The organism is Rothia sp. CCM 9417, from assembly GCF_048513575.1.
Lineage (GTDB): Bacteria > Actinomycetota > Actinomycetes > Actinomycetales > Micrococcaceae > Rothia.
In genome coordinates, this window is record NZ_JBLXXT010000005.1 from 57,672 (window position 1) to 115,342 (window position 57,671).

At 56.5% G+C, this 57,671-nt stretch carries 51 protein-coding genes (1 of these 51 only partly in view); 10 read left to right on the top strand and 41 right to left on the bottom strand.

All coding sequences use genetic code 11. The features are described from left to right. Positions 1 to 313, bottom strand: partial view of a tRNA (N6-isopentenyl adenosine(37)-C2)-methylthiotransferase MiaB gene (miaB, locus tag ACN082_RS07145; protein ID WP_419100170.1) — the 5' end (the start) only. It extends 1,208 nt beyond the left edge of the window; 313 of the gene's 1,521 nt are visible here — the first part of the coding sequence; its start codon is at positions 311 to 313; the stop codon falls past the left edge of the window. A gap of 35 nt (positions 314 to 348) precedes the next feature. On the opposite strand from miaB, the gene ACN082_RS07150 reads away from it, so the two are divergent. Beyond that, positions 349 to 1,488, top strand: coding sequence for a hypothetical protein (locus ACN082_RS07150; RefSeq protein WP_419100171.1), 1,140 nt, complete (start codon positions 349 to 351; stop codon positions 1,486 to 1,488). Between the two features lie 143 nt (positions 1,489 to 1,631). Here ACN082_RS07150 and ACN082_RS07155 read toward each other — a convergent pair whose 3' ends face one another. The 11 genes from ACN082_RS07155 to dapB form a co-directional block, all read right to left on the bottom strand. Then, complete coding sequence (locus ACN082_RS07155; RefSeq protein ID WP_419100172.1) at positions 1,632 to 2,624, bottom strand: regulatory protein RecX; 993 nt, start codon at positions 2,622 to 2,624, stop codon at positions 1,632 to 1,634. Between the two features lie 125 nt (positions 2,625 to 2,749). Then, positions 2,750 to 3,856, bottom strand: coding sequence for a recombinase RecA (gene recA, locus ACN082_RS07160; protein WP_419100173.1), 1,107 nt, complete (start codon positions 3,854 to 3,856; stop codon positions 2,750 to 2,752). Positions 3,857 to 4,087: 231 nt separating this feature from the next. Continuing rightward, a complete protein-coding gene (locus tag ACN082_RS07165; RefSeq protein ID WP_419100174.1) occupies positions 4,088 to 4,309 on the bottom strand; it encodes a DUF3046 domain-containing protein in 222 nt (73 codons plus the stop codon). 82 nt (positions 4,310 to 4,391) lie between these two features. After that, on the bottom strand, positions 4,392 to 4,841 hold the full coding sequence (locus ACN082_RS07170; RefSeq protein WP_419100175.1) for a helix-turn-helix domain-containing protein: 450 nt from the start codon (positions 4,839 to 4,841) through the stop codon (positions 4,392 to 4,394). Between the two features lie 245 nt (positions 4,842 to 5,086). Next, a complete protein-coding gene (locus ACN082_RS07175; protein WP_419100243.1) occupies positions 5,087 to 5,590 on the bottom strand; it encodes a CinA family protein in 504 nt (167 codons plus the stop codon). A 9-nt stretch (positions 5,591 to 5,599) separates the two neighbouring features. Beyond that, on the bottom strand, positions 5,600 to 6,205 hold the full coding sequence (gene pgsA, locus ACN082_RS07180; protein WP_419100176.1) for a CDP-diacylglycerol--glycerol-3-phosphate 3-phosphatidyltransferase: 606 nt from the start codon (positions 6,203 to 6,205) through the stop codon (positions 5,600 to 5,602). Between the two features lie 41 nt (positions 6,206 to 6,246). Next, positions 6,247 to 9,471 (bottom strand): DNA translocase FtsK 4TM domain-containing protein, encoded by a 3,225-nt coding sequence (locus ACN082_RS07185; RefSeq protein ID WP_419100177.1) that lies wholly within the window; start codon positions 9,469 to 9,471, stop codon positions 6,247 to 6,249. 213 nt (positions 9,472 to 9,684) lie between these two features. Then, positions 9,685 to 11,400, bottom strand: a complete 1,716-nt coding sequence (locus ACN082_RS07190) for a ribonuclease J (protein ID WP_419100178.1) — start codon at positions 11,398 to 11,400, stop codon at positions 9,685 to 9,687. A gap of 103 nt (positions 11,401 to 11,503) precedes the next feature. Then, complete coding sequence (gene dapA / locus ACN082_RS07195) at positions 11,504 to 12,436, bottom strand: 4-hydroxy-tetrahydrodipicolinate synthase (RefSeq protein WP_419100179.1); 933 nt, start codon at positions 12,434 to 12,436, stop codon at positions 11,504 to 11,506. Positions 12,437 to 12,509: 73 nt separating this feature from the next. Further along, positions 12,510 to 13,115, bottom strand: a complete 606-nt coding sequence (locus ACN082_RS07200; protein WP_419100180.1) for a hypothetical protein — start codon at positions 13,113 to 13,115, stop codon at positions 12,510 to 12,512. A gap of 4 nt (positions 13,116 to 13,119) precedes the next feature. Further along, positions 13,120 to 13,875 (bottom strand): 4-hydroxy-tetrahydrodipicolinate reductase, encoded by a 756-nt coding sequence (dapB, locus tag ACN082_RS07205; RefSeq protein WP_419100181.1) that lies wholly within the window; start codon positions 13,873 to 13,875, stop codon positions 13,120 to 13,122. Between the two features lie 335 nt (positions 13,876 to 14,210). Between dapB and ACN082_RS07210 the strand changes: the two genes are divergently transcribed. Then, positions 14,211 to 16,166 (top strand): acyltransferase family protein, encoded by a 1,956-nt coding sequence (locus tag ACN082_RS07210; RefSeq protein ID WP_419100182.1) that lies wholly within the window; start codon positions 14,211 to 14,213, stop codon positions 16,164 to 16,166. 82 nt (positions 16,167 to 16,248) lie between these two features. Here the strand turns inward: ACN082_RS07210 and ACN082_RS07215 are convergent, their stop codons facing one another. The 4 genes from ACN082_RS07215 to ACN082_RS07230 form a co-directional block, all read right to left on the bottom strand. Continuing rightward, the gene (locus tag ACN082_RS07215; protein WP_419100183.1) at positions 16,249 to 17,580 is read right to left on the bottom strand and encodes a M16 family metallopeptidase; all 1,332 of its coding nucleotides are present in this window, start codon (positions 17,578 to 17,580) and stop codon (positions 16,249 to 16,251) included. 386 nt (positions 17,581 to 17,966) lie between these two features. Next, positions 17,967 to 20,195 carry a polyribonucleotide nucleotidyltransferase gene (locus ACN082_RS07220; protein ID WP_419100184.1) on the bottom strand — a complete coding sequence of 743 codons (2,229 nt, stop codon included), beginning with the start codon at positions 20,193 to 20,195 and terminating at the stop codon, positions 17,967 to 17,969. A 253-nt stretch (positions 20,196 to 20,448) separates the two neighbouring features. Next, positions 20,449 to 20,718, bottom strand: a complete 270-nt coding sequence (gene rpsO / locus ACN082_RS07225; protein WP_419100185.1) for a 30S ribosomal protein S15 — start codon at positions 20,716 to 20,718, stop codon at positions 20,449 to 20,451. Between the two features lie 225 nt (positions 20,719 to 20,943). Then, positions 20,944 to 21,606, bottom strand: a complete 663-nt coding sequence (locus ACN082_RS07230; protein ID WP_419100186.1) for a hypothetical protein — start codon at positions 21,604 to 21,606, stop codon at positions 20,944 to 20,946. A 364-nt stretch (positions 21,607 to 21,970) separates the two neighbouring features. On the opposite strand from ACN082_RS07230, the gene ACN082_RS07235 reads away from it, so the two are divergent. The 3 genes from ACN082_RS07235 to ACN082_RS07245 are packed head-to-tail and all read left to right on the top strand — an operon-like array spanning position 21,971 to position 24,010. Further along, positions 21,971 to 22,438, top strand: a complete 468-nt coding sequence (locus tag ACN082_RS07235) for an S-ribosylhomocysteine lyase (protein ID WP_419100187.1) — start codon at positions 21,971 to 21,973, stop codon at positions 22,436 to 22,438. Then, positions 22,438 to 23,175, top strand: coding sequence for a 5'-methylthioadenosine/S-adenosylhomocysteine nucleosidase (gene mtnN, locus ACN082_RS07240; RefSeq protein ID WP_419100188.1), 738 nt, complete (start codon positions 22,438 to 22,440; stop codon positions 23,173 to 23,175). Before ACN082_RS07235 ends, mtnN begins: the two co-directional genes overlap by 1 nt. 10 nt (positions 23,176 to 23,185) lie before the next feature. Further along, positions 23,186 to 24,010, top strand: a complete 825-nt coding sequence (locus ACN082_RS07245) for an aldo/keto reductase (RefSeq protein WP_419100189.1) — start codon at positions 23,186 to 23,188, stop codon at positions 24,008 to 24,010. Between the two features lie 75 nt (positions 24,011 to 24,085). On the opposite strand, the gene ACN082_RS07250 is transcribed toward ACN082_RS07245, so the two are convergent. The 9 genes from ACN082_RS07250 to rimP form a co-directional block, all read right to left on the bottom strand. Then, positions 24,086 to 25,036: a bifunctional riboflavin kinase/FAD synthetase gene (locus ACN082_RS07250; protein ID WP_419100190.1), complete on the bottom strand. Its 951-nt coding sequence runs from the start codon at positions 25,034 to 25,036 to the stop codon at positions 24,086 to 24,088. Between the two features lie 66 nt (positions 25,037 to 25,102). Next, complete coding sequence (locus ACN082_RS07255) at positions 25,103 to 25,543, bottom strand: hypothetical protein (RefSeq protein ID WP_419100191.1); 441 nt, start codon at positions 25,541 to 25,543, stop codon at positions 25,103 to 25,105. Positions 25,544 to 25,564: 21 nt separating this feature from the next. Further along, positions 25,565 to 25,939 (bottom strand): hypothetical protein, encoded by a 375-nt coding sequence (locus ACN082_RS07260; protein ID WP_419100192.1) that lies wholly within the window; start codon positions 25,937 to 25,939, stop codon positions 25,565 to 25,567. A gap of 15 nt (positions 25,940 to 25,954) precedes the next feature. Next, complete coding sequence (gene truB, locus ACN082_RS07265) at positions 25,955 to 27,043, bottom strand: tRNA pseudouridine(55) synthase TruB (protein ID WP_419100193.1); 1,089 nt, start codon at positions 27,041 to 27,043, stop codon at positions 25,955 to 25,957. 5 nt (positions 27,044 to 27,048) lie between these two features. Continuing rightward, positions 27,049 to 27,486, bottom strand: a complete 438-nt coding sequence (gene rbfA, locus ACN082_RS07270) for a 30S ribosome-binding factor RbfA (RefSeq protein ID WP_419100194.1) — start codon at positions 27,484 to 27,486, stop codon at positions 27,049 to 27,051. Positions 27,487 to 27,591: 105 nt separating this feature from the next. Continuing rightward, positions 27,592 to 30,477, bottom strand: a complete 2,886-nt coding sequence (infB, locus tag ACN082_RS07275; protein WP_419100195.1) for a translation initiation factor IF-2 — start codon at positions 30,475 to 30,477, stop codon at positions 27,592 to 27,594. Positions 30,478 to 30,714: 237 nt separating this feature from the next. Continuing rightward, positions 30,715 to 30,960, bottom strand: a complete 246-nt coding sequence (locus ACN082_RS07280; protein WP_419100244.1) for a YlxR family protein — start codon at positions 30,958 to 30,960, stop codon at positions 30,715 to 30,717. Between the two features lie 151 nt (positions 30,961 to 31,111). Continuing rightward, entirely contained in the window at positions 31,112 to 32,146 is a 1,035-nt protein-coding gene (nusA, locus tag ACN082_RS07285) for a transcription termination factor NusA (RefSeq protein WP_419100196.1), read from the bottom strand. A gap of 136 nt (positions 32,147 to 32,282) precedes the next feature. Continuing rightward, positions 32,283 to 32,882 (bottom strand): ribosome maturation factor RimP, encoded by a 600-nt coding sequence (gene rimP / locus ACN082_RS07290; protein WP_419100197.1) that lies wholly within the window; start codon positions 32,880 to 32,882, stop codon positions 32,283 to 32,285. Positions 32,883 to 33,005: 123 nt separating this feature from the next. On the opposite strand from rimP, the gene ACN082_RS07295 reads away from it, so the two are divergent. Then, positions 33,006 to 33,854, top strand: coding sequence for a hypothetical protein (locus ACN082_RS07295; protein WP_419100198.1), 849 nt, complete (start codon positions 33,006 to 33,008; stop codon positions 33,852 to 33,854). On the opposite strand, the gene ACN082_RS07300 is transcribed toward ACN082_RS07295, so the two are convergent. The 4 genes from ACN082_RS07300 to ispG form a co-directional block, all read right to left on the bottom strand. Then, the gene (locus tag ACN082_RS07300) at positions 33,851 to 34,657 is read right to left on the bottom strand and encodes a TSUP family transporter (RefSeq protein ID WP_419100199.1); all 807 of its coding nucleotides are present in this window, start codon (positions 34,655 to 34,657) and stop codon (positions 33,851 to 33,853) included. The genes ACN082_RS07295 and ACN082_RS07300 overlap by 4 nt on opposite strands. Before the next feature lie 97 nt (positions 34,658 to 34,754). Beyond that, complete coding sequence (locus ACN082_RS07305) at positions 34,755 to 36,554, bottom strand: proline--tRNA ligase (protein ID WP_419100200.1); 1,800 nt, start codon at positions 36,552 to 36,554, stop codon at positions 34,755 to 34,757. Between the two features lie 289 nt (positions 36,555 to 36,843). After that, a complete protein-coding gene (locus ACN082_RS07310; protein ID WP_419100201.1) occupies positions 36,844 to 38,028 on the bottom strand; it encodes a GNAT family N-acetyltransferase in 1,185 nt (394 codons plus the stop codon). A gap of 21 nt (positions 38,029 to 38,049) precedes the next feature. Beyond that, positions 38,050 to 39,213 carry a flavodoxin-dependent (E)-4-hydroxy-3-methylbut-2-enyl-diphosphate synthase gene (gene ispG / locus ACN082_RS07315; protein WP_419100202.1) on the bottom strand — a complete coding sequence of 388 codons (1,164 nt, stop codon included), beginning with the start codon at positions 39,211 to 39,213 and terminating at the stop codon, positions 38,050 to 38,052. A 136-nt stretch (positions 39,214 to 39,349) separates the two neighbouring features. Here ispG and ACN082_RS07320 point away from each other — a divergent pair, with 136 nt between their 5' ends. Further along, positions 39,350 to 39,832: an MOSC domain-containing protein gene (locus tag ACN082_RS07320; protein ID WP_419100203.1), complete on the top strand. Its 483-nt coding sequence runs from the start codon at positions 39,350 to 39,352 to the stop codon at positions 39,830 to 39,832. Between the two features lie 61 nt (positions 39,833 to 39,893). Here ACN082_RS07320 and ACN082_RS07325 read toward each other — a convergent pair whose 3' ends face one another. Next, the gene (locus tag ACN082_RS07325) at positions 39,894 to 41,243 is read right to left on the bottom strand and encodes a M50 family metallopeptidase (RefSeq protein WP_419100204.1); all 1,350 of its coding nucleotides are present in this window, start codon (positions 41,241 to 41,243) and stop codon (positions 39,894 to 39,896) included. A gap of 608 nt (positions 41,244 to 41,851) precedes the next feature. Here ACN082_RS07325 and ACN082_RS07330 point away from each other — a divergent pair. From ACN082_RS07330 to pflA, 3 genes are all read left to right on the top strand, one after another. Next, positions 41,852 to 43,972: a pyruvate formate lyase family protein gene (locus ACN082_RS07330; RefSeq protein ID WP_419100205.1), complete on the top strand. Its 2,121-nt coding sequence runs from the start codon at positions 41,852 to 41,854 to the stop codon at positions 43,970 to 43,972. Between the two features lie 115 nt (positions 43,973 to 44,087). Beyond that, positions 44,088 to 44,339, top strand: coding sequence for an autonomous glycyl radical cofactor GrcA2 (grcA2, locus tag ACN082_RS07335; RefSeq protein WP_419100206.1), 252 nt, complete (start codon positions 44,088 to 44,090; stop codon positions 44,337 to 44,339). 6 nt (positions 44,340 to 44,345) lie between these two features. Continuing rightward, complete coding sequence (gene pflA / locus ACN082_RS07340) at positions 44,346 to 45,227, top strand: pyruvate formate-lyase-activating protein (RefSeq protein ID WP_419100207.1); 882 nt, start codon at positions 44,346 to 44,348, stop codon at positions 45,225 to 45,227. A gap of 1,250 nt (positions 45,228 to 46,477) precedes the next feature. Here the strand turns inward: pflA and dxr are convergent. From dxr to tsf, 11 genes are all read right to left on the bottom strand, one after another. Continuing rightward, the gene (gene dxr / locus ACN082_RS07345; protein WP_419100208.1) at positions 46,478 to 47,779 is read right to left on the bottom strand and encodes a 1-deoxy-D-xylulose-5-phosphate reductoisomerase; all 1,302 of its coding nucleotides are present in this window, start codon (positions 47,777 to 47,779) and stop codon (positions 46,478 to 46,480) included. Positions 47,780 to 47,798: 19 nt separating this feature from the next. Then, on the bottom strand, positions 47,799 to 48,797 hold the full coding sequence (locus ACN082_RS07350) for an alpha/beta hydrolase (RefSeq protein WP_419100209.1): 999 nt from the start codon (positions 48,795 to 48,797) through the stop codon (positions 47,799 to 47,801). Positions 48,798 to 48,881: 84 nt separating this feature from the next. Further along, a complete protein-coding gene (locus ACN082_RS07355; protein ID WP_419100210.1) occupies positions 48,882 to 50,702 on the bottom strand; it encodes an ABC transporter ATP-binding protein in 1,821 nt (606 codons plus the stop codon). Between the two features lie 183 nt (positions 50,703 to 50,885). Beyond that, complete coding sequence (locus ACN082_RS07360) at positions 50,886 to 51,152, bottom strand: GlsB/YeaQ/YmgE family stress response membrane protein (protein ID WP_419100211.1); 267 nt, start codon at positions 51,150 to 51,152, stop codon at positions 50,886 to 50,888. A 183-nt stretch (positions 51,153 to 51,335) separates the two neighbouring features. Beyond that, on the bottom strand, positions 51,336 to 52,889 hold the full coding sequence (locus ACN082_RS07365; protein WP_419100245.1) for a cation acetate symporter: 1,554 nt from the start codon (positions 52,887 to 52,889) through the stop codon (positions 51,336 to 51,338). A gap of 92 nt (positions 52,890 to 52,981) precedes the next feature. Then, the gene (locus ACN082_RS07370; RefSeq protein WP_419100212.1) at positions 52,982 to 53,356 is read right to left on the bottom strand and encodes a DUF485 domain-containing protein; all 375 of its coding nucleotides are present in this window, start codon (positions 53,354 to 53,356) and stop codon (positions 52,982 to 52,984) included. 135 nt (positions 53,357 to 53,491) lie between these two features. Beyond that, positions 53,492 to 54,133 (bottom strand): DivIVA domain-containing protein, encoded by a 642-nt coding sequence (locus tag ACN082_RS07375; protein ID WP_419100213.1) that lies wholly within the window; start codon positions 54,131 to 54,133, stop codon positions 53,492 to 53,494. Between the two features lie 29 nt (positions 54,134 to 54,162). Continuing rightward, a complete protein-coding gene (locus ACN082_RS07380) occupies positions 54,163 to 55,008 on the bottom strand; it encodes a phosphatidate cytidylyltransferase (protein WP_419100214.1) in 846 nt (281 codons plus the stop codon). Positions 55,009 to 55,014: 6 nt separating this feature from the next. Then, on the bottom strand, positions 55,015 to 55,572 hold the full coding sequence (gene frr, locus ACN082_RS07385; RefSeq protein WP_419100215.1) for a ribosome recycling factor: 558 nt from the start codon (positions 55,570 to 55,572) through the stop codon (positions 55,015 to 55,017). A gap of 287 nt (positions 55,573 to 55,859) precedes the next feature. Continuing rightward, positions 55,860 to 56,600 (bottom strand): UMP kinase, encoded by a 741-nt coding sequence (gene pyrH, locus ACN082_RS07390; RefSeq protein WP_419100216.1) that lies wholly within the window; start codon positions 56,598 to 56,600, stop codon positions 55,860 to 55,862. A 180-nt stretch (positions 56,601 to 56,780) separates the two neighbouring features. After that, the gene (tsf, locus tag ACN082_RS07395; protein WP_419100217.1) at positions 56,781 to 57,611 is read right to left on the bottom strand and encodes a translation elongation factor Ts; all 831 of its coding nucleotides are present in this window, start codon (positions 57,609 to 57,611) and stop codon (positions 56,781 to 56,783) included. Positions 57,612 to 57,671: the final 60 nt, after the last annotated feature.

Consider the following 57,671-nt stretch of genomic DNA (forward strand, 5'->3'; position numbering starts at 1 on the left):
TGGTGTCCTGGTCTTTCTGCGCTAGGCAACCGCCCACCGCAATCTGCATCCCCTCGTTTTCGCGTTTGACGGGAGCTAACTGGCCCAGGTTGCCATAGAGCTTGTTATCGGCGTTCTCGCGGACAGCGCAGGTGTTAAACACCACCAGGTCGGGGGTGCTTCCCTCAGTGGCAGGAAGGTAGCCGCTGGCTTCGAGCAGACCGCTCATACGTTCGGAATCGTGCACGTTCATTTGGCAACCAAAAGTACGTACCTCGTAGGTACGGGTTTTGGTCTGTGCTTGGGGCTTTTCGGGGTTCACGTCAATACTCACTCCACTAGATTACTCGATAGGCCATAATGGGCACTATGTCAGCTCTGCCTTCCGCCTCATTCTTTTGGTCACTTGCTCAGCGCGCTTCGGCAGGTTATTGCCCGCAAGTGACCGAGCAGGACGTTAGTTCGCCCCGATTTCTGCAGCTTCTGGCTTGGCTCTTGAACCAGGCAAGCAAAGCCTTGGCTGCTTGCCCAACCCATGCCCAGATTCTCTCTGCCGGTATGCGTTCGGTAGTGATTAGGGTGCGGTTTAGCCCCGGCACGGTGGATCTGCCGGGGTTGGGTGAGGTGCCCAGCGTCATCCTCAAATACTTTCGGCGCAAAGACTCAGCTAGCAATTCCGGTGGCTTTGGGTATCTGAGGGAGAAGCATGGGTTGGGTGCACTGGATGCCCTGGTACCGGGCCTCTACACCCGTTTGTTGGCGGCCGACGATGCTAGCCGACTCTTGATTCTTGAAGACATTAAGAGCGATAGTTTTTCTTCCGTCAGCTTGGGTGAGCTTCTGCTGTCCTCCAGAGCGGATACCACGTCCCTGCAGGTACTGGATGCCTGGGCCTTTACGTGGGCTAACATTCTTGGCTCCCCGGCGCAGGCAACAGCCCAAGAATCCTTTGCTGAGGCTTTAGCAGAAGCTGATCCACAGGCTACTGCACCGGGGTCGATACCCTCACCCCAGCTTGCCTTTAAGGGGCTAGCTCTCCTAGCTAAAGCCAAGGGGGTAGCCCTAGATTCTGAGGAGTTCGAGCTGTGGCAGAAGCAGGTAGGGAGCATCATATCCCCAGAGCCAGACGATGCTGTCTTGTCTTCGGGGGATTTTTCTCCGGCCAATTTACTCCTACCGAGCAGGGATTATCTGACAGGTTCGGGGAATAGCCGCGACCTATCAGCTAATCCTGTTTTTCCCTTGGATCGCGCAGTTCGAGCAATTGATGCAGAGGGTAGTTGCATACACCACTGGGCACTACCGGTGGCAGAAATGATGCTAGGTTTCCCGTCATGGCCTAAGGGCCCAGTCAGCACGGCCTTGGCCGGGCACGAGAACTGGCAGCTAGCTACCCAAAAGTTTTATCGGTTAGTTGCCCCCTACCCCCACACCGACGTGTACCAGGCTCCGGCAGTGCGTTCAGCAGTACTAACGATTCAGGCAGTCCTAGCTGAGCAGTTGGCATAAGTAGTTTTTGACCGATTCCAAGCAGAGGCTGAAACACTGCTAGATATGCTCATCTTCCTATCTTTTGCCCTCTTGGTTGCGGCCCTCCTTCTCTTCGTCCTGGGGCTTATCTCAGGCCAAGCGCTAAGACCTTCTTCCCCTAGCTATTCCCAGTAGTTGAAGCTGCCCTCTGTATTTGCCCCCATCTGTCGCGCATAATTCTCCACTTCTTCCCGAACCACCCCAAAAGCCAGACCTGCCGGGTAACCCTTACGGCCCAACATGGCCACCAGGCGGCGCATCACCCTATCCCGTTCCGCGCGGTCCGCCAGGTTCATAGAGGGCCGCAATTTCTTACGCACCAGCTCGTGCGCATCAGCCCGCTCATCCTCCTCGGTCCTGTGCTCTAAAGCAGTTTCTGCCTGCTCGCCCTCAATCCCTTTAGCTCTAAGCTCCCTACGGATAGCTGACCGCGACAACTTTTTAACCTTGCTCCGCGAGCGCACAAACATCTCAGCAAACTCGGCATCATTGATGAGGTTAACCGCCTCAAAACGGTTCAGAATATCCTCAATGACCTCTGCCGAAATTTCTTTCTCCGCCAGCTTGCCTTCGAGCATAGCCCGGGACTTAGGTGCCGCCGCTAGCTGGTTGAGCACAATGTTCTTGGCACGGCTAAATTCACTCTCCGGCTCAGCCTGCCCACGACCCCGGCTACCTGGCATAGGTGTGAGGCCCTGGACCAGCAGTTCAGCATCACTCACCGGTTCATTAAGGCTAGAGCCTTCCCTAAAAAGCGGGATACTCCGTTTCCCGCTTGACCGCTTCTCTTGGACGTCCTCCTGGTGTGCACCGATTGCAGGGGCAAAGGGTGAGCGGGCCGCATAGCGGGCCGGTGGCTTACGGAAGCCCTTTTTCAGTTGGGGATTCCGGCGGTGTCGGTACTTATCTAGCTCTTCTTGCCGGCCCTGCCTATTCACAGCCCTAGCTGTGTTGTCAGCTGAGTCAGCAGTATTCCCGGCGCCACCGGTGTAGGGAGTGCCCTGCCCCTGCATAACAGACAGGTAACTATCGCCGGGGCGGTCTTCACTCAGCCCCTGCGCGGCGGGGTGCCAGGACGGGTATTCCTCGGGGCTCAGAAAATCTGTATCAGTCATTGGTCCTTGGGGCCTTCTTCTGCGGAAGAGCATACAAAGTTCTCTAGCTTAGGGGCAAGCTCTATCTATGCTGAAAGGCCGCTACCGCCGAGTTGGCGGTAGCGGCCTACCCTGGGAAAGTCAGGTTAGAAGTTCTCGGAGATATCGTCCAGAGGATCGACTGAAGTGCTGGGTTCTAGCTCTTCCGTCTCTTCTTCCTCAGCTTCAATGATGCCGAGCTTGACCATGGTCTTATACTTAATTTCTTCGGTCAGCTCGGGGTTATCCTTGAGGAAACGACGAACGTTTTCCTTACCCTGGCCTAGCTGGTCACCCTCGTAGGTGAACCAGGCGCCGGACTTCTTGACCACGTTGTGGTCAACAGCCAGGTCAAGGATTCCACCTTCAACCGAGATACCCTCACCGTAGAGAATATCGAATTCGGCTTGCTTAAAGGGCGGAGCCATCTTGTTCTTGACGACCTTGGCGCGGGTGCGGTTACCGATGGGGTTAGCGCCGTCCTTAAGAGTCTCAATACGGCGGATATCGATACGCACCGACGCATAGAACTTGAGCGCCTTACCACCGGTGGTGGTTTCGGGTGAACCGAAGAAAACACCGATCTTCTCGCGAAGCTGGTTGATAAAGATAGCGGTGGTGTTGGTAGAGGCCAGACGACCGGTAATCTTACGCAGAGCCTGGGACATCAGGCGAGCCTGCAGACCCACGTGGGAGTCACCCATTTCGCCTTCGATTTCAGCGCGGGGAACCAGGGCGGCTACGGAGTCAACCACAATGATGTCGATGGAGCCGGAGCCCACCAGCATGTCCATAATTTCCAGGGCTTGCTCACCGGTATCAGGCTGGGATACCAACAGGGCATCGGTGTCAACACCCAACTTGGCTGCGTATACCGGGTCCAGAGCGTGTTCAGCATCGATGAAGGCGGCAATGCCACCCTGCTTCTGAACGTTGGCAACCGCGTGCAAGGCAACCGTGGTCTTACCGGAAGACTCAGGGCCGTAGATTTCCACGACACGACCGCGAGGCAGTCCACCAATACCCAGGGCGGCGTCCAGGGCAAGCGCCCCGGTAGAAATAGTTTCAACCTTGGTGGCTTCCTTGTCACCCAGGCGCATCACTGAGCCCTTGCCGTAGTTCTTATCGATCTGGGCAAGAACAGCTTCAAGTGCCTTTTCGCGACCTTCAGCCGGAACCTGACCTACGGACTGCATGCGAGTTTTCGCTGCCATACATCTTCCTCATTTCTTATCGCGGAGCCGGTTTTCCTTCTGGTCTCCACGGTAATACGGGTGGCTGACACTTTAGGGAATAGGCCGCAGATTCTTGTAAACCTGTGGATAATTCTTCTCTGCGCCGCCACACCACTGTTATCTGTACACAATAGTACACAAACTAGAACATATTTTCTATTAAGTACGAATGGTTTTCTATTGGGCTCACTGCCACACCCAACTCCCCAGCTAGGGGGCAGGCGGTATGTCCGGGCCGAGCCTACGTGCTTCGGGGACGTCCTGTTCCCGGCAAATCGCGAGCCAGACGGTGCGCACATCGGCACCAGCCTCCAGAGCTTGCCCCGCAGTCAGGTCCCCAAAATCACCCGGAACTAAATCCCGCACCAGATGCCTGGCATAGGCTGGGCCAAACTCGTGGTCCATGGCAGCCCAGAATTCACTAAGTTTCATCCTATCCTCTTCCTGCTCGCAGATAGAAGGAGCCGGCTCCCCCTGTGAGGGACCCGGCTCCTTGTCGTACGCTCACTCCGTTTTATCGGGTCAGGAGAGGGCGTTCAACGGCAGGAATGTCTCGGCTTGAAGTAGCCGCGATTCCGTATTCACGTTTGAACTGCTCGGAGAATTCTGCGGGCACAGTATCGGGTACCGAGAAGCCTTCTTCAACAGCCATGCGGTGGGATACTTCGCCCAGCATAGCTGAGAGTGAGATGTTGAGAGCCTGGCAGATAGAGGCAAGAAGCTCAGATGAGGCTTCCTTCTGACCGCGTTCTACCTCACTGAGGTAGCCAAGGGAGACTCGCGCAGAGTGTGAAACTTCGCGGAGGGTTCGCCCCTGTCGCTGGCGGACATCGCGCAGGACTTCGCCAATTGCGTGGCGGAGCAGAATAACTTTACCGGTGTCTTGGGCGGGGACAGTGTTCTCGGTCTGACCCACATCCTTCCAACGGACGACACCGTTCACGGATACGGGTTGCTTAGTCATTTTTATACCAATCTCCTGGTGATCGTGCTCCCGGTAGATCAGGAGCTGTGTACTTCAGCCTAACGTAATTGCTACGTGTTCGTCAGCTCAAGTTGAGAATAAGTCACGTAAGTTCACGTTTTATTCTTATGACATCTATCTAAACCTACAGTTCTGTGTTTTCATTCCCTGTTTGCTGAAAAATTCATCTGAAAATTTCCTGGAAATTTTGAGGAGGTAGTGTGCGAGCATCCTCAGTCCCCCCGCTAAAAATTATTCCCGATAGCTTCAGCCAGCAAAAGCAGTGCATGGTGAGCGGCCTGTACCCGAATCCCAGCCCGCCCCCCGGCGTAGTTCTTCTCGACGACACAGCCACCTGTGGGACCGTATACCGCCAGGTAGACCCGGCCAACAGGCTTACCGTCACATGGCTCCGGGCCAGCAGCGCCCGTTGTGGCAACACCGTAGTCGGCACCGCAAACCCGGGCCGTCCCAGCGGCCATAGCTAGGGCAACATCGGGATCCACCGCACCGCGCTCAGCCAGAAGACCAACCGGAACCCCCAACACCTGAGCCTTAACCTCGGTAGCGTATGAGATAACGCCACCCCGGTAGACGGCAGAAGCACCGGGCACCGAACAGATGGACTGGCCCACCATGCCACCGGTCAAAGACTCAGCGGTTGCCAGCAGGCACCTCGACTCTGTTGCCATTGCAACGAGCTGGGCGGCGGCTTCCTCCAGGTGGAACTGAGCGTCAGGAGCTTGCATCACAGGGACCTACTTGCTCTGCTGGGCGTAATAGTCGCGGCGCAACCGCATAGCCTTCAGCACATAATCAATACCGGTAACTACAGTCACTAACACAACAGCGGCCATGAGCAGCCAGCCCGGCCAGAGTGCCCAGCTACCCAAAAGACCCAGAGGCAGGATCATCAGCACCAGGGCAAGGGTCTGCAAAACGGTTTTGAGCTTACCTCCCTTAGAGGCGGCCATCACACCGTACTTGATAATGAACAGGCGCATCACGGTAATGCCCCACTCGCGCACCAGAATGACCAGGGTGACCCACCACCACAGCTCCCCCAGCATAGAAAGAACAACAAAGGCGGCACCGGTCAGAAGCTTATCGGCAATCGGGTCGGCAATCTTTCCGAAGCTGGTAATCAGCCCCCGCGAGCGGGCCAGGTGACCGTCAAGCCAGTCGGTAATCATAGCCAGGATAAAGATGACGACGGCCCACCAGCGCAGGCCCATATCGCTAGCACCGTAGACCCCACCGCCCAGCAGGGCCCAGACGAAGAGGGGAACCATAACAATACGCAGGGCCGTCAGGGCATTGGGTATGTTCCAGTTTGATACGGTACCGGGGTTATGCTCAGACATCGGTTCTCCTTAGAGTAGAGCGGGGGCCGGGGATCAAGGGGCTATCTGCCGGTCAGGTTCCAGGCGTCTTCGCTGTCGGGTTCGTCCATGGTGTCGTAGTAGTCCACAGCTTCTGGGACTCCGTCGTTCATGTGAGCAACTGGGTCATTGCCGTAGGTATCATCAGTGGCCTCCACCGGGGGCTCTTGACCACGAATCTTTGCTAGGACGGTGGGCAGGTCATCGGGCTGAACCAGAACGTCACGGGCCTTGGACCCCTCGGAGGGGCCAACGACCTCGCGGGATTCGAGCAGGTCCATGAGGCGGCCAGCCTTAGCAAACCCCACACGGAGCTTACGCTGCAGCATGGAGGTTGAACCGAACTGGGTGTTCACCACTAGTTCAGCGGCCCGCAAGAGATCATCGAGGTCATCTCCAATGTCATCATCAATCTTCTTGGAGGGGGCAACAGCGATGACGTCCTCGCGGTAGATAGCGGGAGCCTGCTTCTTAACGTGCTCCACGACCTCGTGGATTTCGGACTCGCTCACCCAGGCACCCTGAACACGCATGGGTTTGGAAGCACCCATGGGCAGGAAGAGGGCATCACCCTGGCCAATCAGTTTCTCGGCACCGGGCTGATCAAGGACCACGCGGGAATCAGTCACCGATGAGGTCGCAAAAGCCATACGCGAAGGCACGTTAGCCTTAATCAGGCCGGTCACAACGTCCACCGATGGGCGCTGGGTTGCCAGTACCAAGTGGATACCGGCGGCACGAGCTAGCTGGGTGATACGCACAATAGATTCTTCAACATCGCGCGGGGCCACCAGCATGAGGTCAGCAAGCTCGTCCACAATGACCAGCAGGTAGGGGTAGGCCTTAATCTGGCGCTTAGAACCGGGATCTGGCTGAATCTTGCCGGCCTTGACCGCCTTGTTGAAATCATCAATGTGCTTGTAGCCGTAGTGGGCCAGGTCATCGTAGCGGGCGTCCATCTCACGCACAACCCACTGAAGGGCCTCGGCGGCCTTCTTGGGGTTGGTGATGATGGGCGTAATCAGGTGGGGCACGCCCTCGTAGGCGGTAAGTTCTACGCGCTTGGGGTCCACCATAATCAGGCGAACCTGATCGGGGGTGGAGCGCATCAGGATGGAGGTAATCATGGAGTTCACGAAGGAGGACTTACCGGCGCCGGTCGCACCAGCCACCAGCATGTGCGGCATCTTAGCCAGGTTGGCAATGACGAAGCCACCTTCAACGTCCTTACCAACGCCCATGACCATGGGGTGCTCGGTTGCGTGAGCCTTAGCCGAACGCAGGACATCACCCAGCACCACGATTTCGCGGTCGGTATTGGGAATCTCAATACCGATGGCGCTCTTGCCGGGAATGGGCGACAGGATACGCACATCGTCCGAAGCTACCGCGTAGGCAATGTTCTTGGACAGAGCGGTAACGCGTTCCACCTTGGTACCAGAGCCCAGCTCAATCTCGTAGCGGGTGACCGTGGGTCCACGGGAGAAGCCGGTGACTTCGGCATCGACCTTGAACTGATCCAGCACGTTGGTCAGGGCCTCAACGACCTGCTCATTGGCTTCGGACTTTTCCTTAGCGGGGGGGCCTGCTTCGAGCATGCTCTCGGTAGGCAGGGCGTAGGTACCGGTTGAGGACTCCACAACCAGTTCCCCACGGGGCTGTTCGGTTGTCTCTGCAACGGTGTGGTTCTGAATTTTAGCGGCGGGCCGTTCAAGGCGGGGCGCTGGGGTGTCCGCAGGCTTAGCAGGTGCTGAACCCTTGGCTGCGGCTCCAGTCAGGGCGGCACCGAGGGCTGAGCCGGTTGCAGAACCCGCAGCGGTAGGCCTAGCAGAAGGTCGAGGCACAGAAGGCGCACGAGGCGCTACGGGCTTCTGAGGGGTCGGGGCTTCCAGGGCAGCCGGTGCCTCATCGACAGGTTCTTCCCAGGCTTCAAGAGTCTTGGGAAGTTCTGCTTCTACCTCAGGTTCAGGCAAACGGCCGTATTCAGCGGCCGCCCGCTGAGCCTGGTCCAGCCGCTGGGCAGGTGCATCGGAGGCACGATAACCGTCATCGGCCCAGGCGCCCTGGTCAAAGAGCTGGCCCTGCTTTTTAGCGGCCTTTGCAGCTGCCCGCTTTTCTTTCCGAGTCTGCTTGCGGGGTGCCTCAACATCAAAGGCTTCTTGTGGGTGAGCGCTGCCAGGGCGACCACCGGTGGCGGTGACACGCCCTACGGGAGTGGTATCGGTTTCAGGCTCAGAAAGAAGGGCGCTCTGGTAGGCCTCATCGCCCTCGTAACGGTCAAGCCTGGGGTCGGTATCGGGCCGCGCCCCAAAACCTAGCCAGCCCAGCAGCCCACCACGGCGTGCAGGACTAGGAGTATCAGCAACCTCTTCGTACAGGTAGGAGCGGTCATGCTCCTCATCAAGCACCCGCGTCTCGACTTCATCCTGAGCACGAGCGCGAGATGGACGGCCTGCATCGCGGATAGAGCCGTTGGGTTTCTCCCCCAGGAGCACACTGAAAATGAAAACAAGCTTCGGCCAAACCTGACGCAGGGGCGTATCAGTAGCAACCAGTACACCGGCGCAGAAGACCAGTGCAATGACCAGCCACTCCAGCACAGAAATGCCACCTACAATACGGCTAGCGGGCGTACCGATGAGAACACCAATGGTTCCACCGCCACCCCAGAAGTCATCAAAGTTATTGGAAAAAGTGGGGTAACCAGCTACCTTGGCTCCCATCATTGAAGCCGAAACCGTCATGATAGTAAACCCGATAGCAATCCGGTTATTTTCCCTAACCTCCAGGGGATGACGGAAAATACGGATAGCAAAAATGAGGCAGAGAATGGGTATGAGCAGTGAGCCTTGACCAAAGAGCCCGCCCACAATGATGTGCCACAGGTGCAGAGGCCACTCGTACCAGGAGAGGGAAGCTGCGGTATCAACACGCCAGCCCCACCATTCCACACCGGCAGTCAGCAGACCGATAGCCAGGATAAAGAGGGCTCCCCCATCGCGGCGTTCGTGAAGTTCGATATCGGTGCGCAGGGCACCCATACGGCGGATAGCACCACCGATGATGAAGGCAAGAGCTTGCCAGGCACCCACAATAGCTCGAATGAAGATATTGCTTTCCTGAGCCGGTGCGGGGGCACCCTTTTTCCCTCGGCCTTTGGCTGAGGTTGAACGCCGTGAGGACGCCCTTGAGCCACTCCCGGTGGAGCGGGGAGCTGATTTACTCGATGCAGACTTTCGCGGAGCCATTCTTCTCAATACAAGTCGGTGACGGTGTGCAGTTCAGACGGTCGCTGGCACCGGGTGGTGGGCGACCGTAGTTCTTAACAGACTACAGCCACCGGCTCCCCCGTGCAGGGGTAAAGCCGGTGGCAGAGTCATCGTGAGGGTAGCTTCTCAGCATTGGGCTGAGCCACTCCCCCGCCCTGCCTGCCCTGGGTATAACGGAGGCGGGCAGATGCTTTAGCTGTTATCGGCCTCAGCGGTGTGGGTTTCGATGACCACAGGAACAATCATGGGCTTACGGCGCAGGCGGCGCGCAACCCAGGCCCCCACTGTGCGGCGGACAATCTGCTGCAGCTGGTGGGCGGTGTGAACCCGTTCGGGTGCCCGGTGCAGGGCATCTTCCAGGGCCGCAGTAATTTTGGGGGTGATGTCGTCAAAGACCGAGTCGTCTTCTGCGATACCGCGGGCGTGAATATCGGGGCCGGTCACAACACGTTTGGTGGCACGGTCAATCACGGTCACAATCGACACGAAGCCTTCTTCTCCCAGGACGCGGCGGTCTTTGAGGTCGTCTTCGGTCACATGGCCTACTGACTTGCCATCAACGTAGACGTATTCACAGGGGACCTGGCCGACGATTTCGGCCATGCCGTCCTTGAGGTCAACAACGGTACCCGAATCACAGATGAGAACGCGGTCGGTCTTGATGCCGGTTTCCACGGCCAGGTTACCGCTGGCAAGCAGGTGGCGAACTTCACCGTGAACGGGCATGACGTTCTTGGGCTTCAGAATGTTGTAGCAGTAGAGCAGTTCGCCCGCTGCGGCGTGACCCGATACGTGGACCTTAGCATTGCCCTTGTGGACCACATTGGCTCCCAGCTTCATCAGGCCGTTAATCACGCGGTAAACAGAGGTTTCGTTGCCGGGAATCAGTGAGGATGCCAAGATGATGGTGTCACCCTGCTCAACCTGAACCTTGTGGTCTCCGTTTGCCATACGGGACAGGGCTGCCATGGGTTCGCCCTGGGAACCGGTGCACATCATAACAATCTGGTCGGGGCGGTAGTCATCAACCTTTTTAAGGTCAACGAGCAGACCATCTGGCACCTTGAGGTAGCCCAGCTTCTCGGCGATGGTCATATTGCGGACCATGGAGCGGCCCACTAGGACCACCTTGCGGCCGCGTTCTGCCGCGGCATCCAGCACCTGCTGTACACGGTGGACATGCGAGGAGAAGGAGGCAACGATAACGCGCTTCTTGGCATCGCGCATGACGTTAGAGATAACGGGCCCGATGTTCTTCTCGGTGGGGGTGAAGCCGGGGACCTCAGCGTTAGTGGAGTCCGGTAGGAAGAGGTCAATGCCTTCTTCGCCCAGGCGGGCAAAGTGGCGCAGGTCGGTCAGGCGTCCGTCGAGGGGTAGCTGATCCATCTTGAAGTCACCGGTGTGCAGGGCCTTACCTGCCTGGGTACGGATAAAGACAGCCAGGGCGTCGGGAATGGAATGGTTAACCGCCACAAATTCACATTCGAAGGGGCCAAAGCGCTCAACCTGGCCTTCAAGGACTTCCATGGTGTAGGGCTTGATGCGGTGTTCCTGTAGCTTAGCTTCAACCAGTGCCAGGGTCAGCTGTGAGCCAACCAAGGGAATATCTGGGCGGCGACGCAGGAGATAGGGAACAGCGCCGATGTGGTCTTCGTGGCCGTGGGTCAGCACGAGTGCTACAACATCGTCCAGTCGGTCTTTGATGTAGTTCAGATCAGGAAGAATCAGGTCAACGCCGGGCTGAGACTCTTCGGGGAAGAGCACGCCACAGTCAACGATGAGCAGTTTGCCGTTGATCTCGTAGACGGTCATGTTGCGGCCAACTTCGCCCAGGCCACCCAGGGGGACAACGCGGAGGGTGTCTTTCCTGAGTTTGGGGGGAAGGTGCGGACTGGTTACTGTTTGCATGTGTTCTCTTATCTGTCGATTTATTTTTTCTCAATACGGGCAAAGCGGGCCACCTCAAAATCGCATGATTTTGGGTGAACCCGCCGGACCCCGCAATAGGTCTTTACTTAAGGAGGGAGGAAGCGATAACGGAACCTTCAAGGTCTGCTCGCATGAGCGCCGCTTCGGCTTCAGTGGCTACCGCATGGGGTAGGCGCACGGTCTTGGTTTCAAGCAGGCCCTGCCACTGCAGAATCTGTTTGGCGGCAACGCACCCGGGTACGCGACTCATGGCCGCACGCACGATGGGGGCAAGGTCAAGGTGGATCTGCTGGGCGGTTGCTAGATCCCCGGCAAGGGCGGAGTCAATGAGCTTGCGGAAGAGTTCGGGGGCTAGGTGGCTGGTGACACCAACCAGGCCCACAGCGCCCATAGCAATCCAGGGCAGGGTCAGCCCGTCATCACCTGAGTAGTATTGCAGGTCAGTGGTTTCCATGACCTCGGTAGCAGCGGTGAAATCAGCCTTGGCATCCTTGACCGCAACAATATTCTCGTGGCTGGCCAGGGCACGGTAAACCTCGGGGCTAATTGCGATACCCGCTCGACCGGGAATGTCGTAGAGCATGACGGGGGTTTTAACCGCGTCCGCCAGGGTGCGGAAGTGGGCTTCAAGGCCGGTCTGAGTGGGCTTGTTGTAGTAGGGGGTAACAACCAGTAGGCCATCTACGCCTACGGCCTCAGCGCGGGAGGCTAGGTGCAGGGTGTGGGCGGTGTCGTTAGAACCAACACCAGCAACAATCTTGGCGCGGTCCCCCACGGCCTCTTTGACGATGCGGAAAACGCGTTCGTTTTCCTCATCGGTCATGGTGGAATATTCGCCGGTTGTGCCGCACACAATCAGGCCGTCGTGGCCACGGTCAACCAGGTTTTGAGCAAGCCCAGCGGTAGCGGCTTCGTCAATTTCGCCGTTTGCGGTAAAGGGGGTGACCATAGCGGTCAGGAGTCGCCCAAAGACGGGCTCGGTGGCTTTTACTGTGTGCGGTGAAGTCTCAGACATACTAATAAGGTTACCTTATTCTGGGGTTACGGGAGGGTGAGTTTACTTATTGCTGGAGTAGCCAAGCAAACTTTTAGACAGAGATACTGGCTACTGACCCGCCACGGTAGAGGCTAATAGCGGCTCGCATAGCCTTACGGGCTCGTTTACGGTCACCGGCAGCATCGTAAGCCAGCGATAGATTGAACCAGTGTGACCAGTCCTGCGGGTGATTCTCAACGGCCTGAGCGTAATCAGCGAACTGGGCATCGGCGGCGGCGCGTTCTATGCGACCTGAGTCGGTTCGCGGCAGGTTATCTTCCGGGAGCTTTCCCTCAGCAGCCATAAGCGAGGCAAGTTGCTGGGTGCGGGCCCCAAAGACAATTTCACGAACCATAGCCCAAGCCCCCAAGACAGGCAGAACGATCAGGGCTAGCCCTAAGGCCATACCCACCAGCCCCGCGCCCTGCATAAGGAGCACCCCGCGCTGGGCGGTCAGGGCAAGGTAGAGGCTCAGAGCCACTGTCACCAGTGAGGCAAAGATTCTTCCCCGGCCACCGGCGTCCACCGCAATAAAAACCGCGCAGAAAACACCGACAGCTAACAAGAAGAGTCGAGTTCCCAACGGCAGGGGCAGAACCATAAGGGTCAGAACTGCTAGGACGATGGCTCCGGCCGTAAATAAGCGCAGTGAACCCATCGGGTTAGGTCAGATCCATGTAGCGGTCTAGCCCAAGGGCCAGACCGGGGTGGGAGGCAACCTGCCGAACACCCAGAAGGACACCGGGCATAAAGCTGGTGCGCTCAAAAGAATCGTGGCGGATCACCAGCTGCTGGCCAGGATCACCCAGCAGGATTTCCTGGTGTGCAGTCAGACCGCGCAGACGCACAGCGTGGACGTTAACGCCCTCTACACGGGCACCGCGTGAGCCGCCCTCATCGGTTTCTGTGGCGTCGGGTGACTGGCCCACACCGGCGGCTCTGCGAGCCTCAGCAATTTTCTTGGCGGTATGGACGGCAGTACCGGAGGGGGCATCAACCTTATTGGGGTGGTGCATCTCGATGACCTCAACGGACTCAAAGTACTTAGCCGCTTTAGCTGCAAACTCTGTTGCAAGAATCGAGCCGATAGCAAAGTTGGGGGCGATAAGCACACCAACCTGCGGGTGCTCAGCTAGCAGAGCCTCAAGGGAGGCCAGACGCCCCTCTGTCCAGCCGGTAGTACCCACAACAGCATGGATACCGTGCTCCACTGCGAAACGAACATTAGTCTCGGTAGCGGCAGGAACAGTCAGGTCAATCATGACTTCAGCGCCGTGCTCAAGGAGGAGATCCAGGGAATCATCTCGGCCCAGGGCAGCAACCAGATCCATATCCGCAGCGGTGTTCACCGCCTTAACAGCCTCAGCCCCCATGCGACCTGCGGCTCCCACCACAGCGACTTTCCATACCTTGCTCATGTGTTTCCCTCATAATAGCTAGTAAACAGTACGGGTAAGCCAGACACTACCCGCATATGACGCGTGGTGATGGCAGGCCATACGCTAACGAGTCACATCACTACTCTAGCCAACAGGACCAGGCTACGCACCCCAACCTGGGCAGACCCAGCGTATTCACCGCAACCAGGACAGGTAGAAAATACCGCAAGCTGCCAGCTGCTATTGCCTAACATACTCAAGCCACCAGGCACAGAAGCGACCAACATCTCTCCGGCTTTAGCGTCAAAACCCCACCTAGCTCTTACACTAGATAGGGTGCCCTAGCACAGCTGACTATGACCCCCTAAGGACCCATGAAAGACGACCACGTTTTTTACTCCGATGTTCACCCACCCGAAGGCCAGGGTCATTTTGTCCTGCGCGGGTTGGACGGTATCCGTGCGCTCGCCGTCCTGCTGGTGGTTATCTACCATTTCTGGCCCCAGCACCTACCCGGTGGAATGATCGGTGTCGATATCTTCTTCGTCATTTCCGGCTACCTGATTACCGCGCTCCTACTGCGCGAAGGCGCCTACACCGGAAAAATGGATATTGTCTCCTTCTGGATCCGTCGCTTACGCCGCCTTGTCCCGGCTTTTGCTTGGCTCAGCCTGGTTGTGGGCGCGCTGGCACTACTTGTGGGAGGGGACGCTCAAGTCGGGCTAGGCCGCCAGATTCTGGGCGCTTTTACCTACTCATCTAACTGGCTATTGATCGGTGCCGGTAACGACTACTTTGTGCAGACCTCCCCTGAGCTGATGACCAACTTCTGGTCGCTGGCTCTTGAAGAGCAGTTCTACTTCTTCTGGCCGGTCATTATGGTCTTCGTCTTCATGTTCACCGCCAAATGGTGGCAGCGGGCACTGGTTCCGGCAATTTTAGGTGTGCTCTCATTACTCACAGCACTGGTTCTCACTTTCATCGGTGCCTCCACAACCCGCCTCTACTACGGTACGGACACCCACCTCTACGGGCTGATGCTCGGCGTTCTTCTGGCCATGTTGGTGCCCTGGTCTATGTACCCGCCGGTTGACGCCCGCCTTTATGACCATGTTGGCTACGGCAACGGAATCTGGGGCTGGATCCGCCAGCTCATCGGGTGGGCTTGCCTGGGGCTGGTCTTCCCCCTGGCCCTGGCTCTGACCGATCAGCGCCCAAGCCTGCTCATCCCCTGGGGCCTACTGGCAGGGTCTCTATTAGGTCTTGGCATGATTCAGGCGCTTCTACCCGATGTGCGCGGTGGCACCAGCAACCTCTTTAGAGGCTTACTTTCGCTCTACCCCCTCGTGTGGGTAGGTCAGCGTTCCTACGGCATCTACCTGTGGCACTGGCCGCTCATGGTCCTCGCCCACTACACCTTCGGTGCCGCACGCTCCCCCTGGGTGAACGGCGGAGTTCTTATGCTAACGCTGGTGATTGCGGGACTGTCCTACATTTATATTGAACAGCCGGTTCGTAAACTGGGTTTCCGCGGTGCAATTACAGCCTGGCTTTCCGCTATGTTCGTTCCCGGCCAGAGAACCCTGCCGCTGGCTTCAGCGGCGCTCACTGCGGTTGTGCTCATCTGCACGGTTTTTGCAGTTCGCACAGCGCCAACTATGACCGAGGCCCAGGCTGTCGTCGCAGCAGGGGAAAACTACACCGCGTCAGAGAACCCATCACGGGCGCCCGAAGCCACAGAAACCCAAGTAGCTGAGACCAGCGAAGAAAGCCACACCCCCAGCCCCTCCCCCAGCGCGACTGCAGATCTTCTACCGGCTACTGCTGAGGGCCAAAGCGTCACCATCGTTGGGGACTCAGTCACCTTGGCTTCTGCGGCTGCGCTCGGGCAGGCAATGCCACTTGCAAGGGTTAATGCCGAGGTCTCCCGCACCAGTTCAGCGGCCCTACCTCTCATCGAGCAAATGACCAAGGACAGCCAAACAGGCCAGGTACTGGTTCTTTCTGTGACCGCTAACTCAACATTCACACTGGAGCAACTGGAAACACTCAAAGCTACCGTTTCATCCGATGGCCAGCGAAAGATTGTGCTGGTAACAGGTCTGGGGCCAGCAAACCTCACCTGGATAGAGCCCTCCAACAAGGTCATCCGTGAATTTGCGCAGAAGAACCCCGACACCGTCTTTATTGCTGACTGGCAGGCCGCAGCAAGCGGCCACCCGGAGTACCTTGTCTCTGATGGCGTACACCCCCAGGGACAGGGCCTTACGGTCTACGCCTCAACTGTTAAAGCGGCGGTAGCGCAAGCGGTTGCCGCCAACCGGCCCTAGTCCTCTGCCGTCCATCACCCTGACATTGCGGGTAAAGCTAAAGCCCCTCCCCCTGTTATCAGGGAGGGGCTTTGACCATTTGCTATTTCACAATGGTAGTGACCCATTCCTGCTTGGATAGGAAAGCCGCAAGCTCTTGAACCTCTTCGAGGGTAACAGATCGGATCCCCTCTAGGAGCTCGTCAAGGCTCCGGAATTGGCCTGAATCCAGTTCTGCACGCCCCAGACGACTCATCCGGGACCCCGCGTCTTCGCTCCCCAGAATGGTTCCGCCACCCAGCTGCCCGAGCACCTTATCCAGTTCGTCCTGGGTGAGCCCGTCACGGACCAATTCATCAAAGGTTGAGCGCATGAGCTCACCTACCTGCTGGGTCTTAGCCGGTAGGCACCCGGCGTACATGCCGAAGTAGCCCGCATCGGAGTAGGAGCCGCTAAACGAGAAAGTGGAGTAGGCAAGGCCACGTTTTTCGCGGATTTCCTGGAAAAGGCGGGAGGACATTCCACCACCCAGGGCGCTATTGAGCACGCTCATCACATACCGGCGGTCATCGCCAGCTACCAGGCCGGGGCAACCCATCACAATGTTGGTTTGCTCGAACCCTTTATCCAGGGTCCGCTCCCGAGCGCCCGGAACAATAACTGCCTGCTGGCGGGACCGGCGAGGTGCCGGGGCCTTCCCCTCGGTGAGGTCCCAGCCCCGGTTGGCCAGTGATTCGAGAACTAGCTGAACGATATGTGAGTGGTTTAGGCTGCCCGCTGCAGAAATAACCAGCCTGTCCGGGGTGTAGAACTTCTTGTAGTGTTCCCAGACCTTATCGCGGGCTACTTCTGTAATCTCCTGAGGGGTACCACCGATAGGCCGCCCCAGAGGGTTCTGCCCCATGAGCTGTTCAATAAAGGATTCAAAAGCAACGTCGGTGGGGTCATCTTGGTCCATAGCGATTTCTTCTAAGATGACGTCGCGCTCCTGTTCCAAGAGCTCAGGGTCCAGTACCGCGCCAGTCACCATATCAGCGATAAGGTCGATTGCCATAGCGGTGTCGTCATCGAGCACACGCGCATAGTAGCAGGTGTGTTCTTTAGCGGTCAGCGCATTGGACTCACCACCTACGCGGTCAAAGGCATGGGCTATATCTAATGCTGTACGGCTGGGGGTACCCTTGAACAGAAGATGTTCTAAGAAGTGCGTAGAACCCAGCATGCCGGGCTGTTCATCGCGGGAGCCAACGCCCACCCAAAAGCCAAGAGAAATACTGCGCTGGGAGGGCATACGTTCAGTAATCACGCGAACGCCACCGGGTAAGACGCTACGGCGAACCTCGTTACCGCCTTCCCCCACATAGATCAGACGACCATTCAGATAATCAAGCTCACCGGCGAGATCCGCCAGGGTGATGGGTAGTTCTATGGGCATAGTGCGCTTTCTATAGATCAGACATATCCAGGCATATACCTTACCGGAGCAAACACAAAACCTAGTGCTGTGACTTGACGGGCTAGGTACACAAGGGCAGTCATCAAGGATAGTAATATGCAAGGTATATTCGCAGAACTACCGACTGAGGCCCTACCCAAGCCCTAGGAACCTGAAGTCAGCCCCTAAAGGAAGATAAAGCAAGCCCCTGACAAGGCATACTTGTTCAAACAGCATGTGATGAGTCAAGGTTTTGCTGGCAGGGCGAATCTCCGCGATTGCACGGTTTCAACCGTTTGACTTATAAAGAGGGAAACTCATCGATTGATGAGTTTCCCTCTTTATTCTTTAGCGACAGGGCATCGACCTAAGTCAAAATCCTGCTTTTAGCCTTCAGTGGCTTCGCTGTCTTCTTCCGCAACAACCGGAATCAGTGACAGCTTGCCACGGTCGTCAATCTTGGCGATCTCAACCTGAACCTTCTGCCCTACACCGACGACATCTTCAACGTCGTCAACGCGCTTGCCATCATTGAGCTTACGAAGCTCGCTAATGTGAAGCAGGCCGTCCTTGCCGGGGGTCAAAGATACGAAAGCGCCGAAGGCAGTTGTCTTCACAACGGTACCCAGGTAGCGTTCGCCAATCTCAGGAACCTGAGGATTAGCAATCGCATTGATAGCTGCGCGAGCTGCTTCCGCGGACGGGCCATCGGTTGCACCGATGTAGACGGTGCCGTCATCTTCGATAGAGATGTCGGTCCCGGTCTCTTCCTGGATCTGGTTGATCATCTTGCCCTTGGGCCCGATGACCTCACCAATCTTGGCAACGGGAACCTTTACCGAAATCACGCGGGGCGCAAAGTCGCTCATCTCGTCGGGAGCGTCAATGGCGGCATTGATAACTTCCAAGATGTGCAGGCGTGCTTCGCGTGCCTGGGTCAGGGCACCGGCCAGAACCGAGGCGGGAATACCGTCCAGCTTGGTATCAAGCTGGATAGCAGTCACGAACTCACTGGTACCCGCTACCTTGAAGTCCATATCTCCCAGTGCATCTTCTGCACCGAGGATATCGGTGAGAGCTGCATAGCGAGTTTCACCGTTGACCTCATCGGAGACAAGGCCCATAGCGATACCCGCTACAGGTGCACGCAGGGGCACACCTGCGTTGAGCAGGGAAAGGGTTGAAGCGCAAACTGAGCCCATGGAGGTTGAACCATTGGAGCCCAAGGCTTCTGACACCTGGCGGATTGCGTAGGGAAAATCCTCGCGGTCCGGAAGGACCGGAGTGATGGCACGCTCGGCCAGGGCACCGTGACCGATTTCGCGTCGTTTGGGGGAACCAACGCGACCGGTTTCACCTGTGGAATAGGGTGGGAAGTTGTAGTGGTGGATGTAGCGCTTGGACTTGACCGGGTAGAGTGAGTCCAGCTGCTGTTCCATTTTAAGCATATTTAGCGTAGTCACACCCATAATTTGGGTTTCACCACGCTCGAAAATTGCTGAGCCGTGCACGCGAGGCAGAACCTCAACCTCGGCGGTGAGCTGACGGATATCGGTCAGGCCGCGGCCATCGATACGAACCTGCTCGGTCAAAATTCGCTGACGTACAAGGTGCTTGCTCAGGGCGTTGAATGCTGCGTTAACTTCGTCTTCGCGGCCTTCAAATTCTTTACCTTCGCCAGCGAGTGCTTCGAGAACTTCCTGCTGAAGGTTAGCAGATGCCAGTTCGCGCTCCTGCTTACCTGCGATGGAGTAGACCTCCACGATCTTGGGTTCAAAAGCCTTGACGGCTTCATCTACCTCTGCGGCACGTTCGCCAAAGATGGGGAGTTCCATAGCGGGCTTGCCTGCGCGTGCAGCCAGGTCTGACTGGGCCCTGCACAGAGCGGCGATGAAAGGCTTTGCGGCTTCTAGGCCCTCAGAGACAATCTCTTCGGTGGGTGCGGTGGCACCGTTTTCCTTGATGAGCTTCCAGGAGGTATCGGTAGCTTCAGCCTCAACCATCATAATGGCAACGTCTTCGGTACCGTCTGCCTTAGTCACGACGCGACCGGCAACAGCCATGTCGAAGACCGCGTTCTCAAGCTGGGAGAACTTGGGGAAGCAGACCCACTGGTCATCTATCAAGGCAATACGTACGCCGCCGATGGGGCCAGCGAAGGGTGCACCTGAAAGGGTGGTGGAGCAGGATGCGGCGTTGATAGCTACAGTGTTGTAGATTTCATCGGGGTCGATGGTCAGAACGGTAACAACAACCTGGACCTCGTTGCGGATACCCTTCTTGAAGACAGGGCGCAGAGGGCGGTCAATCAGACGCGCAGCCAGGATCGCTTCGGTTGAGGGGCGGCCCTCGCGGCGGAAGAAGGAGCCGGGAATCTTACCGGCTGCGTACATACGCTCTTCAACGTCTACGGTGAGAGGGAAGAAGTCAAAGCCTTCTCGGGGGCTCTTGCCAACGGCGGTGGCCGAGAGCAGGGTCGTATCTTCGTCGATAGTGACCAGAGCTGCGCCAGCTGCCTGCTGGGCTAGGCGGCCTGTTTCAAAGCGTACAAGGCGCTTTCCAAACTTGCCGTTGTCGATGATTGCTTCTGCAAATTGAATTTCGGGACCTTCCAAGGTTCCTCCGTTTCCTTATCTGCGCCGCGCTGCTGGTCATCGATTGAGGCCCACAGTGGGAGCACCCTTGCCGGGTGTCTTCTGTAAACCGCTACCGAGGACCGTGACAATGCGCGACGGCTTCGTAGTTTATATTGATGTTCTCTTGGGAGAACTATAAGGGCGTCACTGCCCCACACTGACTCCGTGGTCCAAGGAACCCGAAGTTACTGGTGGATTACAGTGGCGCCCTCACTCTGGTGCAGCCTTCGCCTTAGCGACGGATACCGAGGCGTTCGATAAGTGCACGGTAACGTTCAATATCGATGCTCTTGAGGTAGCCCAGCAGGTTACGGCGACGACCAACAAGAATCATGAGGCCACGACGTGAGTGGTGGTCATGCTTGTGGAACTTGAGATGTTCGGTCAGGTCGGTGATGCGACGAGTCAGAACTGCAACCTGAACCTCGGGTGAACCGGTGTCACCTTCGTGGGTTGCGTATTCCTTCATGATTTCTTGCTTGATGGCGGGATCGAGTGCCACTTTATAACTCCTAGAGTTAGTGCCGTGTACGGCCCGACTAGTGTTTACTAGCGGGAGCAAAAATCTAACGATTTTTGTATTCTGACTGCCACGGACCGCAGTCGAAGAATATTTACTTGGTTAACCCCACTAAGGGGCCACTCTCAAGGCTATAGCAAAGCGGTGCGGGGTTTCAAGACGGGCTTCTCACTATTTAGTGTGAGTATATCTACCTTTGTATGCAGTTTACTCGTAGAGCGGGAGAGCGCTGATACTGTAGCCCTCCCCGCTGGTAGATACAGATCCTTCATCAGGGTAGTTACCGAACCAGTCCGGTGCGATAGAGAAGTCCCAGTTAATGTAGTAAGAGCTGGCCTGCCCTACCTGGGACAGACCCTTAAACCATGTGAGTTGGAAAGGAATTGATACCTTTTCCATGTAGTTATCGGCTTTCTTAGCCAAGAGGCGGTAAGGAACTTGGGAACGAATCTCTACAAGGCGCTCTACCCCTGACCCAATGGTCTGGGTTTCAGATGCGGAAGCTTTCGTGACGGTGGCGGTTGATTTGACTCCACTGGCACTCACCACAAAGGCGGCAGAACCGACGACTTCCTCTACCTTAAAGGCGGTAACGGTGCCTAGCTCTGCGGGGGGAACAACTTGCCATTGCCCTGAATTGATGCTGTAGGAGGTTCCGCCGCCGGAGCTATCAGGCTCCCCAAAAGCCGTAAACGACTTCGTTCCGGTAACAGTAATAGTTACAGCGGGTACAATCGTGTTGGAACTGGGTGAGACCTGACCCGAAGGGTGTGATGCTGCGTACGCCGGGATAGTAGTAGAAGCAACCACAGCAGGAATAGACCAGGCTGCGCCCTTTGTTACTGTTCGACGGGTTAGATTTTCTGTCATTTGATTCTTTCGTTCTATGTAAACGGTATACGCAACGAACCCAAACGTCAGTTCTAAGCTCATTTTACCCACCGGGTGAGTTTAAAAACCTTGAGCAGTAACCAAACAGAAACTTTTGCAAGCTTTCTCAACCGCTTCAATCCTAACAGTCTAAAACTATGGGTTTTTGTCATGACGGGGTTGCCGACTTTCCTCATCAGGAGAAGAGTCCCCAGGTCGGGCCTTTACTGTTAGGAGGCTGAATACGAACCGATACCCCTTTGTTCATTCGCTCAAACCCAATTTTCACATCACTTCACAGCTCAAGCCTTACAAACATGGCGGTTACTCTTGGGTAGCCCATTGAGGACTATATAATTTAACAATGACTTCACGAGATCAAACCAATGTTGAATCATTTGATTTAGACCACACCCTCGTTCTTGCGCCGTATGTGCGCGTCGCAGGACGAAAAGAACTACCCGGAGGGGACGTCCTCATCAAATACGATGTCCGCTTCTGCCAGCCCAATAAAGAGCACCTGGGCATGAAGGCTATCCACTCGATTGAGCATATGACCGCGCACCATATGCGCAACCACACCGACGCTCTCATCGACTTTTCCCCTATGGGCTGCCAAACCGGTTTCTACGCCCTGACCCTGGGGCTCGAACCCGAGGCCTTTATGGCTATCCTTGAAGCCACCATGAACGATCTGCTTCGGGCGACAGAGGTCCCTGCGGCCAATGAGGTTCAGTGCGGCTGGGGTGCTAACCACTCACTGCAAGAAGCCCAAGAAGCTGTGCGGATCTTCCTTGACCGTAAAGATGAATGGGCGCAGGTGATGGCCTAGTGTCCGCTCCTACCTTCAAAGGCTTCGACCGTGCCACTATCGTTCAGGTGGCAATGGATGAAGAGGCAGCGCCCTTCCTTGAAACTACTGAAGAAGCTGGCTCCGCCTTCACCGTGGGTGAGGCAGTTTTCTACCCCCGTACCTACACAACGGACAGCGAAGAGCACCCCATTCTGCTGGTGCGTTCTAAGATCGGCTTGGTCAACGCGTCCACGGCCCTGAGCCTGGCGCTTTCAGTGGTTGCCAAACCCACCGCAGTTATCTCTGCCGGTACAGCCGGTGGCCTACGGGCCGACGTGGAGGTAGGCGATTTGGCTGTAGGCACCGACTACACCTACACCGACGCGGATGCCACAGCATTTGGCTACGCCTACGGTCAGGTTCCCGGTATGCCAGCTAGCTATAGTTCCGATGCGGCACTGGTTGATAAGGCCCGGCAGGCTGCTGCCAGCTACACCGGCCAAGGCAAACCCCTGTTCGGTACGATGCTGGCTGGTGGCTCTTTCGTAACTGCTCATAATGTCAAGGACACCCGGGAGATTTTCCCCCAGGCACTATCCACAGACATGGAAACCACCGCGCTGGCACAAATTTGTGGTAGCCGTTCAATTCCTTTCATCGCTATCCGTGGTATTTCGGATCTCTGCGGCCCCGCAGCCGATCAGGACTTCCACATGGATGCCCCCATCGTAGCGGCTAGGAGCGCCCAGCTCGTCCTAGCCCTCCTGACTATCTAGGAGATAACCTGTGCAAAACCATACACTGCGCGATGGTACTTCCATCCCGCCCCTGGGCCTAGGGACCTACCCTCTCAGTAACGCAGAGTCAGAGGTTGCCGTATCGGAAGCCATCGTCAGGGGGTACCGTCTCATTGATACGGCGGTCAATTACGGCAATGAAGTAGGAGTAGGAAAAGGGGTCCTGCGCTCTGGTGTGGATCGTCAAGAAATCTTCGTTCAGTCCAAGCTCCCCGGTCGTGACCACGGCTACGATAGTGCCTTCAGATCCCTGGAAGGCACACTCAAGCGCATGGGTCTTGACTATCTTGATGCCTACCTCATTCACTGGCCCAACCCCTCCCAGGGGCTCTACCTAGAAACCTGGAAGGCACTGATCCAGATGCAAGAGCAGGGGCTGGTGCGCACCATCGGTGTCTCTAACTTCTTACCGGAGCACATTGACCTCCTAGTTAAAGAAACAGGGGTTACCCCCACTATCAACCAGATCGAGCTCCACCCCTACTCCCAGAAACGGGAGTGGGCCAGCTACAACCGTCAGAAGGCTATCCTTACGCAGTGCTGGTCGCCGCTGGGGCGGAAGACCCGCCTACTCAAGGACCCAAGCCTGGCAGAGATAGCTCAAAACATCGGAAGGACACCGGCCCAGGTTATCCTCCGCTGGGAAGTTCAAAAGGCACACCTGCCCCTACCCAAATCAGCTCACACCCGGCGCATGGAAGAAAATCTGGATGTCTTCAGCTGGGAACTCACCCAAGAGCAGATGTCCACCATTGATGATTTAGAAGCGGGCCTTGGCCGGGGTTTTGACCCCGCCACCCACGAAGAAATGTAAGCCCCAAGGACGCAACCGCCCCGGCAGAGTATTTTCTGCCGGGGCGGTAGTCTGTCGTCTGGTCTGTGCTGAACTCTAGCTCAGGATCTGCCGAGACTGTTCAACATCCTGATACATCTGCTCCACTAGAGCTTCGACGCCCGTATAGGCAACCATGCCCCGCAAGAAAGCGACGAACTCCAAGGTGATCTGCTGCCCGTAGAGGTTAAAGTCCTCAACTTTTTCGTCAGTCCGATCGATGACGTGGGCTTCCACCTGGCGGGTGGTAATTCCTTCAAAGGTGGGGTTAGTCCCCACAGAAATGGCAACAGGGTGCCGAATTTCCTGCTCATCAATCAGCCAGCCTGCATAAACACCATCAGCAGGAACCAAGCCCTTGGAATCAGCCGACAGGTTGGCGGTGGGGAACCCGAGTTCACGACCCCGAGCGGCACCGTGGACGACTTCACCGCGCATGTAGTGGGACCGGCCCAGCAGGGAGCCGGCTTCCGCTACTCTGCCCTGTCCAAGGAGCCGACGGATAGCGGTAGAAGAACAGCGGCTGGCATCGGACACCAGAAGATCCTCAACAACCACAACATCAAAACCGAAACGCTGGCCCAACTCCTTCATGGTTGCCAGGTTGCCTGAGTTATTGGTGCCGAATCGAACGTCATCACCGATGACAACGCACCGAGCATCCAGCGCGTCAACAAAGGTGCGGGTCACAAATTCTTCTGGAGTCTGAGCAGCAAAGTCAAGGTCGTAGTGCAGGAGCAGATAAACATCGACGCCCAGTTCAGCCATAACCGCTTGGCGGTCCTTCTGCCCCATGATATCGACGTGCGACCCCTCCGGCCCGTGAACCACCGCAGGGTGCGGGTCAAAGGAAACAGCAACAGAGGTCAACCCGCGCTCTTGTGCCGTAGCCACCAGCGTAGAGAGTACCTTCTGGTGCCCGATATGAACACCATCAAAGTTGCCGATGGTGACCACGGTAGGCCCGTAGCCAGCGGGAATCTGGGCGAGGTCGGTGTAGCGCTTCACTGTGCTCCTTGTGGGTTGCTGCTGGTGTCTATCCTACGTGCTGATACCGGTCCATAAAGAACCAGCCTAGCTCCGCCCGTCATGCGCTGTCTTACCGGGACGAGCCTTATTGAGCCACCAGAGCCCAATCATGGGTAGGACAAGAGGAACGTACCCGTAGCCCGACCCAAAGTGAGACCATACGGAGGCTAGAGCAAAGTGCTGGGGCTGAAGGTAGGAGAATATACCGACCAGCAAAACACCAGCCATCTCGGTCCCTACCGCCAGCAGTGAGACTTTCCAAGCGCCCTGGCCCCTACGGGAGAGCGCCAGAGTAGCCACCAGATAAATTAAAGCCGAAAGCGCCGAGAGGCTGATAGAAAGCGGAGCTTCATCAAACTTACGAATCACCTGGTACAGTGCTCGTGCACCCGCTGAAAGGGTAAAGACGCCGTAAAAAACTACCAGTAAGCGGCCAAAGCCCTTAGCCGGGGCAGATACCTGGTGCGGTGAAGTGGAGGGTGCCATCTGTGTATCCTCAGTATCGGTTTAGTAGTAGTACCAGAGCATATTCATGCGGTGAACCATGATGATCAAGACCGGGCCGGTGAGCCCCAGAACCAGTGTCGACCACCGGGTGCGCTCCGCCAAAGACCAGATAAAGGTGCCCACCGGAATAATCATGGCTGTCACCAGATAGCCATAGTACTCCAACCAGTCCCCGCTCGGCCCATCGGTCACTGCCTGCATAATGATAGAGCCGACCAGGTAGACCAGTAGGAAAGCCTCGAGAATTAGAACCGAGCCCTGGCTGAAGTCATCGGGTGCCCGTCCTCGCAAGAAAGCCAGCAGGCAGACCAGAAAAGATAGGGTTCCCAGCCCAAGGCAGACCCAAAACCACAGGTCAAGTCCAGCAATTATCATTGTGTTCTCTCGTTCCTAGAAAGTTCTACCGGCTTCAAAGACAAGCACAGGGGCGGCTAGGTCTTCCCCGCGGAACCGGGTGTTCTCGATGAGAGCGACCAGGGTTCCATCGGGGGCAAAAGCCGCTACGATGCCTTCGGTGGTGGGTTTATCGTGGCCGCCTCTTGAGCCACCGGCACTGCTGTGCCGCTTGGCCTGTTCGGCACCAGCGCTAGGGCTAATCCTGCGCCCGTTGGACAGGTCGGTAGCCTCTTGGGCATTTACAAGACGCTCACCGAACAGTCGGCGGGCGGCCTCCTCGAGAGCAAGCAGCGGAAGGGGCTGTTCTGCTTCACGCCCGGCAATCAGAGTGTCCAGGCTATGAGCATCTTCAGCCCTAATCTCACCGATAGCGGTGCGGCGCAGGGCAGTCAGGTGGGCGCCAACCCCCAGTGCCTTTCCCATATCGCGTGCCAGAGCCCGGATATAGGTACCCGCCGAGCAGATAACCGTCACCCGGACATCGAGGACGTCATATTCATTCTGTTCTTGCTGTCCAGATCCCTTTTCTACGGCCTCTCCCGCCGGGGACTCAGCAAAAGGAACCGGGTAGGTGGCAGTGAGCCGGTCAAGGCCCTCCACCTCAAAGCTGTGGACCGTCACCGGCCTGGCCTCTAGCTCAACGGCCTCACCGGAACGGACCCGAGCATAAGACCGAACGCCGTTAACCTTAATGGCAGACACCGCGCTGGGCACCTGCATGATATCGCCGGTCAAAGCCGCTACCTGTTCAGCAATCAGCTCATCGGTCAGGGCTTCAAGAGCGCCGGCAGGAGCCAAAGCAGTAACCTGGCCTTCGGCGTCGTCGGTAAGCGTCGATACGCCCAAGCGAATAGTTGCCGTATAGGTTTTGCTTTCTCCTACCACCCAGGTCAGTAGCTTGGTTGCCTTATTGACGCCCAAAATCAGCACCCCGGTTGCCATAGGATCCAGGGTGCCAGCATGGCCTACCTTGCGGGTCCCTGCAAGCCATCGCATCTTAGAGACAACATCGTGGCTGGTCATACCCGCAGGTTTATCGACGATAATCAGGCCAGAAGGGCCGGTCGGTGCTTTCTTAGCCACGGTCTTTAGGCTTCGTCCTCGTCAGTTTCAGCAATCTTGTAAGCGTCCTCACCAGCTGCGTACTCGGCGCCCTCACGGGCGGCGGCAAGCTCGGCGTCGCGTTCCTTAGTCTGGCGGAGCAGATCTTCGATGTGAGCGGCGTTCACCGGCACCTCATCGGGTACAAAGGTGAGGGTTGGGGTCAGACGGGCGGTGATGTTCTTACCGACTTCTGCCCGCAAGATACCCTTAGCTGACTCAAGAGCGGCGCGGGTTGAAGCCTGTTCCTCTTCGCTCCCAAAAACGGTGTAGTAGACCGTTGCGTGCTGCAGGTCGTTGGTGACCCGGGCATCTGTGACGGTAATAAAGCCCAAACGTGGGTCTTTAATGCGGCGCTCAAGCGCCTGGGCAACAATGATCTTGATACGGTCTGCTAGGCGGGCGGCGCGTGCCGGATCTGCCATGGTGTTCTCCTTGATGTGAAAGTTTATTCTGCTTCTATAAATTGTAGTGGGGTGGGGTAATCGTCAAACGACTACCCCACCCCTTTCCTAGGTCTTATCTAAAGACTAGACGCGCGGCTTTTCCTGCATCTCCCAGGTTTCAATGACGTCGCCGTCCTTGATGTCGTTGAAGGAGCCCAGGCCGATACCACATTCGAAGCCCTCACGGACCTCGGTAGCATCGTCCTTGAAGCGGCGCAGGGACTCGATGGTGAGGTTGTCTGCAACCACCGAACCATCGCGCACCAGGCGCGCCTTGGAGTTGCGCTTGATAACGCCTGACTTGACGATTGAACCTGCGATATTGCCCCACTTGGAGGAACGGAATACCTCGCGGACCTCGGCTGAACCCAGTTCAACCTCTTCGTACTCGGGTTTGAGCATACCCTTGACGGCTGCCTCGACCTCTTCGATAGCACGGTAGATCACGGAGTAGAACTTCATTTCTACGCCTTCACTATCGGCCAGTTCTGCAACGCGCTCTGCCGGGCGGACGTTGAAGCCAATGATGATGGCGTTGTCAACGGTTGCCAGGTTGACGTCGTTCTGGGTGATAGCACCAACACCGCGGTGGATAACGCGAAGCTGAACTTCGTCGCCACCGGCGTCAATCTTCATAAGTGACTCTTCCAGCGCCTCAACAGCACCGGAAACGTCGCCCTTGATGATCAGGTTGAGAGTGTCCATCTTGCCTTCAGCCACAGCGGCATCGAAGGATTCAAGAGTGACTCGCTTACGGCGCTTAGCCAGCTGGGCGTTGCGGTCAGCGGCTTCACGCTTCTCAGCGATCTGGCGGGCTGTACGCTCTTCCTCAGTTGCCAGGAAGGTGTCACCTGCACGGGGCACGGAGTTGAGGCCAAGCACCTGGACGGGGCGTGAAGGGCCAGCTTCTTCAACGCTGGTGCCGTTCTCATCGAACATGGCACGAACGCGACCGTAGGCTGAACCGGCAACGATAGCGTCACCGATACGCAGGGTACCGGACTGAACCAGAACGGTAGCTACAGCACCGCGGCCCTTATCGAGGTTAGCTTCAATAGCTACACCGCGGGCTTCCTTGTTGGGGTTAGCCTTCAGTTCCAGAGCGCCATCGGCGGTCAGGGTAACAGCGGTGAGCAGTTCGTCGATGTTCTTCCCCTGGCGGGCAGAAACATCGATAAACATGGTGTCGCCACCGTACTCTTCAGGAATCAGGCCGTATTCGGTGAGCTGACCGCGAATCTTTTCGGGGTTAGCGCCTTCCTTATCGATCTTGTTGACAGCAACAACGATCGGCACGTCAGCAGCCTGAGCGTGGTTGAGAGCTTCAACGGTTTGGGGCATGACGCCGTCATCGGCAGCTACCACGAGGATAGCGATGTCGGTGACCTTAGCACCACGGGCACGCATAGCGGTGAAGGCTTCGTGACCGGGGGTATCGATAAAGGTCAGGTAGCGTTCTTCGCCATCTACCTCGGTGTGAATCTGGTAGGCACCAATGTGCTGGGTAATGCCACCGGCTTCCCCGTCAATGACGTTGGTGTTACGGATAGCATCGAGCAGGCGGGTCTTACCGTGGTCAACGTGACCCATCACAGTAACAACCGGTGAGCGAACTTCCAGTACTGCATCGTCTTCAGCGTCAGCTTCGGCATCAAGGTTGATGTCAAAGGATTCAAGGAGCTCACGCTCTTCATCTTCGGGAGATACGATCTTGACGACGTAGCCCAGCTCAGCGCCAAGTAGCTCGAAGGTTTCCTCATCGAGTGACTGGGTCTGAGTAGCCATTTCACCCAGGTGAATCAGAACGGTAACCAGTGCGGCTGCGTTTGCACCTATTTTCTCGGCGAAGTCCATGAGCGATGCACCGCGACGCATACGAATCTCGGTAGTGCCGTCACCGTGGGGTACAGCGACGCCACCAATGGTAGGCTGCCTCAGCTGCTCTTCACGGCGCAGAGCTGACTTAGTCTTGCCCTTCTTGCGCTTACCGCCACCGCGTCCGAAAGCGCCCTGAGCGTTACCGCGACCGGCACCGGGGCTACCACGACCGGGGCCGCGGTTGAAACCGCCACCACCGTTACCGCCACCGGGTCCACCTGAGCCACGGCGAGGGCCGCCACCCGCAGGAGCACTAGCAGCACCGCGAGCACCGACATTGCCGCTCATCTTGGTGGGCATCATGTTGGGTGAGGGGCGGTTGCCACCACCAGCGGGGCGAGGAGCGCCACCACCGGCGGGACGGGGGCCTGCTGCACCTGCACCTGCGGGGCGAGGGGCCTTGTTACGGCCACCTGCGGGGCGAGGAGCGCCGCCACCGGCAGGACGGGGACCGCCGGGGTTATTAGCACCGCGGGGGTTGCGTCCACCTGCGGGGCGGGGGCCGCCTGAGCGACCGCCTTCTGAGCGTTCATTACGCTTGCCCATGCCCTGGGAGGGGGCGAAGGGGTTGTTGCCGGGGCGGGGGCCGGGTTTAGCGCCGGCTGGCTTGGGAGCACCGGGCTTGGGGGCACCTGGCTTAGGGGCACCGGGCTTGGGAGCAGACATGCCCTGGGTCGGTGCGAAGGGGTTGTTGCCGGGGCGGGGGCCAGCAGGTTTGCTGGTTTCTGCCTTGTCGGCAGCAGGCTGTGTGGCAGCTTCTGCCTGAGGTTTGGCGGCTGGCGCTGCGGCTGACTTGGGCGTTGCGGCAGGCTTGGGAGCTGCGGGTGCAGCGGCAGCAGGCTTGGGTGCAGATGTCTTTGCTTCGGTCTTGGGGCCGGGAGCGGCAGGCTTCTTGGCCTCTGCCTTCTTTTCTGAGGCTTCTGCCTGAGCAGCTGCCTGAGGGAAAGCTGCGCGTAGTTTTTTAACTACCGGAGCTTCCAAAGTTGATGATGCTCCCTTGACGAATTCGCCAAGTTCTTGAAGCTTTGCGACGGCTTCTTTTGAGGGGATTCCGAGCTCTTTAGCGATCTCGTGAACGCGGGGCTTAGCCACTTTTCTCCTGTTCTGGTTCGCACCAGGACAGGGGCGAACCTTCAGTTTGTGTGAGGTTTGAGCTTATATAAAGCTATTTTTTTGCCGGTTGGCGAGCACAGGTTAGTACTCATTGCGCGGCACTCATTGGGTTTCCATCAGTTTTCTGACTCGCTTTCTTACAAGGTAAGTCGTCAAACCCGTTGACTTATATGGTTCGCCAGCCCGAGAAACGGGCCGTGAACCGGTGAGGTCGGCTTATGCTTTGATCACCAGTTCGGCGGTATCCACCCGGGTTCTGAATGCTCTGGCAAAGGCACCCTTTTTGAGTGCTTTGGTCAGACATGCTTCGGTCAGGTGGAGCCAGGCTCCACGCCCCGGGAGGCTTTTGTCCCTATCAAAGACTGCCCTGGGTGGGGCGGTGCCTCTGAGGGCAATTCGTGTGAGGTCAGCTTGTGCTGCGGTGGTTCGACAGCCGATGCAGGTGCGGACGGGGGTGTGCAGCTTTGGTTGCTCCCTTCATGTGTTCGCCCGGCTGTACGCCCTGGGGCCTGGCCGGTTAGCTAGCTGTTACGAGACCAGCATTAAGCACTGGGTCTTGTGACCTCTATAGCCAGTTTAGCCCCCTTGCGGGGGCTAACGGCAATTATGTTAGTTAGCTCTCGTCCGAGCCGTCTCCCTCGGCGGGGGTAGCAGCTGCTTGGGCTGCTGCCATAGCTGCCTCATATTTGGAGGCCGAGATGATGTCAATACGCCAGCCGGTCAGTTTTGCGGCCAGTCGAGCATTTTGCCCTTCCTTACCGATAGCAAGTGAGAGCTGGTCATCGGGAACGATGGCGCGTGCAGAGAAAGTCTTACGTTCGGTCACGGTGACCTCACTAACCCGTGCGGGTGACAGGGCAGCTGCGATGAACTCTTCGGGTGAGTCTGAGTAGTCAACGATATCTATTTTCTCGTTGTTCAGCTCCCCCATGACAGCGCGCACGCGGGCACCCATTTCACCGATGCAGGATCCCTTAGGGTTAATGCCGGGCTTAGTTGCCCGAACTGCGATCTTGGTGCGGTGCCCGGCTTCGCGGGCAATGGCCATAATCTCTACTGATCCGTCGGCAATTTCGGGCACTTCGTGCTCGAAGAGGCGGCGCACAAGGTTGGGGTGCGAGCGTGACAGAACAATGGAGGGGCCCTTAGGCCCGCGGCGGGCCTCGAGAACATAGGCACGCAGGCGGGTGTTGTGGGTGTAGCGCTCACCGGGAACCTGTTCAGCGGTCGGGAGGACGGCTTCGAGGGTGCCCAAATCAACGTGAATCATCCGGGGGTTGGGGCCCTGCTGGATGACACCGGAAATCAGCTGGCCTTCGCGGTCCTTGTATTCGCCCAGGACGGCGGAGTCCTGTGCATCACGCAGGCGCTGCTGAATGACCTGGCGGGCGGTAGAAGCCGCGATACGGCCAAAGTTTTTAGGAGTATCGTCAAACTCACCGATTATCTGGTCGTTTTCATCGAGCTCAGGTGCCCAGATGGTGACGGTGCCGCTGGAGCGGTCAATCTCTGCTCGTGAACCGCGAATCGCGCCGATCTGCTTCTGGTAAGCCAAAAGAAGGGCACTTTCGATCATTGGGATCAGGTGGTCGATCGAGATATCGCGCTCTTTTTCGAGCAGGCGAAGGTTGCTCAAATCAATGTCCATGGTGGGCCCTTCCGTGTAATACGGTGCCGGGGCTCATAGGCTCCGGCACCGCTTTCGGTGTATGTTCGCACGGCGTACCGTGCGGCCTCAATATGTTGAGAGGTGGTCGTTTTGTTTTTATTCTACCGAGTACTTGCTAACGGTTGAATTCAATTTCTACTTTTGCGGAAGAAATTGTGGCCCAGGGTAGGGTCTGCGCGTCGCGGTAGCTTTCGGGCTGACCCTTTTTGGTCTCTTTCTTGCGGCGCACCACGGGGCCTTCTTCGGTGACGAAGTCGAGCCGGGCTAAGTAGGTTTCCCCGTCGGTCTGGCTGATTGCCAGGAGCCTGTCAATGGAGCGTTTCCAGTGGCGGGTTTCGGTCAGCGGGCTGGTCACGCCCCGTGAAGATACTTCAAGCAGGTAGGGAACCTCGCCGTCATCAGCTGAGTCAAGCGCTTGGGAGAGAGCCTGTGAAACCTCAGCGATAGTGTCAAGGGAAAGGGCGTCTGTGCGATCTTCGGGGTAGTCAAGCACGATTTCAAGGGTGCGGTTAGCTCCTTTACCCCTGAGGGCCAGTTTCTCCAGCACCAGCTTGAACTGACCTTCAACGACTTCGGTTACTACCGGACGAACGCTTTCAAGGCTTACAAAGCTCTCTGCTGGGGCTCTTTGGGTGATACCTTCTTGGGCTCGGGCCGCTGCTCGACGTTCCCGCGCATTGGGAGCCTCTTTCTTACCGGCTTTTGGTCCTGCCATGATCCTTCCCTTTCTGCGAGCGTATCTGGGTCTTCTAAATCCCTAAGCCTACCAGGGTGAGCTGAAGCCAGAATTTTTTTGGCACAATGGTGGGTAAACTCCCCCTCTTGAAAGGCCCGCTCTATGTCTCGTTTTCTCCGCCCGCTCATTACCTTGCTGGCCTGCCTGCTAGCTGTTTTTCTGGTTATGGGCTGGCAGGGCATACAGCGGCAGGAAGGAATCAAAGCTGATCTGGCCGGCCAAATTACTATTGCCCTTGAGCTAAAGACGCTACGTGAGGCCGCTGAAGCCGAAGGCCAAGATATTTTGGTTACTGCCCTTGATGATTCCCTGGCGCAGCTAGCTCCCGCCGCACGTGATTTTGCTGAAAGTTCGCAGGCTGAACCGCTCCCCCAGCAACTTACAGCAAGCGCCGACGCTCTTGTGCAATTTGGTCTTAAAACAGACTCCCTTGAAGACAGAGCTCGCGCGCTGACTGCTGTCACCCGCTTATGGAGTGCAGCTCTTAGCGAGGGAATAACCGACAATAAGTACCCGGCTGCCCTAGCCCAAAAGATCAAGGAGCTGGAGAACTTCACCTGCACTAACCCCCAGGGCGAAGCGCCGGAACCGTCATCTTCCCTTGAGCAGATGCAGGAGGTGCTTTACCGGATTAACTATGCCTCTGAGGTCTACGCCGCCCGCGCAGACAAGGGCTACACCGGTCTAGCAGCAAAGGCCCGAGCTCTAGCCCAGCAGAGCGCCGCCCTGCGCGATACAGTGACCCCCGCCCTCATCTGTAGCCAACGCCTTGAAACAATACAGCCCTCCTACCCCACGGTTGCCCTAGAAGAAGCAGAGAGCCAACTCCGTGACCTGACCGCAACCCTGCCAGGCCTCTCTATGGAGGTTTTTTCCGATCCCGCAGTGAGTACCGCAGAAGACTCCATCGAAGTCATTGCTCTAGCTCTAGCGCTCCACACCTTGGATTAGCGACCAGCCAGAATATCTGCCCCAAGCTTCAGTATCAGTGCGCTGACCACAATCACCATCATGAAGCGAATAAAGCTGTTACCGCGCGCCATAGCTGTACGCGCGCCCAGGTAGCCGCCGACCATATTTGCTATGCCCAGCATGAGACCGAGCGCCCACACTTGTTGACCTGACGCAGCAAAAAGCACCAGGGCACCTAGATTGGTGGCCGCATTAATAATCTTTGTTTGAGCACTTGCTTGCAGGAAGCTATACCCCATCAGACCAACCAGAACGACCATCAGAAAAGAACCTGTACCCGGGCCTAAGAGCCCATCGTAGAAACCAATAGCCGCACCCGCCCCCAGGCCCACCATCAGGTGTTTAAGGCCCCGGTATTTCAATTCTGTTGAACCGCCTAAGGAGGGCTTAAAAACGGTGTAGAGCAGGACCGCTAAAAGGGCCACCACAATAATAGGTTTGAAGAACTCCTGCGGTAGAGCGGTCGCAAGCACCGCACCGGCCATACTGGTCACAAAAGCTAGGCAGGCAGCTGGCACAGTAGTACGAATATCAATGGGGGTTCTTCGCACATAGGTCACCGCACTGGTCAGGGTACCAAAAACCGACCCCAGCTTATTGACAGCAAGCGCTTGGACCGGGCTTAAGCCGGGCACCAGAAGCAGGGCAGGCAGCTGTATCATGCCACCGCCGCCTACTAGAGCATCAACCCAGCCTGCGCCTAGGGCCGCTACCAGAAGCAAGCAAATGCTCAGGGGGTTAAGCCCCAGCCCATCAAGCCCCAGAGCACCAAGGATATCCACGGGTCGGCGTCCTCTCTACCCCACCGGCATCGGGGCACTTACAGTGCGGGCGGGGCAAAGTTTGCTTTACCCCGCCCAGCAGATTCCTCATAGGCTTCTAGCGACCGACCTCAGCTAGGATTTCAGCAACTGCTTCGTCCAAAGCTACTTCACGGGCTTGCCCACTCCGGCGGTCCTTGATTTCAATCTTGCCATCGGCAAAGCCGCGGCCCACCACAAGGATGGTGGGAACGCCTAGGAGCTCAGCATCGCCGAACTTAACACCGGGTGATACCTTGGGGCGGTCATCAAACATGATGTCCAGGCCGGCAGCTTCAAGCTCAGCTACTAGCTTCTCAGCGCCTTCAAGCACCTCAGCGCCCTTACCTGTGACCACCAGGTGCACATCGGCAGGTGCCAGGTTGCGGGGCCAGATCAGGCCACGGTCATCGTGGTTGCCCTCGGCGATAGCTGCCAGTGCGCGGGTGACACCCACACCGTAGGAGCCCATGGTCACGGTCTGGAGCTTGCCGTTCTGGTCCAACACTTTCAGGCCCAGGGCTTCAGCGTACTTGCGGCCCAGAGCGAAGATGTGCCCCATCTCAATACCGCGAGCGGCAATCAGCGGACCGGAGCCATCGGGTGCGGGGTCACCTTCGCGGACCTCGCAGGCCTCGATGATGCCGTCGGCCTCAAAGTCGCGGCCAGCGACCAGGTTGTAGACGTGCTTTTGGTCTTCGTTTGCGCCGGTAATCCAGGCAGAGCCCTCAACGACGCGGGGGTCAAGGTAGTAGGGAATACCGGTGGCAGATTCTACGCCCAGGAACTTATGATCTAGCGATAGACCGGGGCCGATGTAGCCCTTAACCAGCTGCGGAAACTTCTTAAGGTCCTCCTCAGTGGCGGCCTCAACCTCTACCTCACCACCAACGCCCAGTAGAGCACCCACGTTGGCCTCTAGGCGGCCCATATCAACTGCACGGTCACCGGGTAGACCGATAGCAACTAGCTGACGGCTACCGTCAGGCAGGGTTACGGCAACGATAACGTTCTTGAGGGTATCAGCCGCAGTCCAGGGGCCCTCAGGGCGGGGGTGCAGTGCGTTGGACTGTTGGACCAGAATCTCAATGGTCGGTGAATCAGGGGTATCGAGAACGCTAGCAGCCGGGGTATTGCTTGCATCAACGGGTTCAGGCGCAACGGTAGTGACTGCCTCAACGTTGGCAGCATAGCCGCCTTCAGAACGCACGAAGGTATCTTCGCCAATCGGGGTGGGGTGCAAGAACTCTTCAGAACGCGAACCGCCCATAGCGCCGGACTGGGCCTGGACGATCTCAATTTCAAGACCCAGGCGCTCAAAGATTCGGATGTAAGCTGCGCGATGGGCCTGGTAGGCCTCGTCAAGCCCCTGATCATCGACGTTAAAGGAGTAGGAGTCCTTCATAATGAACTCGCGACCACGCAGTAGGCCTGCGCGGGGGCGGGCCTCGTCGCGGTATTTGGTCTGAATCTGGTAGAGGTAGACCGGCAGATCCTTGTAGCTGCTGTAAAGGTCTTTGACCAGCAGGGTGAACATCTCTTCGTGGGTGGGGGCCAGCAGCATGTCTGCCCCCTTGCGGTCCTTGAGGCGGAAGAGGTTATCCCCGTATTCGTCCCAGCGGTTGGTTGCTTGGTAGGGCTCGCGCGGGAGCAGGGCCGGGAAGTGGACTTCCTGAGCACCAATGGCGTTCATTTCCTCACGGACAATGGTCTCAATCTTTCCCAGGACTTTCAGGCCCAGGGGTAGCCAGGTGTACACGCCGGGGGCTGCGCGCCGGATATAGCCGGCACGAACCAGTAGCTTGTGGCTGGCGACTTCAGCATCAACAGGGTCTTCACGCAAAGTGCGTAGGAAAAGGTGGGACAGGCGCTGTACCAAGGTGGCTTGCTTCCGTTTCTCTCATAGGGCAACCTCGTAGAGTTATAGGCTGCGCTAGGCTTCGGGCTCGTCGCCCGCTGACTGGTCCTACCCTAGGATTAAGGGCAGGGCATACTCTCTACCAGCTTACCGCTTCTTGTGAGGCTAAGACATCTCTGCTACCGGGGGACCTGCCGGGCATCGATGGTGACCGGCTACCCCCAGTTGGTCTCTTCCACAGAAGCTAGCTCCGCTTTGTACAGAGGATAGGCTACCGGGGCGGTTCTTGACGGATCGATCTGCGATCGCCTTAGAAAAGCACAGTAGAGAAAGTGCCTGTTTGCTGCCAGCCGGTGCTCCGGTAGAGAGCCCTGGCCGCACTGTTGTAATCGTTGACGTAGAGAGAAAGCTGGGGAAAACGCCGGCGAATTAGCTCTGCGCCCTGAGCTAGCAAGGTGGGGGCAAGACGGTGCCCCCTGTAGGCGGGGTGGAGCCACACGCCCTGAAGCTGGCAGATTGAACCGTGCGCCAAGCCGATATCCGTCTTAAAAATAACGATATTCTCGGAGTTAACACCGACCACGGTGCGACCGGTTCGGGTGAGTTCATCAATGCGGTGGGCATACCCGGAAGGGTCCCGTGTCATGGGGTCATAGCCTACTTCTTGGGTGAACATGGCGATAGAGGCTCTGAGCAGGCTGGGCCTGTCATCGGTGCGGGCCCAGCGCACAGGCTCAATGATAGGTGGAGCGCCCAGCCGCGGGCGAGCCAGCGACTGTTCAGCAAGCGCTGTGAGGTCAGCGTCCACGGGGAGCTCAAGCAAGGGCTGGCTTTCGCGGATGCCGAAGGGGGTTGGCATGCGCCCAGCTAGGTGCCCCCATATACCCAAGACTGCTTGGCGGTGGCCGAAAATTGATGCAATTTTGCGGTTGTGCCGCCAAATATAGTGGGCAACCGTCTCGTAGTGGGGTTCCGGTAGCGAAAGTGGAACGCAGTTAGCTCCAAGCCAGAAAGCGCCCACTAGGCAATCTCTGGGTTCCGCTTCAGGCCCCTCCCCCGGGGCAAGTGTCTCAGCCAGTCCCGGCATGGGGGCCAGGTTCCGCTCAGCCGGGTCGCTAAAGTGTGCCCCAGCCGATCGGCTCACCCAGTCGCTGGTCTTGCCCAGCAGAGTATCTAGGGTGTTTCTGAGGCGTTCCGGAAGCGGCATCTCGATGCCACCATACCCGCCTCCTACTGCGGGTGGTGCCCCCTTGTAGCCGCTCTCTTTCCCGCTGGCATTTCGAGGCACAAAAATACCAATGAAGCCGCTGGGCGTTTTGCGCGAGGTCAGTGCGCTCGGGGCAGGTAACCCAAAATGGTGGAGGTGTTCAGCCGCAAAGAGAAAACCCACCGGGTCTGAACTAATCATGGTTTCCAGTTCTACCCGGTCATCGAGGGTGAGGGGGCGGATTATGACATCATCGCTGATGCGCTGGAAGCGTGAAAAGAGAGACACGATGGGTTTCTTCTGAAGGCTTTAGGAGACTGAAACGGTCGGCTCGCCTGACAGGTCAATTTCGCCGCGGTCTTCCATCTCGCGGGCGATACGGTTGGCCTCCTCAATCAGGGTCTGAACGATCTCGTCTTCGGGAACGGTCTTGATGACTTCACCCTTAACAAAGATCTGGCCCTTACCGTTACCGGAGGCGACACCCAAGTCGGCTTCACGGGCTTCGCCGGGGCCGTTGACAATGCACCCCATGACGGCCACGCGCAGGGGAACTTTCATGCCTTCAAGGCCCTTGGTGACGTTCTCGGCTAGTTCCCATACATTGACCTGGGCACGGCCACAGGAGGGGCAGGAAACAATATCAAGTTTGCGGGGGCGCAGGTTCAGGGACTCAAGAATCTGGGAGCCTACTTTGACCTCTTCAACGGGAGGCGCGGAGAGGGACACGCGAATGGTATCGCCAATGCCCTCGGAGAGCAGGGCACCAAAGGCTGTTGCCGATTTGATGGTTCCTTGGAAAGCTGGGCCTGCTTCGGTAACGCCTAGGTGTAGGGGCCAGTCACCAGCAGCTGCCAGCTGGCGGTAGGCCTCAACCATGATGACGGGGTCGTTGTGCTTAACTGAAATCTTGAAGTCCCGGAAGCCGTGTTCCTCAAAGAGGGAGGCTTCCCAGACAGCGGATTCCACCAGGGCTTCTGGGGTGGCTTTGCCGTACTTTTCGAGTAGGCGCTTATCGAGTGAGCCGGCATTAACACCGATACGGATTGAGGTACCGTGGTCCTTAGCGGCAGCAGCGATCTCCTTGACCTGATCATCAAACTTACGGATGTTGCCGGGGTTAACTCGGACGGCACCGCAACCGGCTTCGATAGCGGCAAAGACGTACTTGGGCTGGAAGTGGATATCGGCGATCACAGGAATCTGGGACTGCTTAGCGATAATGGGCAGGGCCTCTGCATCCTTATCGGTGGGGCAGGCTACGCGTACAATATCGCAACCGGTGGCCGTGAGTTCAGCAATCTGCTGAAGGGTGGCGCCGATATCGTGGGTCTTGGTGGTGGTCATGGACTGCACGGAGACCGGCGATTCTGACCCTACCCCTACGGAACCGACCTTGAACTGGCGGGTCTTACGGCGTGGTGCCAGAACGGGGGGTGGTGCGGCGGGCATTCCAAGAGCAACCGAGGTCAAGTTTTCCTCCAAAAGTTTCTTACACCTGCCGGTGGGCGCAGGCGTACAGTGTCATCCTCTATTGTGCACCAGTTAGGCCATATTTACTAAGACAGGCCGGGGACTCTTTCGACACAGCTCAGCTAGGATAAACCGTATGGGTACCACTGTGATGACCTTTTCTGCTAGGCCTCGGGTTCTTTCAACCAATATCGCTCAGCCATTTACCTTAGTTGGCAGAACCCCGCGTCAGACCGGTATTGGTAAGGTCGCTGTGAGTTCCCTCGATGTTTTTGCTCCCGACCCGAACTACAGCGATGGCTCCGGTGTTGCCGGTGATTTTGTGGGTGATAGTAAGCACCACGGCGGGGCTGAAAAAGCTGTCTACCTTTATGCTCGTGAAGAATTGGATGACTGGGGTGAGCAGGCAGGAAGGAGCTACCCTAACGGCATGTTTGGCGAGAACGTCACAACTGAAGGCGTTAGCTGGTCTGAGATCTTGGTCAATCAGCGGTTCAGTGTTGGCTCTGCTGTACTTGAAGTCAGCTCCCCGCGCCAGCCCTGCAGAACTTTTGCTGACTGGCTGGGGCGTAAAGGGTGGGTTAAGACCTTCGCCCAGCACGGTGACTGCGGCACCTAGGCCCGTGTGATTGAGCCGGGCACTATCAGGCCTGGAGATAGTATCGCACGCTCAGTCGAGCTTAGAAGAGGCTGATGGGTTTGAAGATATCGGCGGCCACCAGAATGACGGTCATGAGCAGGAAGGCACCGGCGACCACATAGGTCAGCGGCAGGAGCCTAACCGGGTCGAAGGGGCCGGGGTCTTTTCGACCCAGTAGCTTGGCGCTCTTGCGGCGCAAGCCCTCCCACAGGGCGCCCAGGACGTGCCCGCCATCCAGAGGTAGAAGCGGAATCAGGTTAAAAGCAAAGAGCATGAGGTTCATCTGGGCAATCAGCGACACCAGCGTGGCCGCCTTATCGCGCAGGCTAATTTCATCGTGCGCAGCAATATCACCAGCGATCCGGCCAACACCAACAACCGAAACTGGACTGTTTACATCACGGTCCCCGTTGGTCACCAGAGTAACTGCCACACCGTAGACGCGGGCCGGAAGCTTAATCAGAGTTGCGCCAATACGTTCCAGGGACTGCCCAACTGTGGGGAGCACCTCCCCCACGGTGCCGGGGGTCAGCTCAGTAGCGGGGCTGATACCGATGAAGCCCACTTCCTGGGTTTTATAGCTACCGTCGGGGTTGGTCTGGTAAGTGCTGGTGAGCGGATCAACTACCGGGCGTTCAGTCAGCATGGGTGTGATAGTCAGCTCTAGCGTCTGGTCACCGCGCTGGACGGTTAGCGGGACTTCTTTCTCGGCCTTGCTACGGATTAATTCAGTGAGCTGCTCCCAGCTGGTCACGCTCTGGCCAGCAAATTCGAGAATGGTGTCACCGGGCTTGAGGCCTGCGGCACTAGCGGGCGCTAGCGGATCATCAGCCCCACACTCTGCGGAGTTAGCGCTCTTAGCCCTAGTAGCATCAAGGGTTTGGACGCAGTGCGAGACGCTTTGAATGCCGGTGGTTGGCTGGTAGGAACCAAAGCCCGTTACCAAAATTGTGGTAGCTACCAGCCCAATCAGCAGGTTCATGGCGGGTCCACCCAGCATAATAATGATGCGCTTGTAGACCGGAAGCTGGTAGAAGAGCCTGCCTTGGTCCTCGGGGCGGATGCGCTCAACATCAGCCTGGCGAGCTTGGCGGGCTAGCTGTTGCAGAGGGCTAGTTCCACCTGCCCGCCCCTCACTTTGCCCATCTTGACCGGGCGGGTACATGCCAATCATGGAGATGTAACCACCCAGCGGTAGCGCTTTAAATCCGTATTCGGTTTCACCGCGTTTCCAAGAGAAGACCGTTTTGCCAAAGCCAATCATGTACTGGGGAACCCGTATACCAAAGAGCTTGGCGGGCACCAGGTGCCCCACCTCGTGGAGGGCAATAGAGAAGGCAATACCCAGGGCCATGAGCACTACACCCACCAGGAAAAGCAAGATTGTCACGCACAACTCCTTGAAACCGGACGTCCGGCTAGAACCAGCCGGATTTAAAGATACAAGCCAGCGTACGCCAAGCCCATCCGAGCCGCCAGTTCAGACCTCTTGGAGTTTGCCCCTAAAACACGCCGGGCTTACTGTGCCCCCATAGGGGCGCTAAGTGCTATGAGATATTCTGTGGCTACAAGACTGTTTGGGCAACAGCTCTCTCCCTCTCTCCCTCATCTTCTCCCCCCTGGCTACTCAACGGGGTCTCGGGTGCAGTAAAGATACGGCCACGACCCAGACTTTATAGGCTGGGTCCCACCCCGTCTTTGAGGTAGTTTCCACCCTTACTTTTAGGTCAAAAATGCCCTAACTTCACACTTGCGTTATATAACCGGTAATTATGCTTTCCCTAGGTCACACGCCCAGCAGCAAAAGCCCCCAGAAACCACCCATAAATTTGTCTTGACATGGGAAAACGCTCTGAGCTATGCAGATTAAATATAATCAAGCATATTTTATGCAGATTTTATTTTTGCCGCACTTTAAGCCACAATCAAAGAGTGAAAAATCATCGAGCGCCCGCTCCCGTGCGCCCGCACCGTCACTTCTGACAAGGAGTACCATTTATGACCGCACAGGTTGAAGCTCCCGCCACCGCTGGAGTCTTTGTCAACGAACATTCTGCGAGCGCCTGGGAGGGTTTTGCACCCGGCCCCTGGCAGGACAGCATCGATGTGCGAGGGTTCATCTTCGCTAACTTCACCCCCTACGAGGGGGACTCCAGTTTCTTAGCTGGCCCCACCGAAAAGACCCTGCGTGTCTGGGACACTCTTGAAAAGAACTACCTCTCCGTAGAGCGCAAGAACCGTGTATACGACGTAGACACCAAGACCCCCGCCGAAATTGATGCATTCCCTGCGGGCTACATCTCTGAAGACGACGATGTTGTCGTTGGTCTACAGACCGATGTTCCGCTCAAACGCGCCATGATGCCCAACGGCGGCTGGCGCATGGTTGAGACCGCTATCCGCGAAGCTGGCAAGGAACCCGATGAAAACATCAAGAAGATTTTCACCGAGTACCGCAAAACCCACAACGATGCCGTCTTTGATATCTACACCCCCCGCATTCGCGCGGCTCGCTCCTCGCACATCATCACAGGCCTGCCCGATGCCTACGGCCGTGGTCGCATCATCGGTGATTACCGCCGTGTAGCGCTCTACGGTGTCGATAACCTGATTGCCGATAAGGAACGCGCTAAGGACGCTGTAGCTGACCGTGGCTTCAGTGAGCACTGGGCTCGCTACCGCGAGGAACACTCAGAGCAGATTAAGGCTCTGAAACGTCTCAAGAAGATGGCAGCGCTCTACGGCTTCGATATTTCCCATCCTGCCCGCACCGCCCAGGAAGCCGTTCAATGGACCTATTTCGCCTACCTGGCATCGGTTAAGTCACAGGATGGCGCCGCCATGTCTATTGGTCGCCTCTCCGGCTTCCTAGATATCTACTTTGAGCGTGACCTAGCCGCTGGCCTGATTACCGAATCCGATGCTCAGGAAATGATTGATGCCCTGGTCATCAAGCTGCGTATCGTTCGCTTCCTACGCACCATCGACTACGATCAGATTTTCTCCGGCGACCCCTACTGGGCTACCTGGTCCGACGGTGGCTTCACCAGCGACGGTCGCACCCTGGTCACCAAAACCTCCTTCCGTCTGCTCCAAACCTTACGTAACCTGGGCCCCGCCCCAGAACCCAATATCACCATCTTCTGGGACGAGAATCTACCCGCCGGTTACAAGGAATTCTGCGCCGCTATCTCCATTGAGACCTCCTCCATCCAGTACGAGTCTGACCCCCAGATTCGTGAGCAGTGGGGCGACGACGTAGCCATTGCCTGCTGTGTCTCACCCATGAAGATTGGTAAGCAGATGCAGTTCTTCGGCGCTCGCGTCAACGCCGCTAAGGCTCTGCTCTACGCCATCAACGGTGGTCGCGATGAGATGACCGGCAAGCAGGTTGTTGAGGGCTACGAACCTGTCACCGGCGACGGCCCCCTGGACTTTGATGATGTCTGGCTCAAGTACGAAGAGATGCTGGACTGGGTCGTTGCCACCTACGTTGAGGCTCTGAACATCATTCACTACAGCCACGACAAGTACGCCTACGAGTCCATCGAAATGGCCCTGCATGACTCGGATATTATCCGTGCCATGGGTTGCGGTATCGCTGGTCTGTCCATCGTTGCTGACTCCCTGGCTGCTATCAAGTACGCCAAGGTCACCCCGGTTCGTGACGAAACTGGCCTGATTGTGGACTACATTACCGAAGGCGACTTCCCCACCTACGGTAACGACGATGACCGCGCCGATGATATCGCCGCAACCATCGTTCACACCGTGATGGAGAAGATTAAGGCTATCCCGCTCTATCGCGATGCTATCCCCACCCAGTCGGTTCTGACCATTACCTCTAACGTGGTCTACGGTAAGGCAACAGGTTCCTTCCCCTCTGGCCACCGTGCGGGTACCCCCTTCTCCCCCGGCGCCAACCCAGAGAACGGTATGGACACCCACGGCATGGTTGCCTCTATGCTCTCGGTCGGCAAGCTGGACTACGAGGACGCCCTGGACGGTATCTCCCTAACTAATACCATCACCCCCAACGGTCTTGGCCGCACCAAGGACGAGCAGGTAACCAACCTAGTTGGCATCCTCGATGCCGGCTTTATCCCCGAAGAAGACTAAAACTCAATAGATTTAGTGTCCCGGTCGAGGGGTGCCCGCCGATCCTGCACCAGCAGGTTGGCCCCCTCGACCGGGGCGGCAACCCTATCAACACCTCATCACTAAGGAGAAAACCATGGCTGTAAAGACCTACGAAGAGCGTCTGGCTTCTATGAAGGCAAATCGCGCCACCAAGACCGCCCCCAAGGGCCTCTACCACGCAAATATCAATGTTCTCAACCGCGAAACCCTTGAGGACGCAATGGAGAACCCCGATAACTACCCCAACCTGACCGTTCGCGTCTCGGGCTACGCGGTTAACTTTGTGCGCCTGACCCGTGAGCAGCAGCTAGACGTACTCTCACGCACCTTCCACCACGGGGCATAGGTTCCTATGTCTCTCGACGTCACACACGATGTCACCGATACCGCCGGCGAGCTAACTTTTGCTCCGCCGGCGGACCGGCATTCTGGGGCTGGAACCTGGGGCCTGGGTGAGATGACGGAGCTGGAGCGCTCTGTCCAGATTAAGCTCATGCGCGAGGGCCAGCTCGGTTCTATCCATTCCTGGGAACTGGTGACAGCTGTTGACGGCCCGGGCACCCGCATGACCATCTTCATGAACGGTTGCCCGCTCCGTTGCCTTTATTGCCATAACCCTGACACCTTCAAGATGAAGGACGGTCAGCCCATCATGGCCTCAGATCTGATGAAGAAGATTAAGCGCATGCGCAAAATCTTTAAAGCTACCGGTGGCGGTATTACTATCTCCGGGGGTGAGGTGCTCATGCAACGCCCCTTTGCTGAGAATATCCTCATGAGCGCCAAGTCTTTGGGTATTCATACCTGCATTGACACCTCCGGGTTCCTGGGTGCTCACGCAACAGATCAGTTCCTTGAAAACGTTGACCTGGTCTTACTCGATGTTAAATCTGGTTCTGAAGAGGTCTACCAGAAACTTACCGGAAGAGCTCTCCAACCCACTATTGACTTTGGGGATCGGCTCTCAGCGCTGGGTATTAAGACCTGGATTCGTTTTGTTCTGGTCCCCGGCTACACCGATGACCCCGACAATATCGAGAAGGTTGCCGATATCGTCTGCCGCTGGCGCAACATCGTGGAGCGGGTTGAGGTTCTGCCCTTCCACCAGATGGGCACCGACAAATGGGAGTCCCTGGGCTATGACTACCAGTTAGCCGATGTGAAGCCCCCCAGCCGCGAAGACACCGAAGCGGCCCGCGATATCTTCCGGGCACGCGGGCTCGCCGTCTACTAACCGTCTTTTGGGCATGAATGTTGCATAAAAAGAGCGTCACCCCTTTTTTCGTTTTCAGAGGGAAGATAGGGGTGGGTTTTTATATGCGCATCGAATTAAACCATCATAATATTATTGCAAAAATTCTATAAAAATCTCTTGACTAGGATTCACCTCATCGCTTAGAATTCTAGGCACCTAACCCAAGCAGGTTTCATAAAGAAATCTCCAAGCGCAAGGAAATTCTATGCACACCACGGCGAATTCCTTTCTCATGCTTTTACTCGCCCTGTCGTTGTCAACTCTTAGCATATCGCTGGCTAACGCTTCCTCTCTCTCTCACCTCAAGAAAAATACAACGATATTTACCAGAAAATAGTAAACTCAGGAACATCAAAAGACCCTCTGGATTCCCTGACGGTGGATGGGCGTCGATTTTTTGAAGACTTTACAGCAGTCGCCAGTGAAAATTCATCAATTTTTATTGCTGCACCCTCCTTGATAAGAGCTATACCAATGTCCGGTTGTTGGAATGCATCAATTCAAAGCTATCAGAATAATGTATTCGGTAATCTTTTGTTTACGACGACGGTCAAGGGTAAATGGTGCTATGCAAGTGGCCGGATTACCAGTAGCACTGCAACTAACCATTGGGGGCAAACGTATATGCCGGAGTGGTTTCTCACAAGCTCAAAACCATCTTCAGGTATCTATGGGACAGTAAGCGCACGAATGGTAGCTAACAATTATTTCTCTTTTAGGCCACTTGGGTACGAATTACGGGGACACACTCAGTGTGCGAGGCTTATTGGGTACAATAAAGGCGTTAGTGTTGGTGATAATTCGTGTTCAGTCCAATTTTGATAAAATGATATGAATACAAATCATAAAATATTTTATCTCCTGTTGGGGCTCATTATCATTTTTCTTGTGATAGTTATCATCGGCTGGCCTTACGGTGAAGAAATATCGAAGGTCTTGTAATGAGAGTCGGAATCTTCCCCATAGTTTTTGTTCAAGTAATGAGTACCTCACGAGCTCGTATTCTTGCCCAGTTTTATGCATCGAGTACAGCGTCAAGAGCTAGCCAGTGGTTTCAACATTAGTGTTGATGCTCCCATACGACCCTCTAAAACCCAGGTAGGGCTCTGCAACCCACCAATAACTTATGCGATATGCATACTTTCAAGGTCGGCACCTGCTTTTTGCCTGGTGCCGACCCCATTTTTGCAGGGTTTCTTCATATATACCAAGCCAGGTGTGGCAGAGAACTAATCGGCCAGAATCTCGTGGGCGCGGGTACGAGCCCAGCTCTCCGCCCCTAGGACTGCTTCAAGGGTCAGGGAGCCGCTTTCAGCGCACCAAGCTGACTGGGCATGCTCATCCAGCAGACGGCCGGCAGTCTCAATCATGTCGGTAAAACGAATTTTCCCGGCGTGGAAGGCTGCAACGGCCTCTTCATTAGCTGCGTTGAAAACAGCCGGGAAGGTACCGCCGCGCTTGCCTGCCTCTTTAATGATCTCTACAGCTGGGAAAGCTGTCTTATCCAGTGGCTCAAAGGTCCATTGGCTGGCCTGGGTCCAGTCGCAAGGCTGAGCCACACCAGGGATGCGGTGGGGCCAGGTCAGGCCCAGGGCAATCGGCAAGAGCATGGTCGGCGGTGAAGCCTGAGCAATGGTTGAGCCGTCCACAAACTGCACCATGGAATGAACGATGGACTGGCGGTGAACAGTCACATCGATACGGTCAAGGTCAATACCGAACAGGTGATGTGCTTCAAGAACCTCAAGAGCCTTATTGACCATAGACGCCGAATTAGTGGTAACAACCAGGCCCATATCCCAGGTCGGGTGAGCCAGGGCCTGGGCCGGAGTGACCTCCCGCAGTTGCTCGTAGCTCATACCCCGGAAAGGCCCGCCGCTGGCCGTGAGAATCAGTCGATCAATTTCGCGGTCGCTCCCGGCTGAAAGTGCCTGGGCGAGTGCCGAGTGCTCCGAATCTACCGGCACCATGGGTTGTTCCAGGGGTGAGGCATCAACGGCGGCTTTGACCAGCTCACCGCCAGCGATCAGCGACTCTTTATTAGCTAGGGCAACCTGAGAGCCAGCCGTCAGGGCTGCCAGGGTGGGCCTGAGCCCGATAGAGCCGGTAATACCGTTGAGCACTACATCGGCACCAGCTTCCGATGCCCGGGTAGCGGCATCCTGCCCCCATTCAATCTGCGGGGCGTAGCCCGGTGCAAGTGCTCCCAGAGCCTCACGCAGGGTGCGAGCAGCATCTTCCCCACCGCTTGTTGCCACCAGCTGAGGCCGCAAACGGGCAGCTTGCTCAGCCAGAGCAGCGACCGAACGCCCACCCGCGGCCAAAGCCAGCACACGAACCGGGGCACCGTCTGACCCACTTTTAGCGCCCGCTAAAGCGTTGAGGTGGTCAATCACCTGTAGGCCCTGAGTTCCGATAGATCCGGTTGACCCCAGGAGGGTGACGGTACGCCCCTGCGCCAGAAAATCTTTTAGCTGATCAGTGAGGGCCAAAGCTGAGCTTGGGTGGGACTGACTAGAACCAAATCGCATGGCTTCATTTTCTCACATACTAGTTTTCGAAAGAGGCTCTGAGCGCGCTGAGCATGGATGAATAAAAATCACGGATGAGTTGGCTCTCAGGGAAAATCATGTCAGCCGCATGGTACATACCTTGCACCTGGTGAAATTTGCTCTCCACGCCGGCCTGCAATAAGCGCTGATGGTAGTCCCACCCTTCCGGGTAAAAAAGGTCCTGGTCACCGACACCTATCCAGGCTGGAGGGAGGCCAGCCAGGTTTTGCCTGCGCGCTGGTGCTGCATAGGCAGGCAGTGAGGGAGCTCCTGCCTGCCCACCAAGATAGGTGTTCCAGGCGATCTTATTATCCAGGGGGGTCCAGGCATAGGTGCCGCGCCCCTGCGTATCTGATCGGTCGGTAGTACGATCATCGAGCATGGGGTAAATCAAGGCCTGAAAGTTGAGAGGGTTGCCTGCGTCCAAGGCCCGCTGAGCTAAGGAGGCAGCCAGTCCCCCGCCGGCGCTCTGGCCGCATACAGCAATCAATGAAGGGTCAAAGCCATATTTCTGCCCTGAGGATTGCAACCATTGCAAAGCCTTATAGCAGTCATCTAAGTCTGCTGGGAAAGGTGCCTCACCAGCGTTACGGTATTCAACGTTGAGGACGGGAACACCAAGATCTCGCGCCAGAGCACTAGCATAAGTCTGAGCAGGTCCCGCACTTGATAAAAGATGTCCGCCACCATGAATAAAGAGCACAGCACCTTCGGACTGACGCTGTGCAGGGAGGTTGAGAAAGGAGCTGAGGCTTACCCCAGCGGAAGACAGCTCAATCCGCTCAACTTTAACCCCCGCTACAGGTTGAGCTACCCGGAGGTAGTTGCGCTGGGGCTCAGGTAAGAGGTAGCCAAGACTTGCGTAGAAGCCCTGTAGGGGTGCCAGATAGAGCCGCGGGCCCCAGAACTGAGGGTTAACCTGTTTCTGTGCTTTCCGATGCCAGTAAGCACAGTGACCGGCGGTGGCAAGCCCCAAGACCAGCAAAAATTTTTTCATTCCCCTACCCCGTATCATGGAAGACGTCGCTCAGGCCCCCTGGCAGAGGTCTTAGGGCCTTCAGCAGGGACTATCTTTTTGATGCTACCCAATAATATCGAAGTTTTTTAGTTTCTTAGCTATGGTTTTACCTCCGCTGTTTTGCAACTCAAGTAGCTCTGCGTAGATACCTCCTGAAGCTGCTAGTTGGTCCGGACTGCCGATCTCATCAATCTGCCCATCCTTAAGTGTGACGATGCGGTCTACACGTGCAATAGTTGACAATCTGTGGGCAATGATAAGAGAAGTACGCCCCTGCATCAGCTCCTCCAGGCCCTTCTGCACAGCACGCTCGGCCTTGGTGTCCAGGGCGCTGGTTGCCTCATCAAGAATGAGGATGGGAGCATCTTTGAGGATTGCTCTAGCTATGGCTATCCGCTGTTTTTGCCCTCCTGAGAGCTTGAGTCCGCGCTCACCAATGAGCGAGTCGTAGCCATCGGCGAACTTGGTGATGAATTCGTGGGCATTGGCTTTGATAGCCGCCTCAATAATCTGTTCCCGGCTGGCCTGCGGCTGTGCGTAGGAAATGTTCTCGGCAATAGTGCCCGAGAACAGGGAGGGATCCTGAAAGACCATGCCGATTAAAGAACGAACCTGGGTCAGGTCACTGCCAGCGATATCCATACCGTCAACGGTAACCGAACCAGTACGGGGGTCATAGAGGCCTTCTAGGAGCGACATGAGCGTTGATTTACCGCCGCCGGATTCGCCCACGAACGCAATACGTTCACCGCGCTTGACGCTCAGGTCGATCTTGTGTAGCACATCCTCTTCGCCGTCATAGCCAAAGCTCACCTCTTCAAAGCGAACCAGTTCCTGGCCCTCAGATGCAGTGATAGCCGCCGGCTGAGTGTATTCCGGTGCCCCCTCACGGGTAATTGCTAAAGCTCGGGGGTCCGATTCTCGTTCCATGACATCGAAGTAGTCCTTGGATCCGGTAATAGCTCGCTGGGCGCTATCAACGATCCAGGACAGAGAATTGATGGGAGCAACCGCCATAGCTAGAAGCTGAATGAGTAGCACCATGTCACCAATGGAAAAATCACCGGCCAGGGTCCGCAGGAAAATCAGCAGGTAGAGACCGAAAAAGATCAGGTTTAGAAAGCTCAGTCGGGCCACGTCCATGCTGTGCCAGAACCGGGATTGGGTGGCGGTCAAGCTGATGGTATCGCTAAAGAGAGTTTTAAAGCGAGTCAGTTCGCGCTCTTCCTGCCCAAATGATTTAACGACACGAATCTGACCGATGACCTCGGCAAAACGGCCTGATGCAAGATCAATTTTCTGGTTTTTCTGGCCCTCCCAGACCTGCCATTTGCTGCTGGTTTTACTGGTCAGCCAAAAGTAGACGGGGAAGATAAGAATGAGAAGCAATCCCAGTGGCCAGTAGTAGAGGGAGCTAATCACAATCACCGAAACTGTAGTAAGTACCAGGGAGATAAAGGTGTTCGACATGGTCTTGACGAACTGGGTGACCTCGGCAATAGAGCGGTTCAGGCGAGCGATGATAGTGCCGGTCAGTTCCGAGTCGAAATAAGGCAGGGGTAAAGAAAGAAGCTTCTCGTAGTAGCGCACCGAAAGTATGGTGCGCATGCGCTGGCTCATGATATCTCCCAGGTAACCTCCAAGGTTAGTGGTAAGTACACTCACCAGTTGAGCCGCTAGGTATGCCGCCGCCAACCAGACGATTATCGCCCCGGTTGTGGGTGCTGAGCCCTTAAGGTGATTGACTACGGTATCGGTTGCCCCGGAGATGATAAAGGGAGCAAGTAGTGAGGCCGCAGAGGTAAGAACCGCGCAGAGCACGATTCCCAGGAAGAAAGGCCAGAGTTCTCTGGTAGCTCCTATGATTCTGGTAATACTTTTCATGGCATGGCTCTTCCTTGTCTTGGTGGTGCACCACTACCCTAGCGCTGATACCGGTGATTTACTTGAGCTTGACCTGCCTTTTTGCTCACGCATCGGTAGGCTTCAAGCACAAAGAACCCGGTGGTATCCGTCGTCGGAAAACCACCGGGTTCTGCTTCAGGGGCTACCGCCCTCTCAAGTGTGCTACTTCTTAACTACTACCTTCTGGTAGATGAAGAGTACGATCAGCGCGCCAACGACTGCTGTAAAGACAGAGCCGAGGCTGAAGCCATTGACACCATCGGAAAGGAAGGGCAGGAAGCTACCCAGGAAGCCACCCAGCATAGCGCCCACGATACCGAGGGCGGTGGTGACGACAAAACCGCCACCTTGCTTACCGGGCATGATGAGCTTGGCAATTGCGCCAGCGATCAGACCGAGGACAATCCAGCTAATGATGGAAAGAATCATGTTACCTACTTCTATATTTTGCTTAGCGACTATGATCAGCCGCAAGGATAAGCATTACCTATTCTATATCAAATATCAAGATAAAAATAAGTAGGGTGATAGTGTTATTTACAACTATCCCAGCAGAAAAGTCCCGTCAGCGGTAAGCCAACGGGACTTTCAGCCTAAATCAAGCAGGTTAGGCTAGTGGTCAATAGCACCTTCGGCACCTACCCCGGTGAGAGAGCGAACTTCCATCTCAGCCTGGGTTGCAACATCTTCTTTCTCACCACCCAGCGACCCCAGGAAACCCAGCAGGAAGGCCGCAGGAATAGCGACAAGACCGGGGTTAGCCAGAGGGAACCAGGCAAAGTCGGCGGTAGGAATCATTGAAGTCTCAGCACCGGACATGACCGGGGAGAAGATAATCAGAACTACGGAGAGCCCAAGACCCCCATACATGGACCACAGAGCGCCACGAGTCTTGAAGCCTTTCCAGTAGAGGGAATAGACGATGGTCGGCAGGTTAGCAGAGGCAGCCACTGCGAAAGCAAGCGCCACCAGGAAGGCAACATTCTGCCCCTGGGCCCCAATACCACCGGCAATGGCCAGCAAGCCAATAACCACCACAGTCGTCTTAGCCACTCTGATTTCTTTGGCAGGATCAGACTGCCCCTTACATATAACGTTGGTGTAGATGTCGTGGGCGAAGGAGGCCGAGGCTGTAATAGCTAGACCAGCGACCACCGCAAGAATGGTAGCAAAAGCTACCGCCGCGATAACTCCCATCAGCAAGGAGCCACCTAACTCGTAGGCCATGAGCGGAGCCGCTGAATTCACGCCACCAGGAGCTGCCTTAATTGCCTCAGAACCAACGAGTGCAGCAGCACCAAAGCCCAGCACCAGGGTAAAGAGGTAGAACAGGCCGATCAGGGAGATAGCCCAGACCACTGATTTACGGGCCTCTTTAGCCGTGGGGACGGTGTAGAAGCGCATGAGCACGTGGGGCAGGCCAGCAGCACCGAAGACCAGGGCCAGCGAAAGTGAAATGAAGTCCAGCTTGGTCAAATCGCTCTTACCGTATTTGAGGCCCGGTTCAAGCATCTTAGGGTTACCGGAGGCCTCAACAGCACCACCGAGCAGATCAGAGAGGTTGAACTTGTAGATACCCAGGATCCAGACGGTCATGACAGCAACGCCGCTAATCAAGAGGACAGCTTTAATGATCTGAACCCAGGTCGTACCCTTCATGCCACCGATGAGAACGTACACAATCATCAGGACACCCACAACGACGATGACCAGTGACTGACCGGCCTTGGAGCTAATACCCATCAGAAGAGACACGAGAGCGCCGGCGCCGGCCATCTGAGCCAGCAGATAGAAGAGGGTAACAGCGAGAGTCGAGATGCAGGCCGCGATACGGACCGGGCGCTGACGCAGACGGAAGGAAAGAACATCGGCCATGGTGAACTTGCCGGTATTGCGCAAGGGCTCAGCTACCAACAGGAGGGCTACCAGCCAAGCAACCAGAAACCCGATGGAGTATAGAAAGCCGTCATAGCCCTGGATAGCGATAGCACCAACAATACCCAGAAAGGAGGCTGCTGAAAGGTAGTCACCGGCGATAGCTAGGCCGTTTTGGGTGCCGCTAAAGGAACGTCCTCCAGCGTAGTAGTCGGCGGCAGTCTTATTGTTCTTAGAAGCTCTCAGAACCACCACCATAGTAATCAGTACGAAGCTGCCAAAGACAACCATATTAATCCAGGGAGTTCCAACCACCTGGGTGCTCGCTGCATCGGCGGCCTGCACGACGCCAGTTAGTGAAGAAGTCATTTGTTATATTCCCCTTACGATGCCTTGGTGTGGGCGTAATCGCCGGATTCAATATCCTTGCGTAGGCGGCTAGAGCGAGGGTCTAGTTTTGTGTTGGCAAAGACGATGTACAAAGCGGTAATTCCAAAAGTCGTCACGAACTGACAGAGGCCAAAGACAATGCCTACGTTGATGTTTCCAGCCAGCTTGGTTGCCATAAAACCGGGTGCGTAGACCGCCAAGATGACATAGAGCAGATACCAGACCAAAAAGGCCACGGTCATAGGGAAAACAAACGACCGGTGTGTTTTGCGCAGCTCCTTAAAGCTGTCACTGCTCTGAGCCGCCCTAAAGTCGACGTGTTCGGCATCGACAAGGGGCTGGCCAGATTCTGGTGATGAGTGGGCCATCACTACCTCCTTTGTGTAACTGAGAACACATTAGTATGTAATGTGGGTTACACACAAGTAGGCGGGTCAAAAAAGGCGGGCTCACCGAAATGTTTTCGGGTCGCCCGCCTTATGCCAGCTTAGTAGCTGATCTTTCTATAGGGTGTCCTGCAGATACTCAATGCAACGGTCCAAAAAAGCATCAACCTGCGTTTCTTCATAGCTGAGTTCGCCGGTAGCGGCTGTGAAAGAAACCGCACGAATATCGTCCGGTAAAAGTTGATGCTGGCCTTTGAGATGCTCCATCAGCTGGTGGCACAAAGCATCAACATCTTTGACAAAATAGCCCTTGGTCAGCCGCTTGGAGGGCCGGCGGAACCGCTCGCCATCGGGCCTGCGCAACCGCCCCAGCAGAAGCAGGCGCAACTCCGCAATCGCATCGTTCCATGTAGTCTGCCCGTACTTCTGGATGTAGAGACGACGCTCCAACTCAGAGAATCGGTCTTCAACCCGGTCCAGCGCACGGTCCACCTCCGCAGGCAAGTATCCACCGGGTTCTGCTTCAAAGACAGCCCCGCGAATAGTCCGAGAGGTATTCACATCTTTGCTCAGCTGGGCACCGGTCAGCATGAGCTCATAGTCATCGGCAAGCCGAGTGAAGAAAGCGTCCACGCTAGCAGTGCGGTAGCCATTTTCTTTGGGTCCGACCAGAGTAAAAGCACTGTTCGACGCTTTTTTTGCAGCGGGTTTGGAATCCGCCTGCGGGGCAGCACTCTGTGCACGATGTTTCACTGTCATAACTCCCTATATCTGTCGAGCAAATGCTATTAGAAGAGGACGCCCAGCACCGAGAAAATGACATACCCGATAGCAATGGCAAAAACAATCGAATCGAGCCTGTCCATGACCCCACCGTGCCCCGGCAGGATATTCGACATGTCCTTGATACCAATTTCGCGTTTGACCATCGACTCGCCTAGATCGCCTGCAGTTGAGGCTATGACCAAAAAGAAAGCAACAATGAGCCCATACCACCAGGGTTCATCAATCAAGAAAGTGCAGAGAACCCCAACAACCATTGACCCAATCATGGAGCCGGCAAAGCCCTCCCAGGTCTTCTTGGGCGAAATTTTGGGAGCCATAGGGGTTTTACCCCATTTGACACCTGCGATATACCCCCAAGTGTCATTACCAATAGCCATGAGCAAGATCATGAAGACCTTTGCAGGCCCGGAGTCTTCCCGGTAGAGCAGGAGAGCAAGTGAAATCATGAAGGGCACCCAGGACATCACAAAGATGGAGCCCATGATCGACATAATCATGCCGTCGCGCTCCCCCACCAGCCGCCATGCAATCAAGATAAGGATAGAGGCAACAACCGTGAAAATAAGCCACTGCCCTCCCCCGTAGTAGGCGGCAAAGGGCATGAAGAAAGCGGTACCCACAGCGGGGATAATGGGTACGCCCATACCCCGCTTCTGATTGAGGCCGTTAGAAACCTCCCAGGTGCCTACTGCCCCTGCACAAGCTGACGATACAACAAGAACAAGAGGGGAAATGAACAAGCCCACTGCTATAAGAGCGCCCATTACCAGGCCAACAGTGATAGCAGCGGGCAGGTTCCTACCGGCCTTTGAGGCCCGGGGCTGCTGTTCTTGAGATTGAACAGTCATACCGTTTTAGACCTCTAGCAGCTCAGCTTCCTTGCTCTTGAACAGGGCATCGATAAGGTCGGTGTGCTTCTTGGTCAGTGCGTCAAGCTCCTTTTCAGCGCGGCTGCCTTCGTCCTCACCGATTTCGCCGTCTTTGACGAGCTTATCCAGGGCGGTCTTGGCCTGGCGGCGGGCGTTACGAACGGCAACACGGCTGTCTTCGGCCTTGTGGTTTGCCAGCTTGATGTATTCCTTACGACGGTCCTCAGTCATTTCAGGCATAACAACGCGCACAACGTTGCCGTCATTGGCGGGGTTGGCACCGAGGTCAGAGTCACGGATAGCCTTTTCGATAGCACCCATGGCGCTCTTATCGTAGGGGGTAATGAGAACAGTACGCGCTTCGGGGGTCTGGAAGGATGCGAGCTGCTGGAGGGGGGTGGGCGAACCGTAGTAATCAGCGGTTAGGTTGGCGAAGAGTGCGGGGTTGGCCCGGCCTGTGCGGATTGAGGCAAATTCGTTTTTGAGGGCCTCGACGGACTTGTCCATCTTCTCGCCAGCTTCTTGCAGGGTTTCTTCAACCATCTCGTGTGTCCTTTGATTGTGCCTAGCCTCCGTGGCTGGGCGCTTATATAGTCTCTTCCTAGTCTAGTGGGCATAAGCTAGAGGGAGCGAATTGTAGGGCGGGTATTTTTGGTTTTGCTTAAGGCAAGGGGCACCTGCTATCAAGCAGGTGCCCCCGTAGGTTGTGTTGGTTGACCCCTATGCGGCCACCATCTTATGCGGTGACCAGGGTGCCGATTTGCTCGCCGAATGGAGTGCGTGGAAGCGGGTTGAGCTTGCAAGAGCGCACGGAATCATTCGAGGCCAACCTATGCGGTGACCAGGGTGCCGATTTGCTCGCCGAGAATGGCACGAGCCACATTGCCCTCGCCCTGCATCCCAAAGACGCGCATGGTGACCTTGTTATCTTTGCAGAGGGAGAAGGCGGTCTGGTCCATCACCCGAATGTTGCGCAGCAGAGCTTCATCATAGGTGAGCTTGGAGAGACGCTCAGCAGCGGGGTCCTTCTTGGGGTCGGCGGTGTAGATACCATCCACACCGTTCTTAGCGACCAGGACCTCGTCAGCGTGGATTTCTAGTGCACGCTGAGCAGAGACGGTATCGGTGGAGAAATAGGGCAGGCCTGCGCCGGCACCGAAGATGACCACGCGGTCTTTCTGCATGTGGCGGATGGCGCGACGGGGAATGTAGTTTTCTGCCACCTGCTGCATGGAAATTGCTGACTGAACGCGGGTATCGATGCCGGCCTGCTCCAAGAAATCCTGCAGGGCCAGGGAGTTCATAACTGTACCGAGCATACCGATGTTGTCAGCGCGAGAACGGTCCATGCCGGCTTCAGACAATTCAGCACCGCGGAAGAAGTTTCCGCCTCCCACAACAACCGCAACCTCAACCTTGCCGATAGTTGATGCAATCTGCTCTGCTATTCCGCGAACGACCTCGGTGGAAATACCAACTTCTCCGCCGCCAAAGACTTCGCCAGAGAGCTTGAGCAGGACGCGACGCCTACCGGTGTCGTCCTTGTGGATCTTGCTGGTTGCCTCTGTCATGAGGGCCCTCCCTGAAAATAGTCAAAATTTTTTTGCGGTACCCGGTTGGATACACGCTTTTCTTCTAGCATACGGCAAAGGGGAGCCTCCTTGCGGGGGCTCCCCTTTGTTCAGGGCATTTTTGGTGCTCAATCACATGCCCTTACAGGCTTAGGTTGGGGCACCGTCCGGTGGCGGGCTTTAGGCGCCGACGCGGAAACGCTCGAAAGCGGTTGCGCTTGCACCGTTTTCGGTCAGAACTGCAGCAACAGACTTGGATGAATCCTTGGCGAAGTCCTGGTCGAGCAGGGTGTTTTCCTTGTAGAAGGACTTGAGCTTACCTTCAACAATCTTGGGGATGATCTGCTCGGGCTTGCCTTCACCGCGAGCGGTTTCTTCGGCAACGCGCTTCTCAGCTTCGATATCCTCAGCGGAGATGGAGTCTGAGTTGAGGTACTTGGGGCTCATAGCCGCAATGTGAACAGCGACATCGTGAGCGACCTCGTCAGTGTTCTCACCGGAGACAGCCAGCAGAACGCCAACCTGCGCGGGCAGGTCCTTGGAGGTCTTGTGCAGGTAAACTGCTACGTTTTCACCTTCAACGCGTGCTACGCGACGAACAACGATCTTCTCTCCAAGCAGTGCGCCTGCTTCGGTGGTGAGCTCCTCAACGGTCTTACCCTCGAAAGAAGCTGCCTTGAGCTCATCCAGGGTAGAAGCGTTTGCTGCGATAGCGGCTTCGAGAACATCGTTACCGAACTTGATGAAAGGCTCGGACTTAGCAACGAAGTCGGTTTCTGAGTTAACTTCGATCATGAAGCCAACGCCGTTTTCAACGCGAGCGGCAACCAGGCCCTCAGCGGTGGCGCGGCCTTCGCGCTTGGTAACGCCCTTGAGGCCCTTAACGCGGATGATCTCCATTGCCTTCTGCTGGTCGCCGTTAGCCTCGTCGAGAGCCTTCTTGACGTCGAGCATGCCAGCGCCGGTCTTTTCGCGCAGAGCCTTGATGTCTGCTGCGGTGTAGTTCGCCATGTGAACTCCTTGGTGTTTGAACAGATTGGGATAAATCTATTGTCCCCGGGGGGGCCGGGG

Coding starts and splice junctions, on each gene's coding strand:
- tsf (WP_419100217.1), bottom strand. CDS start 57,611: ATGGCGAACTACACCGCAGCAGACATCAAGGCTCTGCGCGAAAAGACC.
- ACN082_RS07260 (WP_419100192.1), bottom strand. CDS start 25,939: ATGATAATTGCTGGACTTGACCTGTGGTTTTGGGTCTGCCTTGGGCTG.
- ACN082_RS07295 (WP_419100198.1), top strand. CDS start 33,006: ATGTCTCGTTTTCTCCGCCCGCTCATTACCTTGCTGGCCTGCCTGCTA.
- ACN082_RS07350 (WP_419100209.1), bottom strand. CDS start 48,797: ATGAAAAAATTTTTGCTGGTCTTGGGGCTTGCCACCGCCGGTCACTGT.
- ACN082_RS07355 (WP_419100210.1), bottom strand. CDS start 50,702: ATGAAAAGTATTACCAGAATCATAGGAGCTACCAGAGAACTCTGGCCT.
- ACN082_RS07155 (WP_419100172.1), bottom strand. CDS start 2,624: ATGACTGATACAGATTTTCTGAGCCCCGAGGAATACCCGTCCTGGCAC.
- ACN082_RS07170 (WP_419100175.1), bottom strand. CDS start 4,841: ATGACTAAGCAACCCGTATCCGTGAACGGTGTCGTCCGTTGGAAGGAT.
- pflA (WP_419100207.1), top strand. CDS start 44,346: ATGTCTCTCGACGTCACACACGATGTCACCGATACCGCCGGCGAGCTA.
- ACN082_RS07330 (WP_419100205.1), top strand. CDS start 41,852: ATGACCGCACAGGTTGAAGCTCCCGCCACCGCTGGAGTCTTTGTCAAC.
- ACN082_RS07200 (WP_419100180.1), bottom strand. CDS start 13,115: ATGGGTTCACTGCGCTTATTTACGGCCGGAGCCATCGTCCTAGCAGTT.
- ACN082_RS07255 (WP_419100191.1), bottom strand. CDS start 25,543: ATGGCACCCTCCACTTCACCGCACCAGGTATCTGCCCCGGCTAAGGGC.
- ACN082_RS07380 (WP_419100214.1), bottom strand. CDS start 55,008: ATGACTGTTCAATCTCAAGAACAGCAGCCCCGGGCCTCAAAGGCCGGT.
- rimP (WP_419100197.1), bottom strand. CDS start 32,882: ATGGCAGGACCAAAAGCCGGTAAGAAAGAGGCTCCCAATGCGCGGGAA.
- ACN082_RS07150 (WP_419100171.1), top strand. CDS start 349: ATGTCAGCTCTGCCTTCCGCCTCATTCTTTTGGTCACTTGCTCAGCGC.
- ACN082_RS07210 (WP_419100182.1), top strand. CDS start 14,211: ATGAAAGACGACCACGTTTTTTACTCCGATGTTCACCCACCCGAAGGC.
- ACN082_RS07375 (WP_419100213.1), bottom strand. CDS start 54,133: ATGACAGTGAAACATCGTGCACAGAGTGCTGCCCCGCAGGCGGATTCC.
- frr (WP_419100215.1), bottom strand. CDS start 55,572: ATGGTTGAAGAAACCCTGCAAGAAGCTGGCGAGAAGATGGACAAGTCC.
- nusA (WP_419100196.1), bottom strand. CDS start 32,146: ATGGACATTGATTTGAGCAACCTTCGCCTGCTCGAAAAAGAGCGCGAT.
- recA (WP_419100173.1), bottom strand. CDS start 3,856: ATGGCAGCGAAAACTCGCATGCAGTCCGTAGGTCAGGTTCCGGCTGAA.
- ACN082_RS07235 (WP_419100187.1), top strand. CDS start 21,971: ATGACTTCACGAGATCAAACCAATGTTGAATCATTTGATTTAGACCAC.
- ACN082_RS07185 (WP_419100177.1), bottom strand. CDS start 9,471: ATGGCTCCGCGAAAGTCTGCATCGAGTAAATCAGCTCCCCGCTCCACC.
- dxr (WP_419100208.1), bottom strand. CDS start 47,779: ATGCGATTTGGTTCTAGTCAGTCCCACCCAAGCTCAGCTTTGGCCCTC.
- pyrH (WP_419100216.1), bottom strand. CDS start 56,600: ATGACAGAGGCAACCAGCAAGATCCACAAGGACGACACCGGTAGGCGT.
- ACN082_RS07320 (WP_419100203.1), top strand. CDS start 39,350: ATGGGTACCACTGTGATGACCTTTTCTGCTAGGCCTCGGGTTCTTTCA.
- rbfA (WP_419100194.1), bottom strand. CDS start 27,486: ATGGCAGATCCGGCACGCGCCGCCCGCCTAGCAGACCGTATCAAGATC.
- ACN082_RS07370 (WP_419100212.1), bottom strand. CDS start 53,356: ATGGCCCACTCATCACCAGAATCTGGCCAGCCCCTTGTCGATGCCGAA.
- dapA (WP_419100179.1), bottom strand. CDS start 12,436: ATGTCTGAGACTTCACCGCACACAGTAAAAGCCACCGAGCCCGTCTTT.
- ACN082_RS07165 (WP_419100174.1), bottom strand. CDS start 4,309: ATGAAACTTAGTGAATTCTGGGCTGCCATGGACCACGAGTTTGGCCCA.
- dapB (WP_419100181.1), bottom strand. CDS start 13,875: ATGAGCAAGGTATGGAAAGTCGCTGTGGTGGGAGCCGCAGGTCGCATG.
- ACN082_RS07215 (WP_419100183.1), bottom strand. CDS start 17,580: ATGCCCATAGAACTACCCATCACCCTGGCGGATCTCGCCGGTGAGCTT.
- ACN082_RS07175 (WP_419100243.1), bottom strand. CDS start 5,590: ATGCAAGCTCCTGACGCTCAGTTCCACCTGGAGGAAGCCGCCGCCCAG.
- ACN082_RS07230 (WP_419100186.1), bottom strand. CDS start 21,606: ATGACAGAAAATCTAACCCGTCGAACAGTAACAAAGGGCGCAGCCTGG.
- ACN082_RS07365 (WP_419100245.1), bottom strand. CDS start 52,889: ATGGTTGTCTTTGGCAGCTTCGTACTGATTACTATGGTGGTGGTTCTG.
- ACN082_RS07360 (WP_419100211.1), bottom strand. CDS start 51,152: ATGATTCTTTCCATCATTAGCTGGATTGTCCTCGGTCTGATCGCTGGC.
- ACN082_RS07190 (WP_419100178.1), bottom strand. CDS start 11,400: ATGCAAACAGTAACCAGTCCGCACCTTCCCCCCAAACTCAGGAAAGAC.
- pgsA (WP_419100176.1), bottom strand. CDS start 6,205: ATGTCTGAGCATAACCCCGGTACCGTATCAAACTGGAACATACCCAAT.
- grcA2 (WP_419100206.1), top strand. CDS start 44,088: ATGGCTGTAAAGACCTACGAAGAGCGTCTGGCTTCTATGAAGGCAAAT.